Raw genomic sequence first — 56,365 nt, forward strand, 5'->3', positions numbered from 1 at the left:
GCGCTTGGCGGGGCGGCGGCCGGTGTCGGTGCCGGGGCGGTGCGGTTCTATCTCGCTGCCGTCGACGGGGTTGACCGTGAGGGAGAAGTCGCCCGCGGCCAGGGTGACGATGCGCGGGAGGGCCGTCGGGGTCCCCCCGGACGGCTCCGTCCGCTCGGTCGGCTGCCCCTGTGTACGGTCCATGACCAAGTCCCCCGATCGCGGGCCGTGCGCCTCGCCGTCGTACCGCCCGGCCGTCGCACACGCCGCTGTCGCCACTGGTCCGGTTTCCGCCCGAACCCTAGACCGTGGCCGGTCGTGCCGGAACCGCCGGGGTGCCTTCACCACCGGACCGTTACGTTTGCGCGGGACGGGAAACGGCGGCCCCGCGGATCACACCCGGGGCAGGGACTCCGCTTCCAGGCCGCCCTCGATCGCGAGGATGCGGTGGAGGCGGGTGGCGACGAGCAGCCGCTGCATCTGCGGCGGCACCCCGCGCAGGACGAGGCGGCGTCCGCTGCGGCCCGCCCGGCGGTGGGCGCCCATGATCACGCCGAGGCCGGTGGCGTCCCAGGAGTCGAGCGCGGTGAGGTCGAGCACGAGGTCGCCGTGGCCGTCGTCGAGGGCGGTGTGGAGGACCGTACGGGCGTCCGCCGCGCTGCGCACGTCGAGGCGGCCCCCGACAGCGAGTTCGGCGTGGTCGCCCCTGATGTGCATGTGTACTCCCGGCGGTACTGCGTACGTATGGTCCGACTGGTCCGTGGTCGGCAACTCTCACTGCAACTGACTGCCTTGCGGGCGGGGAAGTTGCCGACCGTGAGCGAACCGATACCTAATTCACTCCATGGGGTGAACGGCGTTCGAACGACCGCGCTCGGCGGCCCGCCGCGTCAGTGCGTGTAGAAGCCCTGGCCGCTCTTGCGGCCGATGTCGCCGGCGTCCACCATGCGGCGCATGAGCTCCGGCGGCGCGAACTTCTCGTCCTGCGACTCGGTGTAGATGTTGCTCGTGGCGTGGAGCAGGATGTCGACGCCGGTGAGGTCGGCGGTCGCGAGCGGGCCCATGGCGTGTCCGAAGCCGAGCTTGCAGGCGATGTCGATGTCCTCGGCCGAGGCGACGCCCGATTCGTAGAGCTTGGCGGCCTCGACGACCAGCGCGGAGATCAGACGGGTCGTCACGAAGCCGGCGACGTCGCGGTTGACGACGATGCAGGTCTTGCCGACGGACTCGGCGAACGCGCGCGTGGTGGTGAGGGTTTCGTCGCTCGTCTTGTAGCCGCGCACGAGCTCGCACAGCTGCATCATCGGGACGGGCGAGAAGAAGTGGGCGCCGACGACCCGCTCCGGGTGCGCCGTGGCGGCCGCGATCTTGGTGATCGGGATCGCGGAGGTGTTGGAGGCGAGGACGGCGTCCTCGCGCACGATCTTGTCGAGCGCGCGGAAGATCTCGTGCTTGATCTCGATCTTCTCGAAGACGGCCTCGACGACGATGTCCACGTCGGCGGCCGCGTCCAGGTCGGTGGTCGTGGTGATGCGCGCGAGTGCGGCCTCGGCGTCCTCGGCCGACAGCTTGCCCTTGGAGACGAATCTGTCGTACGAGGCCTTGATCCCGTCCGTGCCGCGGGTCAGTGCGGCGTCGGTGACATCGCGCAGCACGACGTCCCAACCCGCCTGAGCGGAGACCTGAGCGATCCCGGAACCCATCAGTCCGGCACCGATGACGGCGAGCTTCCCAGCCACTGCACACCCCTCGTTCTCAAAACGGCTCAGTCTCGTAGCCCTCTCCGGCGGAGACTAGCGTCCGGGCGGTGCCGTGTGACCTCGAAGTAACACGCGTCACGTCTCAGCTGACGGACATCACACCGGTACGGCCCAGCATCCCTGCACAGCCGCCCAGTTCACCCCGCCGCCGGGCCGCGGGCGGTGCCGGGGGCCGCCGGGGCGCCGTCCGGACACCGGGTGCGGGCCCGTGCGCGGCCTCATTACCCTGGCCGCATGGTGAACCTCACGCGCATCTACACCCGTACCGGCGACAAGGGCACGACCGCCCTCGGCGACATGAGCCGCACGGCAAAGACCGACTTGCGGATCTCGGCGTACGCCGACGCCAACGAGGCCAACGCGGCCCTCGGGACGGCGATCGCGCTGGGCGCGCTGCCCGAGGAGGTGGTGAAGGTCCTGGTGCGGGTGCAGAACGACCTCTTCGACGTCGGCGCCGACCTGTGCACGCCCGTGGTGGAAGACCCGCAGTACCCGCCGCTGCGCGTCGAGCAGTTCTACATCGACAAGCTGGAGGCGGACTGCGACCTGTTCCTGGAACAGGTGGAGAAGCTGCGCAGCTTCATCCTCCCCGGGGGCGCGCCCGGCGCCGCCCTGCTGCACCAGGCCTGCACGGTGGTCCGCCGGGCCGAGCGCTCGACGTGGGCGGCGCTGGAGGTGCACGGCGAGGTGATGAACCCGCTGACCGCCACCTACCTCAACCGCCTCTCCGACCTCCTGTTCATCCTGGCGCGGGTGGCCAACAAGGAGATCGGGGACGTGCTGTGGGTGCCGGGCGGCCAGCGCTGACACCGTGGCCGAAAAGGGTCCGCCGGGGCGCGCCGGCCGGCGCCGGCCGGGACTCAGCGTCGGGCCTGCGTCGGCGAGGGCTGCTCCCCGGCTCCGGCCGGGGCCCTTTTCGGCCAGACCGTGTACGCGACGGCGACCAGGGCGTGGATGCCGACCGCCCGCAGGGCCCCGAGCTGCCAGGCCCGGAGCGAGCTGACGTCGCCCGCCCCTCCGACGTACAGGACGGCCCCCTGGAGCAGGCCGAGCGCGACGGCGGCGCCGACCACCGTGCGGACCCACAGCTTCCACTCGTGGACGGCGCGCGCCCTCCCGTAGCCGGCGCCGGCCGGCTTGGGTCCGCCGGCCAGCCGGTGGGCGGCGTGGCCGTCGAGCCACTTCACCGTGTAGTGCCCGTAGGCGACGGTATAGCCCAGGTAGAGCGCGGCGAGGCCGTGCTTCCAGTCGGGCTCCGCGCCGTTCTTCAGGTCGAGGGTGGTGACGGCCAGCAGGACGAGTTCGAGCAGCGGCTCGCACAGCAGGACCGCCGCGCCCAGCCTGGGCATCCGGGCGAGGTAGCGCAGGGCCAGGCCGGCCGCCAGCAGCACCCAGAAGCCGACCTCACAGGCGATGATCAGCGCGACGATCACGGGGCTCTCCGTTCCGCTCGGTTCTCCGGGTCCCTCCCAGGCTCCCGCCCGATCGGGCCCGGAGCGTCGTCTGCGGTGACGAGAGCCGACTGCACCCTTCGATGTAGTCGGCTTCCGCCCGGATGCCGAGGCCGCCGGCCCCGCGGGCGTGTTGGATGGGACCGTGATGCCGAAGATCCCCCGCCCCCACCGCCACGACGTCCTCCTCGCCGCGGCCGGCGTGCTCGCGGGACTGGTGATGTGGTCGCTCGGCGTGTACGAGAGCGCCGGCCGGCGGGCCCTGCCCGCCTGGGCGGCGCTGGTTCCGCTGCTGGTCCTCGGCGCGCTGGAGCTGCTGCGGCGCTCGGCCCCCCGGGTGGCGCTGATCGTCGGCACGGCCGGGCTCGTCGCCAACGAGTTCACGGTGGGCAGCCTCGCCACCGTCCTGATCTTCACCGACCTGATGTACGCGGCCGTGGTCTACGGGACACCCGCCCTGGCCCGGCGGCTCCCGGTCGTCACCGGCCTGATCACCGTCGCCGTCACCATCGCCTCGGTGGCCTGGCTGCGCACCCCGCAGGCCCTGCTGATCGGTGTCGTCACCGGGCTGGTCAGCTTCGGCCCGGCCCTGACCGGGGCGACCCTGCGCAACCACCGCGAGGCCGCCGTGGCGGCCCGGTTGCGCGCCGGGCAGACGGCGCTGCTGGCCGAGATGGACCGCAGCCAGGCCGTCGCCGCCGAGCGCGCCCGGATGGCCCGGGAGCTGCACGACATGGTGGCCAACCACCTCTCCGCCATCGCCATCCACTCCACGGCCGCCCTGTCCATCGACACCGCCGAGACCAGTCGGCAGGCCCTCGGGGTGATCCGGGAGAACAGCGTCCAGGGCCTGGCCGAAATGCGCCGCCTGATCGGGCTGCTGCGGGATGCCGGGGCGGGGCAGGAGGCGGTCGCCACTCCCTCGCTCGACGGCCTGGACGCCCTGCTGGAGCAGGCCCGCGCCAACGGCTCGGCCAGCGGGCTGGACTTCGTACTGCGCGACGACCGGGCGCCCGGGGAGCCGCTGCCGGCCCCGGTGGAGCTGGCGGCGTACCGAATCCTCCAGGAGTCGCTGACCAACGCCCTCAAGCACGCGGCACCGGGCACCGTGTCGGTGCGCGTGGCCCGGGGGAACGGCCGGCTGAGCGTGGCGGTGGACTCGCCCTACGGCGAGCGGCACGGTCCGCGCGCCCCCGGCTCCGGGGCGGGGCTGATCGGGATGCGGGAGCGGACGGAGCTGCTGGGCGGACGGTTCACGGCGGGCCGGGCCGGCCCGGTGTGGCGGGTGCGGGCGCTGCTGCCCGCGGAGGAGAGGGGTGTGGAGGCATGAGCATCCGGGTGGTGGTGGCGGAGGACCAGAGCGCGGTCCGGGCCGGGCTGGTGCTGATCCTGGGCAGCGCCGGCGACATCGAGGTCGTGGGCGAGGCCGCGGACGGCGAGGAGGCGGTGCGCCTGGCCCGGGAACTGCGGCCGGACCTCGTCCTCATGGACGTGCAGATGCCGCGGCTCGACGGGGTGTCGGCGACGCGCCTGGTGGTGGCGGAGGGGCTGGCGGACGTGCTGGTCCTGACCACCTTCGACCTGGACGAGTACGTCTTCGGCGCTCTGCGGGCGGGGGCCTCGGGCTTCCTGCTGAAGAACGCGGAGGCCGCGGAGCTGATCGGGGCGGTACGGACGGTCGCCCGCGGGGAGGGCCTGATCTCCCCGGCGGTGACCAGGCGGCTGATCGCCGAGTTCGCGGCGCCGCGGGCCCGGCGGCCGGAGGTCGCCCCCGGGACGGCGGCCGCGGTGGCCTCGCTGACCCGCCGTGAGCGGCAGGTGCTGGGGTGCCTGGGCGAGGGGCTGTCGAACGCGGAGGTCGCGGTCCGGCTGGAGATGGCGGAGGGGACGGTGAAGACGCACGTCAGCAGGGTGCTGGGCAAGCTGGAGCTGCGCAGCCGGGTTCAAGCGGCGGTACTGGCGCAGGAGTTGGGGATCGGGAGTGACGGCGGAGCGGAGGTCTGGACCTCTTGACGGTTGGTCCAGACCTTTCTAGTCTCACGGCAACGACTGTGGTGAGCGTGCCATGACAAGCGTGCTCACGGGCGGCGCAGGTCCCACCCCCATGTCGGAGTCCCCACGGCTCCGGCGGACCTACGGAGGAACACCCTTGAGCACAGCACCCCCACGACGCATCCGATTCTTCAGAAGGCTGGCCGCCGTCGTGGCGGCCCTCGCCGTCCCCGTCAGCGGGCTCGTCGCCCTGGCGGGCCCCGCGCAGGCGGCGACCTCCGCGACCGCGACCTACACCAAGGTCTCCGACTGGGGCTCCGGCTTCGAGGGCAAGTGGACGGTGAAGAACACCGGCACCACCGCGCTCACCAGCTGGACCGTGGAGTGGGACTACCCGGCCGGCACCTCGGTCACCTCGGCCTGGGACGCGACCGTCACCGGCTCGGGCACCCATTGGACGGGCAAGAACCTCGGCTGGAACGGCTCCCTCTCCCCCGGCGCCAGCATCAGCTTCGGCTTCAACGGCGCCGGTCCGGGCGCCCCCTCCGGCTGCAAGGTCAACGGCGGCTCCTGTGACGGCGCCACCCAGCCCGGCGACAACCCGCCCTCCGCTCCCGGCGCCCCCACCGCCTCCGGCGTCACCGAGACCTCGCTGACCCTGGACTGGGCCGCCGCCACCGACGACAAGGGCGTCAAGAACTACGACGTCTACCGCGGCGGCACCAGGCTCGCGACGGTCACCGGCACCTCGTACCGGGACTCCGGCCTGACCAAGGGCACCTCGTACAGCTACACCGTGATCGCCCGCGATACCGCCGACCAGACCGGGCCCTCCTCCCCCGCCCTCTCCGTCACCACCCCCGGCGGCGGCACGGACCCCGGGGCGGGCGCCAAGGTCAAGCTCGGATACTTCACGAACTGGGGCGTCTACCAGCGCAACTACCACGTGAAGAACCTGGTCACCTCGGGCTCCGCCGCCAAGATCACGCACATCAACTACGCCTTCGGCAACGTCCAGGGCGGCAGGTGCACCATCGGCGACTCCTACGCGGACTACGACAAGGCGTACACCGCCGACCAGAGCGTCGACGGCAAGGCCGACACCTGGGACCAGCCGCTGCGCGGCAACTTCAACCAGCTGCGCAAGCTGAAGGCCCAGTACCCGAACATCAAGATCCTGTGGTCCTTCGGCGGCTGGACCTGGTCCGGCGGCTTCGGCCAGGCCGCCGCGAACCCGGCCGCCTTCGCCCAGTCCTGCTACGACCTGGTGGAGGACCCCCGCTGGGCCGACGTCTTCGACGGCATCGACCTCGACTGGGAGTACCCGAACGCCTGCGGCCTGACCTGCGACACCAGCGGCGCGGCCTCCCTGAAGAACCTGATGCAGGCGGTCCGGGGCAAGTTCGGCTCGAACAACCTGGTCACCGCGGCGATCTCCGCCGACGGCTCCAACGGCGGCAAGCTGGACGCGGCCGACTACGCCGGCGCGGCCCAGTACGTCGACTTCTACAACGTCATGACCTACGACTTCTTCGGCGCCTGGGCGGCCCAGGGCCCGACGGCCCCGCACTCCCCCCTGAACGCCTACCCGGGCATCCCGCAGGACGGCTTCAACTCCGAGGCCGCCATCACCAAGCTCAAGGGCAAGGGCATCGCCGGATCCAAGCTCAACCTCGGGATCGGCTTCTACGGGCGCGGCTGGACCGGCGTCACGCAGGCGGCCCCCGGCGGCACCGCCACCGGTCCGGCCCCCGGCACGTACGAGCAGGGCATCGAGGACTACAAGGTGCTCAAAACCAGCTGCCCGACCACCGGCACCGTCGCCGGCACGGCCTACGCCAAGTGCGGCAGCAACTGGTGGAGCTACGACACCCCCGCCACGGTCGCCTCGAAGATGACCTGGGCCAAGCAGCAGGGCCTCAAGGGGGCCTTCTTCTGGGAGTTCAGCGGGGACACCACCAACGGTGAACTCGCGAACGCGATCCACACCGGGCTCCAGTAAGCCCCGCTGAACGCGCCCGGTGACAGACGAAGCCGGGGAGACGGGTCCGCCCCCGTCTCCCCGGCTTCTCCATGGCGTACGGAACCGCGCTCAGGCCACGTTCACGCGCTGCCCGGGCGGCGCGGCCTCCAGCCAGGCGAGGAAACCGGTCAGGGCGTCGTCGCTCATCGCCAGCTCCAGGCGCGTCCCCTTGTGCACGGCGCCGAGCACGACGGCGTCGGACAGCAGCGCCAGCTCCTCCTCGCCCTCGGGCGCGCGGCGGGCGATGACCTCGATCGCGGACCGCTCCAGCATCCGGCGCGGACGGGGCGAGTAGCTGAAGACCCGGAACCAGTCGATCCGGTCACCGCTGTAGCGCGCGACCCCGTACACCCAGCCCTTGCCCGAGACGTCGGGCTCCTCGGAGACGCCCCAGCGCATGCTGCAGTCGAAGGTTCCGCCGGACCGCTGGATGAGTCTGCGGCGCAGGCCGAAGACAAACAGCCCGATCACCACCAGGGCTACGACCAGGCCGCTCACAAGCAGAGCGAGGAGCATCTTCACCGACCTCCTCGCTCATCGAGTACCGCTTGCGAAAAACGACCTGCATCGCCTCAGCCGCGACCCGGTCTGGAAAGTCCCAGAACGGACCGCGGCTGAGGTCCGCCGTGCTCCGGAGGTCGCCCTCCGGGGCACAGCCTTTCGAACTACGACGGGCGGTCAGCCCGTGACGGCGCGCAGACGGACATCCGCGCGACGCTCGGCGGCCGCATCGGCCTCCGACTTCGCGCGCTCCAGCGCCCGCTCCGCACGCTGGACGTCAATCTCGTCAGCGAGCTCGGCGATCTCGGCCAGCAGGGACAGCTTGTTGTCCGCGAACGAGATGAAACCGCCGTGCACCGCGGCGACGACAGTGTTGCCCTCGCTGGTGCGGATGGTCACAGGGCCCGATTCCAGCACACCGAGAAGCGGCTGGTGACCGGGCATGACGCCGATGTCGCCGGACGTGGTGCGGGCGACAACAAGGGTGGCCTCGCCGGACCAGACATTGCGGTCCGCCGCGACCAGCTCGACGTGCAGCTCAGCAGCCAAGGTGGCTCCTCGGGTCACCACCCGGCGGTTCGGCCGGGTGTTGGGTCAAATTCTAATGGGCGTGGGGAGAGGGACGGGACACACCCGCCCCTCTCCGTGGATCCGTCGGTCCGGATGCGCTCCTCGCGGAGCGCGCCGGATCAGGAGACGCCCAGCTCCTTGGCGTTCGCCTTCAGGTCCTCGATGCCACCGCACAGGAAGAACGCCTGCTCGGGGAAGTGGTCGTAGTCACCGTCGCAGATCGCGTTGAACGCGGTGATCGACTCCTCCAGCGGAACGTCCGAACCGTCGACGCCGGTGAACTGCTTGGCGACGTGCGTGTTCTGCGACAGGAAGCGCTCGACGCGACGGGCACGGTGGACGACGAGCTTGTCCTCCTCGCCCAGCTCGTCGATACCGAGGATCGCGATGATGTCCTGGAGGTCCTTGTACTTCTGGAGGATCCCCTTGACGCGCATCGCCGTGGCGTAGTGGTCCGCCGCGATGTACCGCGGGTCGAGGATGCGGGACGTCGAGTCCAGCGGGTCCACGGCCGGGTAGATGCCCTTCTCGGAGATCGGACGGGAGAGAACCGTCGTCGCGTCGAGGTGGGCGAAGGTGGTCGCCGGCGCCGGGTCGGTCAGGTCGTCCGCGGGGACGTAGATCGCCTGCATCGAGGTGATCGAGTGACCACGGGTCGAGGTGATGCGCTCCTGGAGGAGACCCATCTCGTCGGCCAGGTTCGGCTGGTAACCCACCGCGGAGGGCATGCGGCCGAGCAGGGTCGACACCTCGGAACCCGCCTGGGTGTACCGGAAGATGTTGTCGATGAAGAACAGCACGTCCTGCTTCTGCACATCGCGGAAGTACTCCGCCATGGTCAGACCGGCGAGCGCGACGCGCAGACGGGTGCCCGGGGGCTCGTCCATCTGGCCGAAGACGAGCGCCGTCTTGTCGATGACGCCGGAGTCGGCCATCTCCTCGATGAGGTCGTTGCCCTCACGGGTACGCTCACCGACGCCCGCGAAGACCGACACACCGTCGTGGTTGTTGGCGACGCGGTAGATCATTTCCTGGATCAGAACGGTCTTGCCGACACCGGCACCACCGAACAGACCGATCTTTCCACCCTTGACGTACGGGGTGAGGAGGTCGATGACCTTGACGCCGGTCTCGAACATCTCGGTCTTCGACTCGAGCTCGTCGAAGCGGGGCGCCTTGCGGTGGATGGGCCAGCGCTCGGTGACGTTGGCGTTCTCCTCCGGGTAGTTCAGCACCTCACCGAGGGTGTTGAACACCTTGCCCTTGGTGAAGTCACCGACGGGGACGGTGATGCCCTCGCCCGTGTCGGTCACCGGGGCCTGGCGGACCAGACCGTCGGTGGGCTGCATGGAGATGGTACGGACCACGCCGTCACCCAGGTGCTGGGCGACTTCGAGGGTCAGCGTCTTCAGCACGCCGTCCTGGGCCGGGTCGGCGACCTGGACCTTGAGCGCGTTGTAGATCTCGGGCATGGCGTCGACGGGGAACTCCACGTCGACGACCGGGCCGATGACCCGGGCGACGCGGCCCGTGGCGGCGGCCGTCTCAACAGTGGTCGTCATTACTTGTCACTCCCCGCGGTCGCGTCAGCCATGGCGCTGGCGCCACCGACGATCTCGCTGATTTCCTGGGTGATTTCGGCCTGGCGGGCCGCGTTGGCAAGCCGGGAGAGGCTCTTGATGAGGTCCCCGGCGTTGTCGGTCGCCGACTTCATCGCGCGGCGGCGGGCGGCGTGCTCGGAAGCGGCCGACTGCAGCAGTGCGTTGTAGATGCGGCTCTCGACGTAGCGCGGCAGAAGGGCGTCGAGGACGTCCTCCGCCGACGGCTCGAAGTCGAACAGCGGAAGGATCTCGCCCTTCGTACCGCTCTCCTCCACAGCCTGGTCGAGGCTGAGCGGCAGCATCCGGCCGTCGACCGCGTTCTGCGTCATCATCGACACGAATTCCGTGTAGACGATGTGCAGCTCGTCGACGCCGCCCTCGGCCGTCTCCGTCTGGATGGCCTCGATCAGCGGCTGCGCGACGCGCTTGGCGTCGGCGTAGGCCGGGCTGTCGGTGAAGCCGGTCCACGACTCCGCGACCTTGCGCTCGCGGAAGCCGAAGTAGGCCAGACCCTTGCGGCCGACGATGTACGTGTCGACCTCCTTGCCCTCGCCGCGGAGCCGCTCGGTGAGCCGCTCCGCCTGCTTGATGGCATTCGAGGAGTAGCCGCCGGCCAGACCGCGGTCGCTCGTGATGAGCAGGACCGCGGCGCGCACCGGCGCCTCGACCTCGGTGGTCAGGGCGTGCTTGGTGTTCGATCCGGTCGCCACCGCGGTCACCGCACGGGTGAGCTCGGTCGCGTACGGCATCGACGCCGCCACCTTGCGCTGCGCCTTGACGATGCGCGAGGCGGCGATCATCTCCATCGCCTTGGTGATCTTCTTGGTCGCCGTGACGGCACGGATGCGACGCTTGTAGACCCGGAGCTGCGCTCCCATGAGTCAGGTCCCTTCCGTCGTCACTTGGAGACGTTGACGGCCGGGGCGTCCTCGCCCAGAAGCTTGCCGTCCGAGGTCTCGAACTGCTGCTTGAACGCGGCGATGGCGTCGGCGATCGACGTCAGGGTGTCGTCCGACATCTTGCCGCCGTCCGCGATGGAGGTGAGGAGGTCCTTGCGCTCGCGGCGCAGGTGCTCCAGCAGCTCCGACTCGAAGCGACGGATGTCGTTGACCGGGACGTCGTCCATCTTGCCGGTGGTGCCGGCCCAGACGGAGACGACCTGCTCCTCGACGGGCATCGGCTGGTACTGGCCCTGCTTGAGCAGCTCGACCAGACGCTTGCCGCGCTCCAGCGAGGCCTTCGACGCGGCGTCCAGGTCGGAACCGAAGGCGGCGAACGCCTCCAGCTCACGGTACTGGGCGAGGTCCAGGCGCAGACGGCCGGAAACCTGCTTCATGGCCTTGTGCTGGGCGGAGCCACCGACGCGGGAGACCGAGATGCCGACGTTCAGCGCCGGGCGCTGGCCCGCGTTGAACAGGTCGGACTCCAGGAAGCACTGGCCGTCGGTGATGGAGATGACGTTGGTCGGGATGAACGCCGACACGTCGTTCGCCTTGGTCTCGACGATCGGCAGACCGGTCATCGAGCCGGCACCCATGTCGTCGGAGAGCTTCGCGCAGCGCTCCAGCAGACGGGAGTGCAGGTAGAAGACGTCGCCCGGGTAGGCCTCGCGGCCCGGCGGGCGGCGCAGCAGCAGCGACACGGCGCGGTAGGCGTCGGCCTGCTTCGACAGGTCGTCGAAGATGATCAGGACGTGCTTGCCGGCGTACATCCAGTGCTGGCCGATGGCGGACCCGGTGTACGGCGCCAGGTACTTGAAGCCGGCCGGGTCGGACGCCGGGGCGGCGACGATCGTCGTGTACTCGAGCGCGCCTGCGTCTTCCAGGGCGCCGCGAACGGACGCGATGGTCGAGCCCTTCTGGCCGATGGCGACGTAGATGCAGCGAACCTGCTTGTTCACGTCGCCCGAGCGCCAGTTGTCGCGCTGGTTGATGATCGTGTCGACGGCCAGAGCGGTCTTGCCGGTCTGACGGTCGCCGATGATCAGCTGACGCTGGCCGCGGCCGACCGGCACCATGGCGTCGATGGCCTTGTAGCCGGTCTGCATGGGCTCGTGGACCGACTTGCGGACCATGACGCCCGGGGCCTGCAGCTCGAGGGCGCGGCGGCCTTCGGTCGCGATCTCGCCGAGACCGTCGATCGGGTTGCCGAGCGGGTCGACGACACGGCCGAGGTAACCCTCGCCGACGCCTACCGAGAGCACCTCACCGGTGCGCTGCACCGGCTGGCCCTCCTCGATGCCGCTGAACTCGCCGAGGACGACCGCACCGATTTCGCGCTCGTCGAGGTTGAGGGCGAGACCGAGGGTGCCGTCCTCGAACTTCAGCAGCTCGTTCGCCATGGCGGAGGGCAGGCCCTCCACCTTTGCGATGCCGTCGCCGGCAACGCTGACCGTTCCGACCTCCTCGCGCGAGGCCGCGTCCGGCTGGTACGACTGGACGAAGTTCTCCAGTGCGTCCCGGATCTCCTCCGGCCGGATCGTGAGCTCCGCCATCTGGGTTCCCTGCTCTCCTTGTTGGGCCTGAAGCTTCTTGTGGGGTCTGGGGGCGACCCCCAGGAATCTTCTGCAAGTTCTGCACGGCCCAACCGGGCCGCTAGGAATGCTTTGTTCTTTTGGTGTTGGTCAGCCGGCCATGCGGCGGGTCGCCTCGGAGAGGCGGTCCGCGATGGTGCCGTCGATGACCTCGTCGCCGACCCGCACCACGATCCCGCCGAGGACCGTGGGGTCCACTTCGAGGTTCAGGTGCATCTGGCGGCCGTACAGCTTGGCCAGTACCGCGCCGAGACGCTGCTTCTGCACGTCGCTGAGCGGAACCGCGGTGGTCACGGTGGCGACCATGCGGTTGCGGCGCTCGGCGGCGAGCGTGGAAAGGGAGTCGAGTCCCGCTTCCAGGCTACGTCCACGCGGCTGTGTGACGAGCCGGATCACCAGGCGCTCGGTGACCGGGTTCGCCTTGCCGCCGAGCAGGCTGCGCAGCAGCGTGCTCTTGGCGGCGGTGGTGGCCGCACGGTCGGTCAGCGCCGCGCGCAGCTCGGTGCTCGAGGCGACGATCCGGCCGAAGCGGAAGACCTCGTCCTCGACGTCGTCGAGTGCGCCGCCCTGCTGGGCCGCGGTGAGGTCGGCGGTGGCCGCCAGTGCCTCGAGCGCGTCCACCAGGTCGCGGGACTGCGACCAGCGCGACCGGACCATGCCGGTCACCAGGTCGAGGGTTTCCCCGCCGACCTGTCCGCCCAGCAGGCGGCCGGCCAGCTCGGCCTTGGCCTCGCCGGACTGCGCCGGGTCCGTGATGACCCGACGCAGCGAGACCTCACGGTCGAGCAGCGCGGTGACGGCGGCCAGCTCACCGGCGAGCTTCGCCGCGTCGACGGACGTGTTGTCCGTCAGCGCGTCGAGACGCTCGCGTGCGGAGGCCAGCGCCTCGCGGCTCGCTCCGTTCATCGGGCGGCCTCGGCCTTCTCCTCGAGCTCGCTGAGGAAGCGGTCGATCGTGCGGCTCTGCCGGGCGTGGTCCTCGAGGGACTCGCCGACGAGCTTTCCGGCCAGGTCGGTGGCGAGCTTGCCCACGTCCTGGCGCAGCGCCTGAGAGGCGGCCTTGCGGTCGGCCTCGATCTGGGTGTGGCCGGCAGCGATGATCTCCTCACGCTGCCGCTGGCCCTCTGCGCGCAGTTCTTCCTTGAGCGCAGTGCCCTGCTCCAGCGCGTCCTGGCGCAGGCGCGCGGCCTCGTGCCGGGCTTCGGCGAGCTGGGCCTTGTACTGCTCCAGCACGCTCTGGGCCTCGGTCTGAGCGGCCTCAGCCTTCTCGATACCGCCCTCGATGGCCTCGCGGCGCTCGTCCAGAACCTTGTTGATGTTCGGGAGGAGCTTCTTCGCGAGGAAACCGAGGACGATGACGAAGGCGATCAGACCGATGACGAGCTCGGGGAGCGGCGGGATCAGAGGACTCTGAATTTCCTCGGCCGCGAGAACCATGAGGTTCACATCAGTGCCTTTCGTCTAGTGGGTGGTCGTGAATCCGAAGATCACACGCCGTAGACGAACGGCATGACCAGACCGATGAGGGCGAGCGCCTCACAGAAGGCGAAGCCGAGGATCTGGTTGGCGCGGATCAGACCGGCCGCCTCGGGCTGACGAGCAAGAGCCTGGGTGCCGTTACCGAAGATGATGCCGACGCCGACGCCGGGGCCGATGGCAGCGAGGCCGTAACCGATGGAGCCGAGGGAGCCGCTGACGGCAGCAAGGGTCTGGGACATGCCAGTTCTTCCTTCTCTTTCACGGACCGGTGGGGGTTGGCCACCGGACGAATAAGGGACTCAGGGAGCGAGGATCAGTGGTGCTCTGCGAGCGCGCCCTGAATGAAGCTGCAGGCCAGGAGTACGAAGACGTACGCCTGGACGGCCTGGATGAAGAGCTCGAACGCGGTCATCACCAGGACCATGACGAACGAGACGCCGGCGTAGGCGATCCCGATGCCGTTCAGCAGGTACCAGCTGGCGATCGTGAAGAGCAGCAGCAGGGTGTGACCGGCGAACATGTTCGCGAACAGTCGGACCGCGTGGGTGAAGGGGCGGACCAGGACGTTCGAGAAGAACTCGATGACCATGACCATCGGCAGGACCGGGCCGAGCGACTTGTCGTAGCCCGTGAGGTTCTTGAAGCCGCCGACGAAGCCGTGGCGCTTGAACGTCACGCTCATCCAGATCACGTACACGATGGCCGCGAGGCCCGCGGGGTACGCGATGATCGAGGTCACCGGGAACTGGGCCAGCGGAATGATGGACCAGAGGTTCAGGATCCAGACGAAGAAGAACAGCGAGACCATCAGGGGGACGTACTTCTCGCCCTCCTTCTTGCCCAGCGTCTCGTAGACGATGCCGCGGCGCACGAAGTCGTAGCCGGCCTCGGCGACCATCTGGAGCTTGCCCGGGACGACCTTCGGCTTGCGGAAGGCCAGCCAGAAGAAGCCGACGATGACGACCGTGCCGAGCAGGGCCAGCAGCATCGTCTTGTTGAAGTAGATGTTGCTGTCCGCGTCGCCGAAGATCGGCTCGAACAGGAACGAGTGCAGGCCGGGAGCCGGGAAGCCACAACCGTCGAAGATGTGGCAGTCGGTCTCGAAGGCGAGCACCGTCGTCGGGTCAGCACTCACCGCGGGCTCCTTCAGCGTGGCGCATAGGTACGGCAACCTCGTTGTGTCGGCGCGGCGCACAGCCGCTGTTCGGCACTGGACTGGTGTTTCGGATGTGGGGGCGACGGTCAGGCTTTGAGCCTCGCGATGGAACAGGCGTCAGCTCAGATGCCCGCGCCCGCAGTGCCGCAGATGGCACTGGACGATAGCAGGATCCCGACCACGCACTTATGCCGCCCCTACCCCTCACGTCTTCGGTCCCGGATTGTCGGGCTTTTCGCCCTTCATCGAGTCCGGTTCGACGTAGAGGATCTTGGCCTTCATATGAGCACGCGCCTGTGCGCCGATCCACACCAGGGTGGTGGCGACGAGCGTGAGGGCGAAGGCCTTGGGATTGAACAGCGTCGTGTTCTTGAACGTTGCGACAAAAACGAAGAGCAGCAGGATCTGGGCCGTGTAGAGCATGAGCCCCATGGCCTGGAAGAGATGCGGCAACGATTTCGCAGTGCGCTGCAGAACGATGAATCCGATGCCCATGAACAGGATCACGACCAGCGTCGCGACGACGGCTCCGACAGCACCCTTGCCGCCGGCGACCAACGCGCTGATACCGGCGGCAACAGCACCGGCGACAGCCGTGGGTACGGCAGCTTGCAGGAGGAGTCGGACGTCATCTGACCGCATGGCGGTTTGCTCCGCGTGGTGGTGGGGGCAAGGGACTCGTACGGGACGAGCGTAAGCCCGGTCCGGGTGAGGACCTGGGGCCAATGGACCGTCGCACTACGGTCCTTCGGCTCTGTCGCCGGGTTTAGTGAACGGTATCACAAAGTATTTGATGAGAGCTTTACCCGCAGGGTGTGCTCACTGTCACACATGAGAGTGACCCTGCGCGTGTGTGCAGGCCAGAGCGGCAGGTTGTCTGGTAAAGGGACTTCATGTCCGACATGCGCCTCGCACGTCACCGGGCGGACTCGGCCTTGCGCCGGTCGGGCAGGCGCGAACGGGGGCCTACGGCGGTCGCCCCGTTGACGCCGGAGACACCCGCCGCGATCGGCCTGGCCGGCTCCGGCTCCCGGCCCGAGGCGTCGAGCGCAGCCGCCTCCGCGGCGCGCTCCGCGTGCCGGTAGCGGGGCGGCACCAGACCCTCCGCCCAGCGCGGCGCACGCGGGGTGAAGCGGGGCAGGAGCAGCAGGATCAGGCCCACCGCGCTCAGCGCCGCGATCGCCAGCACGATCCACATCGAGGCGGAGTGCACCGAGTACGCCACCGCGCCGAAGGCGATCAGCCCCGACCAGAAGTACATGATCAGGACCGCGCGGCTGTGCGAGTGCCCGAGCTCCAGCAGCCGGTGGTGCAGGTGCCCGCGGTCGGCCGCGAAGGGGGACTGCCCCTTCCACGTGCGCCGCACGATGGCCAGCACCAGGTCCGCCATCGGGATCGCGATGATCGTGAGCGGCAGCAGCAGCGGGATGAAGACCGGGAGCATCGCGTGCGTGGCATTGCGCTCACCACCCGCGAAGAGGGCCATCGCGTCGGGGTCGACCTGTCCGGTGATCGAGATCGCCGATCCGGCCAGGACCAGGCCGATGAGCATCGACCCGGAGTCGCCCATGAAGATCCGGGCGGGATGCATGTTGTGCGGCAGGAAGCCGAGGCACATGCCCATCAGGATCGCGGCGAAGAGGGTCGCGGGGGCCGCCGCCTCGATCCCGTAGCCGAACCAGATCCGGTAGGCGTAGAGGAAGAAGGCGCAGGCGGCGATGCAGACCGTGCCGGCGGCGAGGCCGTCCAGGCCGTCCACGAAGTTCACCGCGTTGATGGTGATCACCACGAGGGCGACGGTGAGCAGGTTGCCCTGCCACTGGGTGAGCGCGACCGTCCCGATGCCCGGGACCGGGATCCACAGGATGGTCAGGCCCTGCATCACCATCACGCCGGCGGAGATCATCTGGGCGCCGAGCTTGATCAGGGCGTCGATCTCGAACTTGTCGTCCAGCACGCCGACCAGCCAGATCAGCGCCGCCCCGGAGAGCAGCGCCCGCGGTTCGTTCGACAGCTCGAAGACGCCGTTGAGGTTCCGCAGGTGGTCCGCGACCAGGAGTCCCGCGCACAGTCCGCCGAACATGGCGATGCCGCCCAGCCGCGGTGTGGGCTCGCGGTGCACGTCGCGGGCGCGGATCTCCGGCATGGCCCCGGCCGCGATCGCGAACTTCCGCACGGGCCCGGTCAGCAGGTAGGTCACCGCGACCGTGACGCATAGCGTCAGCAGATATTCACGCACGGGCTGCCCCAGATGTGTCGCCGGCCATCTCAGCCCCACACATTAGCTGCGATGTTCCCTCTCCCTTGGACGCGAGGGGCCGGTATCCCGGTTGCGCTACACCCCCCTTGCCCTGATTAGTCCCTGTACGGGGGAAATTCCGCCGCCAGTTCGTTGACCTCGGCACGGGTCCCGGCGGCCTCGCCCCGCAGCGCGGCGGCGAAGAGCCCGGCGATCTTGACCATCTCCGCCTCCCCCATCCCCTGGGTGGTCACGGCGGCCGTGCCGAGCCGTACCCCGCGCTGGTCGGTGTACGGGAGGGCGCAGGTGTCGAGCACGATCCCGGCGGCCGCGAGCCGGCCGCGGGCGGTCGGGCCGTCGAGGCCCAGCGCAGCCGGGTCCGCGGTGAGCAGGTGGGTGTCGGTCCCCCCGGTGGTGACCGCGAGGCCGTGCTCCTCCAGCCCCCGGGCCAGCGTGCGGGCGTTGGCGACGACCCGGTGGGCGTACGTGGTGAAGGCGGGCTGCGCCGCCTCCCCGAACGCCACGGCCTTGGCGGCGATGGTGTGCATCTGGGCGCCGCCCTGGGTGAAGGGGAACACCGCCCGGTCGATGCGCTCGGCGAACTCGGCCCCGCACAGGATCATGCCGCCCCGGGGTCCGCGCAGGACCTTGTGCGTGGTCGCGCAGACGATGTCGGCGTACGGGACGGGGCTCGGCGCGGCCCCGCCGGCCACCAGCCCGATGGGGTGGGCCGCGTCCGCGATGAGGAAGGCCCCGACCTCGTCGGCGATCTCCCGGAAGGCCGAGTACTCGGGGTGGCGCGGGGAGCAGATCGACCCGCAGACGACGGCCTTCGGCCGGTGCGCACGGGCCAGCTGCTGGACCTGCTCGTAGTCCACGAGGCCGGTCTCGGCATCCACCCCGTACCCGACGAAGTCGAACCAGCGGCCGGAGAAGTTCGCGGGCGACCCGTGGGTGAGGTGGCCCCCGTACGTGAGCCCCATGGCCAGAACCGTGTCCCCGGGTCGCAGCAGCGCGGCGTAGGCGGCCAGTACGGCCGAGGAGCCGGAGTGCGCCTGTACGTTGGCGTGCTCGGCGCCGAACAGCGCCTTGGCCCGCTCCACCGCGGCCTGCTCGGCCAGGTCGGCGTACTCGCAGCCGCCGTGGTGCCGGGCGCCCGGATACCCCTCGGCGTACTTGTTGGCCAGCGGCGACGCGAGGGCGGCCAGCACCGCCGGCGAGGTGAAGTTCTCCGCGGCGCTCAGCTGCAGCGTGGTGGCCTGCCGCTGCCGCTCCCCGTCGAGGATGTCGGCCAGCTGCGGGTCCTGCCGACGCAGGAGGTCCGCAGGCCGGTCGGTGATGACGCTCATGGCACGCTCCCGCGCGGTGGGTGTACCGGGTAGGGCCACGATATTCCCGCCACCCGCTTCCCGCCGCTCGAGCGGCGGCCCGGCGCGAACCGTCACACCCGTGGGCGACCCCGAGGCGCTCTCGCACGGCTCAGCGCGAGGTCGTCACGCCCGTCAGCGCCGTCACGACCGGGTCCAGCGCCTGGTTGAGCCCCTCCCCCGACGCGCCCCTCGCACGGCCTCGGCCCCGGAGGGCCTCCCCCGGCTTCGGACCGCTGCGCCGGCCTCCGGCCGCCGACCGCACCTCAGCGCGAGGTCGTCACGCCCGTCAGCGCCGTCACGACCGGGTCCAGCGCCTGGTTGATCTCGTCGCCGATCGAGCGGAAGAAGGTGATGGGCGCCCCGTACGGGTCGTACACCTCGTCCGCGTCGGGCGACGGGGCCAGCAGCCACCCGCGCAGCGCCGCGGCCGCCCGTACCAGCGCGCGCGCCCGCTCCACCATGCCGTCGTCCAGCGGCGGCAGCGTGGCCGGATCTATCGCCCGGACCAGGCGGGTGAACTCCTTGAGCGTGAAGGTGCGCAGTCCCGCCGAGTGGCCCATCGAGATGACCTGCGCCCGGTGGTCGCGGGTGGCGGTCAGCACCAGGTCGGCGCGGATGACGTGCTCGTCCAGCAGTTCCCGGCCGGTGAAACCGGAGGCGTCGGCCCCGAAGTCCGCCAGGACCGCGGCCGCGTTCGCCTCCATCGGGGCGCCCTCGTGCCCCCACGTGCCGGCGCTCTCGACGATGAGGTCTCCGGTGACGGGACCGCCGAGGCGGTGCGAGAGGGCGTGCCGTGTCAGCCGCTCCGTGATGGGCGAGCGGCACACGTTCCCGGTGCTGACGTGGAGTATGCGGAAGGTGTCACCTCCGGCCGCCGCCGAGAGGTGTCCCGTTGCTATGCCACGCCCCTGAGGGCTCACGGGGCGACCTCGAGGTCGGGTACGACCTCCCGCAGCTGGTCGGCGGTGAGCGCGCCTTCCCGCAGGAGGACGGGCACCTTGCCGGTGACGTCGACGATCGAGGACGGCTGGATTCCGGGGGTCGGGCCGCCGTCCAGGTACACGGACACGGAGTCCCCGAGCATCTCGCGGGCCGCGTCGCAGTCCTCGGGCGCCGGGTGCCCGGTGAGGTTCGCCGAGGAGACGGCCATCGGGCCGACCTCGGTCAGCAGCTCGATCGCCACCGGGTGCAGCGGCATGCGGACGGCCACGGTGCCGTGGGTGTCGCCGAGGTCCCAGGCGAGGGAGGGCTGGTGCTTGGCGACGAGGGTGAGCGCGCCCGGCCAGAAGGCGTCGACGAGCTCCCAGGCCTGCTCGGAGAAGTCCGTGACCAGACCGTGCAGGGTGTTCGGGGAGCCGATGAGCACCGGAGTGGGCATGCCGCGGCCGCGGCCCTTGGCGGCGAGCAGCTCGTGGACGGCCTCGGGGCTGAAGGCGTCCGCGCCGATCCCGTACAGGGTGTCGGTGGGCAGCACGACGAGCTCGCCGCGGCGCACGGCGGATGCGGCTTCGCGCAGGCCCGTCTTGCGGTCCGTCGCGTCGTTGCAGTCGTATCGCCGGGCCATCAGCGGGACTCCTCGTGCAGCAGGGGGGTGGTGGTGTCACTGGGGGAAGCCGCGCGGGTCACGGCAGGGCCTTGCGGGCGGTCGCGAAGCGCGGACGCCTGTTCAGGTCCGGGTGGTCGGCCGCGTCGGCCCACCCCCGTTCCTCGGCGAAGATCCACGGCACCTGGCCGCCCTGGGTGTCGGCGTGCTCGATGACGACGATGCCACCGGGGCGCAGCAGGCGGTGCGCGGTGCGTTCGATGCCCCGGATGGTGTCCAGGCCGTCCTCGCCGGAGAAGAGCGCCATCTCCGGATCGTGGTCCCTGGCCTCGGGGGCGACGTACTCCCACTCGGTGAGCGGGATGTACGGGGGGTTGGAGATGACGAGGTCGACCTGGCCGTCCAGCTCCGGCAGGGCGCTCAGCGCGTCCCCCCGGTGGACGGTGACCCGGGAGCCCTCGGCGTTCTTGCGGGTCCACCGCAGCGCGTCCTCGGACAGCTCGACCGCGTGCACGCGCGAGCGCGGCACCTCCTGCGCCATGGCCAGCGCGATGGCGCCGGAGCCCGTGCACAGGTCCACGATCAGCGGCTCCACGACGTCCATCGCCCGGACGGCCTGTATGGCCCAGTCCACGACCGACTCGGTCTCGGGCCGGGGTACGAAGACCCCGGGCCCGACCTGGAGCTCCAGGTACCGGAAGAAGGCGCGGCCGGTGATGTGCTGGAGCGGCTCGCGCGCCTCGCGACGGGCGACGGTCTCCCAGTAGCGGGCGTCGAAGTCCGTGTCCTTGACGTGGTGCAGTTCCCCCCGCTTGACGCCGTGCACGAAGGCCGCGAGCTCCTCCGCGTCGAAGCGCGGTGAGGGCACGCCGGCGGCGGCCAGCCGCTGGGTGGCCTGGGCCACCTCGGCAAGCAGCAAGTTCACGCTGGTCCTCCGGGCTGCTGTCGTACGGGGGTGGTGCGGGGGCGGGGTCAGTGCGCGGCCGCGAGCTTCGCGGCGGAGTCGGTGTCGACGCAGGCCTGGATGACCGCGTCGAGGTCTCCGTCGAGCACCTGGTCCAAGTTGTACGCCTTGAAGCCGGTCCGGTGGTCCGAGATCCGGTTTTCCGGGTAGTTGTACGTGCGGATCTTCTCGGAGCGGTCGACGCTGCGCACCTGGCTGCGGCGCACGTCGGAGGCCTCCTGCTCGGCGGCCTCCTGGGCCGCGGCCAGCAGCCGCGAGCGCAGGATGCGCATGGCCTGCTCCTTGTTCTGGAGCTGGCTCTTCTCGTTCTGGCAGGAGGCGACCACGCCGGTCGGCAGGTGCGTGATGCGCACGGCCGAGTCGGTGGTGTTGACGGACTGGCCGCCGGGGCCCGACGAGCGGTACACGTCGATGCGGAGGTCGTTCATGTTGATCTCGACCTCCACCTCCTCGGCCTCGGGGGTGACGAGCACGCCGGCCGCGGAGGTGTGGATGCGGCCCTGGGACTCGGTGGCCGGAACGCGCTGGACGCGGTGCACGCCGCCCTCGTACTTCAGGCGGGCCCACACGCCCTGGCCGGGCTCGGTGGCGCCGTTGCCGCCCTTGGTGCGGACGGAGACCTGGACGTCCTTGTAGCCGCCGAGCTCGGACTCGGTGGCGTCGATGATCTCGGTCTTCCAGCCGACGCGCTCGGCGTAGCGCAGGTACATGCGCAGCAGGTCGCCGGCGAACAGGGCCGACTCGTCGCCGCCCGCGCCCGCCTTGACCTCGAGGAGCACGTCCTTGTCGTCGCTGGGGTCGCGCGGGACCAGCAGCAGGCGGAGCTTCTCGGTGAGCTCTTCGCGCTGCGCGGTCAGTTCCTTGGCCTCGGCCGCGAAGTCGGGGTCGACGGCCGCGAACTCCTTGGCCGTCTCGATGTCCTCGGCCGACTGCTTCCAGGCCCGGAAGGTCGCGACGATCGGGGTCAGCTCCGCGTAGCGCTTGTTCAGCTTGCGCGCGTTGGCCTGATCCGAGTGGACCGAAGGGTCGGCGAGCCTCTTCTCAAGGTCGGCGTGCTCGCCGATCAGTTCCTCGACCGCCTCGAACATCGGGGGACTCCTGGGGTGAAAGTACGAAGGGACTGCGGGTGACGTGCCTGGAACGACGACAAAGGCGCCGGTCCGACCGCCCCCGGGTGGACAGGGGGCGGCCGGTGACCGGCGCCTGGGTCGCGCTACTTCTTGGCCGCACCCTTGCCGAAGCGGGCCTCGAAGCGGGCCACGCGGCCACCGGTGTCGAGGATCTTCTGCTTGCCCGTGTAGAACGGGTGGCACTCGGAGCAGACCTCGGCTCGGATGGAGCCTTCGGTGAGGGTGCTACGGGTGGTGAACGCGGCGCCACAGGTGCAGCTGACCTGGGTCTCGACGTACTGGGGGTGGATCTCGCTCTTCAAGGTGTCTCCTAGATCGGGAGGGCTCCGGGTCGCAGGGGCCGAATTGCGCGCTGCGTGAACCGGGGCCGACAGACCAGTCTGCCAGGACCGGCCCGCCTGTCAAAATTCTGAGGACGCCTTCCACAACGGGGAGGGGCCGGCATCTATTCCGCCCCGCTCCGGATCGGGCTCGGGGGCGGCCGTGAATACGGCCGGAACGCGTGTGGCCGGGGGGTCTACCGGACGATCCCGCCGGCCGTGCTCTTGTCGCCCATCGAGTTCGCCGTGGCCTCCGCGGGGATCGGCTGGTCGGCCAGCAGGGCGTCCCAGACCTGCTTCGACTCCTTGGCGAGGGGTGCGACGCGATCTCTGTCGCGCGGGTCCGTGGTCACCGGCAGAGTGATCATCTGCATGTCCTGGGCGTCGATGCCCTTCAGTCCCTGGGCGAAGCCCATGAGGGACTTCACGTCGCCGAGCCCCTTGTCGGTGGTGATCGCCTTCGTGCCGGAGTCGGCGAGGGCGAGCAGCTTCTTCGGGTTGTCGAACAGGCCGATGCCCTTGACCTGCTTGATCAGCGCCTTGATGAAGGCCTGCTGGAGCTGTATTCGGCCCAGGTCGCTGCCGTCACCGACGCTCTTGCGGGTGCGGACCAGGCCCAGGGCCTGTTCGCCGTTGAGCTGGTTGGTGCCGGCCGCGAGGTCGAGGTGGCTGGCGTCGTCCTTGATCGGCTTGCTGGTGGTCACCTCGACGCCGCCGAGATCGTCGATGATCTTCTTGAACCCGGTGAAGTCGACCTCGAGGTAGTGGTCCATGCGGATGCCGGACATCGTCTCGACCGTCTTGACCGCGCAGGCGGCCCCGCCGACCGTGTAGGCCTCGTTGAACTGCCGGTACCGGCCGCCGGGGTCGGTCTTGCCGCCGGGCGTGGCGCAGGCGGGGCGGGGGGCCATGGTGTCGCGGGGTATCGATATGACGCTGGCCTTCTCGTGGCCCTCGTACAGGTGGACGATCATCGCGGTGTCCGAGCGCGCCGAGCCGTCGTCGTCGCGGCCGTACCCGCCGTTGGCGCCGCCGCGGGAGTCCGAGCCGAGGACCAGGATGTCCATCGAACCGTTGTCGACGTCCTGGGGGCGGTCCTTGCCCAGCGCCGCGTCGATGTCCACGGTCTTCAGGTTGCCGTTGAACTTGACGTAGAAGTAGCCGAGGCCCGCGCCGCCCAGGAGCACCACTCCCGCGGCGCTCCAGGCGGCGATGGCGAGGGCTCTGCGCCGCTTGGGGGGCTTGCGCCGGCGCCGGCCTGCGGCACCCCTGCCGCGGCCCGTGCTGTCGTCGCTCATGCTCTCCTCAGTCCTGAGTCCGTCCCCGGGCCCTGCGGTCCGCTTCCCGCCCGCGGTCGGTGACCAAGACGGGCGAACGGCGTCCAGGGTTCCACGGCCCCGGGTGCCCCGCGGTCCGCGCCGTACGCGGCGCCTTCGGACGCGCTTCCCGTGTAGTACCACCCCCACCTGCAGGTTTGCCCGCAGATGCGGTCCGGCGGCCGTCGGCTCGGCCGGATGCACGGTGTGGTGAAGGTCGCACCCGGCCCGTACGACGCACAGCCGCCCCCGTCACGGATGCGACGGGGGCGGCTGCGGTGATGCATGGGACCGGTGGGACGTCAGTCGTCGTTCTTGCCCGACGGGGTCGTCTTCGCGATCTGCATCAGGAACTCGGCGTTCGACTTCGTCTGCTTCATCTTGTCGAGCAGCAGCTCGATCGCCTGCTGCGAGTCGAGCGCGTGCAGCACCCGGCGCAGCTTCCAGACGATGGCGAGCTCCTCCGCGTTGAGGAGGATCTCCTCCTTGCGGGTGCCCGACGGGTCGACGTCGACGGCCGGGAAGATGCGCTTGTCGGCGAGCTTGCGGTCGAGCTTGAGCTCCATGTTGCCGGTGCCCTTGAACTCCTCGAAGATCACCTCGTCCATGCGCGAGCCGGTGTCGACCAGCGCGGTGGCCAGGATGGTCAGCGAGCCGCCGTCCTCGATGTTGCGCGCGGCACCGAAGAAGCGCTTCGGCGGGTACAGCGCGGTCGAGTCGACACCACCGGACAGGATGCGGCCGGAGGCGGGCGCCGCGAGGTTGTACGCGCGGCCCAGACGGGTGATGGAGTCCAGCAGGACGACCACGTCGTGACCCAGCTCGACGAGGCGCTTGGCGCGCTCGATGGCCAGCTCGGCGACGGTGGTGTGGTCCTCGGCCGGGCGGTCGAAGGTCGAGGAGATGACCTCGCCCTTGACCGACCGCTGCATGTCGGTGACCTCTTCCGGACGCTCGTCGACCAGGACGACCATCAGGTGGCACTCGGGGTTGTTGACGGTGATCGCGTTGGCGATCGCCTGCATGATCATGGTCTTGCCGGTCTTCGGCGGGGCCACGATCAGACCGCGCTGGCCCTTTCCGATCGGCGACACGAGGTCGATGATGCGGGTGGTCAGCACGCCCGGGTCGGTCTCCAGGCGGAGCCGGTCCTGCGGGTACAGCGGGGTCAGCTTCTGGAACTCCGGGCGGCCGCGGCCGGATTCGGGCGCCATGCCGTTGACGGAGTCCAGCCGCACGAGGGCGTTGAACTTCTCGCGGCGCTCGCCGTCCTTGGGCTGGCGCACGGCACCGGTGGTGTGGTCGCCCTTGCGGAGCCCGGCCTTGCGGACCTGCGCGAGGGAGACGTACACGTCGTTGGGGCCGGGCAGGTAGCCCGAGGTCCGGATGAACGCGTAGTTGTCGAGGATGTCGAGGATGCCCGCGACGGGGATCAGCACGTCGTCGTCGGCGACCTGCGGCTCGGCCGGAGCGAACTCGTCGCGGCCGCGGCGGCCGCGGCGGTCGCGGTAGCGGCCGCGCCGACCGCGCCGGCCGTCCTCGTCGAAGTCGTCCTGCGGGCCGTTGTCCTGGCGGTCCTGGCGACCCTGCTGGCCCTGGTTCTGGCCCTGTCCCTGGCCGCGGCCGCCCTGCTGCTGGCGGTCGCCGCGCTCGGCACGGTCCTGGCGGCCGCCCTGGCCCTGACCGGCCTGGCCCTGGCCGCCGCCCTGACCCTGGCCGCCCTGGCCCTGGTCATCGGCCTTGGCGCCGCGGTCCCGGCGGTCGCGCTGGCGCTCGCCGCGCTCACCGCGCTCACCGCGGTCGCGGCGGTCGCGACGGCCGCGACCCTCGCCGTCCTGGCCCTGCGCGGAGCCGGCGGTGGCCGTGTCCGGCCGGGCGTCGGCCTGCGGTGCGACCGCGACGGGGGCCTCGGCCCTGACCGCCCCGGTCTTCTGCTCGACCTGCACGGCGGCGGGGGCGGTGGACTCGGGGCTGCCGGAGGGGGCCGTGGCCCGGCGGCGGCGGCGCTCGCCGACCGGGGCGTCCTCGCTGGCCGGCTGGCCCGGGATCTCGATCTGCGCCTGCGCGGCAGGCTTCTCGGCGGGCGCCTCGACGGCGGCCCCGCCCGTCTGGGCGTCATCGGCGGCAGCCGTACGGGTCTTGCTGGTGGCACGGCGCTTCGGCTTGGCCTCGGCGGTGTCGGCGGCGCCCGCGGGCGCGGAGGACGCGGCCTTCGGGGCACTGCTGCCCGCCTGCGCCTCCTTGATGACCTCGATCAGCTGGCTCTTGCGCATCCGCGCGGTGCCCCTGATGCCGAGGCCGGACGCGACCTGCTGCAGCTCGGCGAGGACCATGCCGTCGAGGCCGGTGCCCGTGCGGCGGCGCTTGGGTGCGGCGCCCGCGGCGGGGGCACTGGCGTCGACCGAGGTGTCGGCAGCGCCCATCAGATCGGTGGTGTCGCTCACGAAGGGTCCTTCCCTGGAGCGGGCGTCGGCCTGTCTGGCTCGGCGACCGGTTGTGCTGTCCGACGGCAGTCCATTACCTGTTGGGTCGTGGACCGCAGCCGGGGCGATGGCCCGCCGATAGAGATACGGCGGAGAGAAACGTGCAAGTGCGTGGGTGGTTCCGGCGAGAAGCCCCCGAGCTGGAAGCGTGGGAAAGTCACGCCGATTCCGGAGCGTGCTCGAAACTGCTGGAAGTGATCAAAGCAGTCGGGGAGGCTCCCGGAGAAAAGGTGGTCCCGAGTGGGGACACTGAGCACCGAGCCATTGCGGCTTCGGATGCGCACTTGAGACTAACACTACCGGATCCAACAGATATTCCCCCTCTCGATCACCGGCGAAAGCGCCCCTCGGGCGCGTGCGGCCTGCCCTGACCGCCCGCTCCCGACCGGCCGCGTCTGCGACGACACGGCCTAGCCCCCCTGGGTGCCCAGGGGAAGCACGCTCGCGCCCGCGGCGTCGAGGGCGAGCCGGTTCGCGGCCCACCCCTCGCCCGCGAGCTGCGCGACCTTGTCGGCCGCGCCGTTGTCGACCAGCGCCAGGACCGTGGGGCCCGCGCCGGAGATCACCGCGGGGATGCCGTCCGCCCGCAGCCGTGCGACGAGTGCCACGCTCTCGGGCATCGCCGGCGACCGGTAGTCCTGGTGGAGCCGGTCCTCGGTGGCCGGCAGCAGCAGCTCGGGACGCCTGGTCAGGGCCTCCACGAGCAGCGCCGCACGACCGGCGTTCACAGCGGCGTCCACGTGGGGGACGGCACGCGGCAGCAGGCCGCGCGCGGTCTCCGTCAGCACCGGCTTGGAGGGGACGAACACCACCGGAACGACGGAATCGGCGGGCTCCATCCGGATCGCCTTGGCACTGCCCCCGTCCATCCACGCCAGGGTGAACCCGCCGAGCAGACAGGCGGCGACGTTGTCGGGGTGGCCCTCGATCTCGGTGGCGAGCTCCAGCAGCGCCGCGTCGTCGAGCCTGGCCTCGCCGCCTATCGTCACGGCGCGGGCGGCGACGATGCCCGCGCAGATCGCGGCGGAGGAGGAGCCGAGGCCGCGGCCGTGCGGGATGCGGTTGGCGCAGACGACCTCGAGGCCGCGCGGCTGTCCGCCCAGCAGGTCGAAGGCGGTGCGCATGGAGCGTACGAGCAGGTGGCGCTCGTCCCGCGGGAGGTTGTCGGCACCCTCACCCGCGATGTCGATGTGCAGGCCGGAATCGGCCACGCGGACGACGACGTCGTCGTAGAGCCCCAGGGCCAGGCCCAGGGCGTCGAAGCCCGGGCCGAGGTTGGCACTGCTGGCGGGGACGCGCACCCGTACGGCGGCGGCGCGGAACGCTGGACCGGCCATCGTCCGATGACACTCCTTGTGACTGTGCGAGATCTACGCTGGCTCGCTGCGAATGTACTGGAGAACGTACGACACCCGAAGGCCCCCGGGGCAGCACCGCAAGTCATATGCGCGGTGGCGGATGTGGGTACAGCGTATCGAAGGAAGGTTCTCTCGCGACATAGGGCGCACAGGAGGCGCACGATGCGTGTCGCGGCCCTCGCCGGGACTTTTGTCGTCGTACGGGGTGAGTTGCCGGGTTCCGGGGACCTTGCGGCCCCCGGAACCCGGCCTCGGGCGGAGCGTCAGACCAGGCCGAGCCGGATGGCCGCGGCCTCGGCGTCCACCGGAATGGTGATGGGCTGCGGAGCGCCCGCGACGGCCCAGTCGGGGTCCTTCAGGCCGTTGCCGGTGACGGTGCACACGATCCTCTGGCCCGGGTCGACCAGGCCGAGCTCGGCGGCCTTGAGCAGGCCGGCCACCGATGCGGCCGAGGCAGGCTCGACGAAGACACCCTCCTGGGCGGCCAACAGCCGGTAGGCCGCCAGGATCTGACGGTCCGTGACCTCGTCGATGAAGCCGCCCGACTCCTCGCGCGCGGCGAGCGCGAAGTCCCAGGAGGCCGGGTTGCCGATGCGGATCGCGGTGGCGATGGTGTGCGGCTCCTTGACGACCTCGCCGCGCACGATGGGCGCGGACCCGGAAGCCTGGAAACCCCACACGCGGGGCGTACGGGTGGCCAGGCCGTCGGCCTTGTACTCCTTGAAGCCCTTCCAGTACGCGGTGATGTTGCCGGCGTTGCCGACGGGCAGCACGTGGATGTCGGGAGCGTCGCCGAGGGCGTCGACGATCTCGAACGCGGCCGTCTTCTGGCCCTCGATGCGCACCGGGTTGACCGAATTGACCAGCGCCACCGGGTAGTTGTCGGACAGCGCGCGCGCCAGGTCGAGGCAGTCGTCGAAGTTGCCGTCCACCTGGAGGATCTTGGCTCCGTGCACCAGGGCCTGGCCCATCTTGCCCAGCGCGATCTTGCCGCGGGGCACGAGGACCGCGCAGACCATCCCGGCGCGCACCGCGTACGCGGCGGCGGAGGCCGAGGTGTTGCCCGTGGAGGCGCAGATGACCGCCTTGGCGCCCTCCTCCTTGGCCCGGGTGATCGCCATGGTCATGCCGCGGTCCTTGAAGGACCCGGTGGGGTTCGCCCCCTCGACCTTCAGGTGCACCTCGCAGCCGGTGCGCTCGGAGAGCACCTGTGCGGGGACGAGGGGAGTACCACCCTCGCGGAGCGTGACCACGGGAGTCGTGTCGGTCACCGGCAGGCGGTCCCGGTACTCCTCGATGATGCCGCGCCACTGGTGGGTGCGATTGCTGCTCATGGGCCCTTACTCCCCTTCAACGCGCATGGTGCTGGCGACACCGCGGACGGTGTCCAGCTTCCGCAGCGCCTCGACGGTCCCGGAGAGGGCCGCGTCGGGCGCACGGTGAGTGACGACCACGAGGGAGGCCCCGTTGCCGACCCCGTCCGGACGTCCTTGCTGTCGTACCGTATCGATCGATACGCCGTGCTCGGCGAACGTGGTCGCCACCTGGGCGAGGACGCCCGGCTTGTCCGCCACGTCGAGGCTGATGTGGTAGCGGGTCACGACCTCGCCCATGGCGCTGACCGGCAGCTGGCTGTACGCCGACTCGCCCGGCCCCGTTGCCTCGGCGAGCTTGTTGCGGCAGACGGCGACCAGGTCCCCGAGGACCGCGGACGCGGTCGGGGAACCGCCCGCGCCGGGCCCGTAGAACATCAGCCGCCCGGCGGCCTCTGCCTCGACGAATACCGCGTTGTACGCCTCACGGACGGAGGCGAGCGGGTGCGTGAGCGGGATCATCGCCGGGTGCACGCGCGCGGTGACGGACCGGCCGTCGGCGGCGCGCTCCAGGATCGCCAGGAGCTTGATGGTGCAGCCCATCCGCTTGGCGGACGCGAAGTCGGCGGCGCTGACCTCCGTCATGCCCTCGCGGTAGACGTCGTCGAGGCGGACCCGGGTGTGGAAGGCGATCCCGGCGAGGATCGCGGCCTTGGCGGCGGCGTCGTAGCCCTCGACGTCGGCGGTGGGGTCTGCCTCGGCGTAGCCGAGGGCGGTGGCCTCGTCGAGCGCCTCCTGGTACCCGGCGCCGGTGGAGTCCATCTTGTCGAGGATGAAGTTCGTCGTGCCGTTGACGATGCCCATCACGCGGTTGATCTTGTCGCCCGCGAGGGACTCGCGCATCGGGCGGACCAGCGGGATGGCGCCGGCGACGGCGGCCTCGTAGTAGAGGTCGAGCCCGTGCTTCTCGGCGGCGGCGTGCAGCGCGGCGCCGTCCTGGGCCAGCAGCGCCTTGTTGGCCGAGACGACGGACGCGCCGTTCTCGAAGGCGGTGGTGATCAGGGTGCGGGCCGGCTCGATCCCGCCGATGACCTCGACCACGACGTCGATGTCACCGCGTTTGAGCAGGGCGGTGGCGTCGGCGGTGACCAGTGCGGGGTCGATGCCCTCGCGCACCTTGGAGGGGCGGCGTACGGCCACACCCGCGAGCTCGACGGGCGCGCCGATCCTCTGCGCGAGGTCGTCGGCGTGCGTCGTCATGATGCGCGCCACCTCTGAGCCGACCACTCCACAGCCCAGCAGCGCCACCTTCAGCGGACGCGTACGCATCATTCGACCTACGCCTTTCGGTCTTCCATCGCCGACCCGCGCGCGGGTTGCACGCCGGTTGTGAACCAGTCTCACTCAATGGACAGCAGTTTCCATCCTCGGTCCATTGAGTGAGACACCTATTTCATCATCCGAGGTCGAGACGCAGGAGATCTTCCTCCGTCTCGCGGCGGACGATCACCCGGGCCGCTCCGTCACGCACGGCGACGACCGGCGGACGCAGCGCGTGGTTGTAGTTGCTGGCCATGGAGCGGCAGTACGCGCCGGTCGCCGGCACGGCGACGAGGTCGCCGGGGGCGAGGTCTGCGGGCAGGAACGCGTCCTTGACCACGATGTCACCGCTCTCGCAGTGCTTGCCGACGACGCGGACCAGCATGGGCGGGGCGTCGGAGGTGCGGGAGACCAGCGCGATGGAGTACTCGGCGTCGTAGAGGGCCGTCCGGATGTTGTCGGACATGCCCCCGTCGACCGACACGTAAGTCCGCAGGCCCTCCAGCGGCTTGATCGTCCCGACCTCGTAGAGGGTGAAGGCGGTCGGCCCGACGATCGCCCGTCCGGGCTCGACCGAGATCCGCGGGGCGCGCAGGCCGGCGCTCTCGCACTCGCGCGCCACGATCTCGGTGAGGGACTTGGCGATCTCGTGCGGCTCGCTCGGGTCGTCGTCCGAGGTGTACGCGATGCCGAGGCCGCCGCCGAGGTCGATCTCGGGCAGTTCGACGCCGTGCTCGTCGCGGACCGCGGCCAGCAGCCGGACGACCCGCTTGGCGGACACCTCGAAGCCGGCCATGTCGAAGATCTGCGACCCGATGTGGGAGTGGATGCCGAGCAGCTCCAGGCTGTCGTGGCCCAGCGTGCGCCGGACGGCCTCGGCGGCGGACCCGTCGGCCACGGCGATGCCGAACTTCTGGTCCTCGTGCGCGGTCGCGATGAACTCGTGGGTGTGGGCCTCGACGCCCACCGTGACGCGGATCTGCACGGGCTGGCGCACGCCCAGCTCGCGGGCGATGTGCGCGACGCGGGCGATCTCCTGGAAGGAGTCGAGGACGATGCGCCCCACGCCGGCCCCGATGGCCCGCCGGATCTCGTCCGCGGTCTTGTTGTTGCCGTGGTAGGCGATGCGCGCGGCGGGCATCTCGGCGGCGAGCGCGGTGGTCAGCTCGCCGGGGGAGCAGACGTCGAGGTTAAGCCCCTCCTCCCGGAGCCACTTCACGACGGCCTTGGACAGGAACGCCTTGCCCGCGTAGAAGACGTCGGCCTCCTTGCCGAAGGCGTGCGCCCAGGCACGGCAGCGGGCCCGGAAGTCCTCCTCGTCGAGGACGTAGGCGGGGGTCCCGAACTCCTCGGCGAGCCGGGTCACTTCGATCCCGCCGACGACGGCGACCCCGTCCGCGTTCCGCCGGACGGTCCGGGCCCAGACCTTCTCGTCGAGGACGTTCAGGTCGGCGGCGGGCGGGGAGTAGTGCCCCTCGGGCAGGACGTCGGCGTGGCGGGGCCCGGCGGGGTGCGCGGAACGGCTCATCGGTATCTCTCTTCGCAGGTCACAGGCGTTCAGGTGCGTCTATGCCGAGGAGGGACAGGCCGCCGGCCAGCACCGTCCCGGCGGCTTCGGCAAGGGCCAGCCGGGCGCGGTGGGCGGCCGAGGGTTTCTCGTCCCCCTGGGGCAGGACGCGGTACTGGAAGTCGAGGAGCGCGTCGGACAGCTCGACGAGGTGCCGGGCGAGGCGCTCGGGCGCGCGGTGGTGCGCGGCGGCCTCCAGGACCAGGGGGTGGTCGGCGAGGGGGCGCAGCAGCGCGCGGGCGTCGTCCACCTCCCCGACGGCGGGGGTGAAGCCCAGGTCACGGGCGTTGCGCAGGAGGGCGCGGCTGCGCGAGAAGGCGTACCGCACCCGGAAGAAGTCGTTGTCCTCGCCCTGCACGAGCAGCCGCTCGGAGAACGCGGGCGCCTCCCGGGCCGGCCCGGCGAGCATGGCCCAGCGGGCGGCGTCGTTCCCGTAGCGGGCGAGGACGTCGCCGTCCTGCGGGGGGACGGGGGCGACGGGGGCGGGGGCTCCGGGGGCGGGGGCTCCGGGGGCTGCGGGGGTGGGGGCTCCCGGGGCGTCCTGGCGGGGGCCCTGGGTGTGCGCGATCCGTACGACGGCCTCGTGCACGACCCGCTCGCGCAGCCCGGCGGCGACGCCGGCGGGGGCGGCAGGGGGTGCGGTCGGGTGCGGGGCGGATGGGCGCAAGGCAGTCGGGCGGGTGGGGGACGGGCGCAGGGCCGCCAAACTGGCGATGACCTCGGGGGCGGACAGGGCCGGCAGGACGAAATTAACGAACCCGGGGCCGGTGACCTCGACCCGCCCGATCCCGGGGACGCCGTTCAGCCGGCGGGCCAGCACGGCCGCGACGTCGGCGGGACGCAGCCGGGCGCCCCGGGCCACCTGGAAGGCGACGGGCGAGGCGTACTCCCCCACACCCCCGGGCCGGGTCCGCTCGACGACCACCCGTTCGGGCACGGCGGCACCACCCAGCTCCCCGTCCTCGACGGCGCGGCACACGGCGTGCGCGACGGTACGAGGGAGGTCTGCGGGATTCACGGGACCCAGCCTAGGGGAGACACCCGGGCGGCCCGCGAAGGGTTTCGCCATGTGAACAGGGGGGGGCCACGACGGACCGGTAACCCAGGGGCGCCTACCCCCTGCCCCTCCCGGCGGGGGTCCCCTCCCGGTCGTCGCGCCGGTCCTTACGCTCGACGAGCCGCCGTACGACGCGCACCAGCTCGGCGGGCTCGAAGGGCTTGGCGATGAAGGCGTCCACCCCGGCGGCGATCCCGGCGTCCACCTCGTACTGCGTACAGGCACTGACGATGGCGACGGGCAGGTGCCGCGTCCGCGGATCGGCCCGCAACTGCGCGGCCGCCCCGAAACCGTCCAGCCGGGGCATGACCACATCAAGGGTGATGACGTCAGGGCACACCTGGTGCACGACGTCCAGGCACTCGACACCATCGTTCGCGGTCACGACCTCGAAGCCCTCCAGCTCGAGATTGACCTTGATCAGCTGCCGGATGACCTTGTTGTCGTCGACAACAAGCACCCGGCCCGAGACGCCTGGCACAACTCGAGAGTAGGTCCGCCCGACCCCCCGCGTCCGGCTTTTCGCCACTTCCACCCCCCACGGGCGACGCACCCCCCTCACCCCGGCCAATACGGTTCCTGATCACCCCGGCGAAGCTGGTAGTGTTCACCCCGTCGCCGCAAGTCGGCGGACGCGCCCCCGTAGCTCAGGGGATAGAGCAACGGCCTCCGGAGCCGTGTGCGCAGGTTCGAATCCTGCCGGGGGCACTTCGCAGGAAGTGCCCAAAGACCCCGCCATCAGCGAGTTCGCTGAGAGTGGGGTCTTCGCGTATGCGCAGCCAACTGCCGCCCTGCGCAGCCCTATGACAGCCCGTGCGGCCTATTCGCGGCCTGGATCCCACCGGAACTTCGCAGGTCAGCCCGGACAACGCGAAGGCCCCCGGGATTACCCAGGGGCCTCGGATCGCGGCGGCTCGTCTCCTACTCGTACTCGCGCAGCAGGTCCTCGATGCGGCGGTTGCCGACCTCTTGCCGACCGTCGAGGCACTTCGCGTACCGGCCCAGCAGTACCTCCACGCTGTTGCCCGCCCGTGCCGCGACCTCGGTCGGGTCGACGCCGGCGTTGAGCCACGTGGAGAGAGCCGAGTGCCTCAGGTCATACGGCCGTCGTGCCAACGGCGAGGCGACCACGGCCGGCGGCAGTGCGAGGACCCGTGCCTCCTTCCAGGCTCGGTAGTACGTGGAGGACGACACCACTCCCCCGCCCTCGCTGAAAAACAGCCGACCGTCTTCGGCAGTCCCGAAGGTGGCGACGTGGTCCTGTAGCGCGGCGACCAGCTGCGGCGGGATCGGCACCCGGCGGACCTCCTCGGCGGGCCGATTCTTGAGCCCGCGGTCGTCATGGCTCTCGCCGGAATCGGTCCATTGCTTGCCGACGCTGGGGCGGGACCGGTGAAGCAGCGCCTCACCCCATCCGGAAGACGGGAGCGTGAGGTCCGGCAGAGCCAGGCCCACGGCTTCCGCCGGCCGGAAGCCCCCGAAGTACATGCCGGCGAAAAGCCCCACCAGACGCCTGCCACGTGCTCTGCGATAGCCACCAATGTAGGAAACCGCACAGAGCAGAGAACGCGCCTGTTCCGGATTCGCCACCACCCGAGGATCCACGTCATTGGCGACCTTCGGCTTTTGCCACCGCAATGCGGCCAGCGGGTTCTCCTGGAACTCACCGAGGTCAACGGCATAGTGCATGGCGTTCACGAGTGTCCGGCGCTTGCGGTGCACTGTTTCCGCCACGGCGGCAGTGCCATCCATTTTGACCTTGAGGGAATCAAGGCACCCGCCGCGCACGCGCGGCGCGTGCGGCCCGTCACCCGGGCCTGCGCTCCTGTCTCCGCCCCGCCCCAGCCCGGCCGCCGTCCGCACGCCTACGGCTCGGGTTGATGGGAGGAAGGGCCGCGGTGGCTCGGACTGCTGCTCAGTTCCCGTCAAGACGATGCCTCCGGCGGGGGCGCTCTGACTCTGGGATGGCGGGGGCGCCGTACGCGGGTGCCGGCACGTTGTGGTGAGCGTGGTGGGGCTCCCATCCCGTCTGCCATCGACCCAAACAAGCCGAGCAGACACGGGTCCTGGCGTCCAGGTCGTTCGTCCAGTTGGGCGCTCCACCTGGACGCCAGGACCCGCGCCCGCTCCACGTGTGGGTCGACGGCAGACGGGATGGGAGCCGGGGCAGTCGTGGTTGAGGCCGCCGATCGCTATACAGCGTCGGAGTCCGGGGGTGCATCCTCTGGCGGACGAAACGTCTGATGAAGCCCAATGCCACAAAGGATGAGCGTCAACAGCAGCAGGAGGCCAAAGAGCAGCCGCGACCACCAGGCTCCCGGTAGAGACAAGAGCCACAGGAGCGGTATTGCGATGGCCAGAACCATGAAGACTGCACCGAGACTGCCCCAACTGCGCCGGTGTTCGACATAGGCCTTCTGGCGTGCCGAAGCTGCTGCCAACTGGACTCGTACGAGAGCGTCTAGCTGATATATCTCGTCACTCCAAACGCCAGGTTCGTACCCCTTCAGCTTTTCCAACAGATCAAAGTTCCGAGTCAGATCCGCGGTTAGTCGCGCATCGCGTCTGTTCTGGATCGCTCCTGTAACCAGGGGGCCAGCAGCTGCGGCGACTACCACCCCGGCCACTCCTAGCAGTGGCGCAAGCTGAGTTGCCATCGGCGTCCCCTTTCGGAGGTGGAGGAAGCTTAGGCGTGAATTCGGCCGCGCGTCACTGTTTCAGGCAGATGCTGTGGGCTGGTCGCGCTTCTTCCACACGCCGTTGGCTCTTCTAGCCGGTGCGTACCGTGCGGCGGCCAAGTGCCGGCCGGGGGTCGGGGGCGCCGATGTGGTGTCTGCCGGTCGGCACCGCTGCCCTGATCCCGAGGGCAGCACGGTTCTGGGTGGGCGCACAAGGTCGTTCGCACAGTGGCGCGCTCCACCTTGTGCGCCCACCGGAGAAGCACTCCATGGCCTGCTCCAACTCCCAGTGCGACGGCGGCATCATCCCCAACCCGTACTCAGACGATCCCGAGGACCTCACCCTCTGCGCCGCCTGCAACCACGGTTACGACCCGCGCGACTACCACGACTACGCCGACTGACGCACCCTGGGCCCCGGCGTAAGTCGGGGCCCTTAGCCACCAGGACGGCCGGTACTGGCCGATCTCTACAGATCTACGAACCGGAACAGGCCCGTGCCCGCTTGACCCGACGCGTGGACAACGCACCCTTTCGGCAAGCTCTTTGGCCTGCGACAATCGCTGACACATCACTTTGGGGGGCGATATGAGGTTCAGCGAGTACTACAACATTCCCACCACTCCCGAGGACGACTGGTTCGACACGTTCATGCCAGCCGACACAAAGCTGTTCGTCGACCCCTTTCTGATCTGGGAGCAGACAGAAGGACACTGGGCATCAGCACACGACCACCTGATCGACTTCTTCGAAATGGTGTTCGATCTGGTCAAGGCATCGAAGGGCAAGCGGACATCCGTGTCCTGGCGCCAAGCGCAGAAACTGCTGCTCTTTCCCGAGCCATACGAATTTTGCCTCGGTGTAGCGGAGGGCTCACCGATGGGAATCGGATCGGGGGCCGGGCTTCAGCAAGAGATGCTCGATGGCGTGAAAGTTGCGACCGGACTGGGAATGAGCCGGGTCGCCCACATGGAAATGCTGAACCTCTTCCAGGGCGGCATGGGGGTCGACCGCCTCAGCGATATGACCTGCAACATCCTGAAAAGCTACTTCATCTCGTACACACAGGAGATCTGCCGACGACATCAGGTGCCGATGCGCGAATTCGATGTGGCTAATGCAGAGTGGAGCAAGGACTACTGCCGCTGGGTCTCCAAAAAGCACGAACTCCCTATCAACCCTTCCATAAATAGGCCGGTGCTCCTCACTCCTAGCAAGTTCTTGAGGCGCATTCCCGTCGCAACACCGGACGGATTCTGGACCTGGGCGTGGTCCAACATGTCCGAGGAGCTTCGGGGCGACCTGACGTTCGACATCGCCCGAAATGTCGAACGCCGCGACAAGGCCAGGCTCGCCCGGGCAAACCCAGATGTTGCAGCCCTTTACCTAAAAGACCTTGAGGATCAGCCAAAACCCGCCTACTCCATCGAAGACGACCCGGACATGCTCGTGCACTGGTACGAGGCCGGCGGCGAGATGGCTGAACGGTCACCGCTGAGCTTCGTTCCGCAGCATGCAGGCGACTTTGAGAAATTCGTCGAAGTGACCGTCGACTGCTTCAGGCACGGCATCGAGGACCAAGACGGCTGGCAGATCCTCTGGGGCGAGAAGAGCGGGCGCGAAGAACGAATCTCGCAAGCACTGTTTCGCAGCTCCGTGATCCACTACTGCCGCGCGAACAACATCGACTTGAGCGGAGAAGCGGACGCCGGCCGCGGACCGGTCGACTTCAAGTTCTCCCGCGGATGGTCTGCACGGGCCCTCGTGGAAATCAAGCTCGTGCGCAGCCATAAATTCTGGGACGGAGTCCTCGCTCAACTTCCCAAATACCAAGTCGCAGAGGAGGTAAAGCGGGGGTTCTATGTAGCAGTCGCCTACACTGATGACGAATACAGCACTCGCATTAGAGAAAAAAATAGAAAAGGCCGCATCGATCGCTTCGGAAGCCAGCGGCGCTAAAATCACGGCGCTGCTAATCGATGCCCGCAAAAAGGAGTCTGCGTCACGTGCCCGAAACCCCGGCCTGTCCGAGCCGCTGCATCGAGACGTCTCGGCCGCCCAAGAGATCGCCTCCGATGAGGGTCCAGTCGCCTCTCAAGACCCAGAGTGACCTCCGGGCCATGTGGCCCATTCGTGGACTGACGCCAGCCCGAAGCCGTCTTGCACAGCTCTGACCAGCGATAACGCCTGAGCCGCACGGGGCCGCCGGAGCCGTGTGCGCAGGTTCGAATCCTGCCGGGGGCACACTGTGCAAGTGTGTCCAAGACCCCGCCATCAGCGAGAACGCTGGGAACGGGGTCTTCGCGTATGCGCCTGCGGGCAGCTCGCGCCGGAGCGCGAGGCACGGATCCAATTGCAGGCAGGGTCGACTCTAGAACTACGCGTCCCTCGCATCGGATGAGATCAACAAGCGCACCATCGCCCGGCTCTCCCGTCGGATTCTTGCCGGCCGGAGAGCCGGCGCGAGGGAACCCAGGTGTACCTGGAACACGGCTAGCGGCCACAAGATACCGCCGTGTGACCCGACCGGTTCCCGTACCCGGTAAATGCGCAGGATGTGCCGCGCGAGGGCGTTCCATGCTGCCAATCGCCTCATGCTCGGTGAGCTCGTTCGGCTGCTCTGGTGACGAGCGCCTGAGCGCGGCCGCGCACTTGAGAGCGGGGCCAGCTCCGTGGTCGGCCGCGAGGCACTGCCCTCCGGTTCGGTCCGCGTCGGCATCGGCCAGGGAGATGCGCGCGGGAGTTGCGCGCGCCGTGGAATGCGGGATTGAGCCGTTCACCAGCTGCGGAGGCACAGTTCCCGGTGATAGGCGACGTACTCCGGGTTGATCCGGTGCTCCGGGAGGATAGTGAGTTTCCACTTCGGCTCCCCAGTCGTCGTCAGGTGTACCGACCAGTCCTCGGCGATGTAGATGCCGAACTTGTCGAATTGCCTGTGGTGGTTGGGGCAGAGGCACAGGAGGTTGTCCAAGGTGTCCGTACCGAAGTGCGGGCTGCCCAAACCCTGAATGTGAGCGGCTTCGCTGTACCGGCCGTCCCGCGTCTCCAACGGCTCTCGGCACACCTGACACTCATGACTGTGAAGGGATTTGACCAGGCTCGGCAGGTCCCGGTCTCGGTCGAGCGCGGAGACGGTCCGCGAGCGGCGTCCGACTGGACTGGAAGCAGCCGGATCGCCCCCGTCCTGACCGCTGGCACTCATGTACCCGCCGAGGCCGGTCCGCTCGAGCAATGCCGCCCGGTCCACATCGGTGTGGCCGAGATGGCCCGCGAGCAGGAGGGCTACCGCGTGGGCACGGGTGCGTGGCTTCTTCAGCAGGTGGGCCGCATCACTGCTGAAGCCGGCGCGGGCCATGGCCCGGCGGAGAGCGGTGGGCGAGGGCTTGAAGCTGGCGTCGGTCACGCCCTGCACTTCCCACAGACCGCTGGTCCGCAGATGCCAGAACGGATACTCGGGCGTCCTGCGGTCGTCCTTACCTCCGAACTCCGCCAGCAGTGCGCCGACTTCGTCCTCGAATTCACCCCAGGGAGCAAGTCGCTCCTGCCCTGCGGTGAGACGCCCGACGGCCCAGAGCAGCGCAAGCGGCTTGTGCCTGGCGGGGCCCTCCGGTTTCGTGTTGGTCTTGAGGGTCTTCATCGCCTGTAGCAGGCCGTCATGGGTGAGGCGGCCGCGATCCGCCCGACGGGGGACGGGAACCGCGGGTTGTTCCGTGCTCAGGAGAGCGTGAATCCGGTGTGCCTTGTCGCCCGTCTGACGGATGAGCGACTGCACGAAATCCTTCTTCCAGCCCAGCGCCTCCGTGACGTGCTTGACCGGCCTGCTGAGCACCGCGACATCATCGACCGCGATCATGTATTCCCAGGCCTTGCGCTGATGTTCGTCGAGTCCCCAGATCTTCTCGGCCAAGGCGCGGTTGCGGAACGACAGGACGACCGTGGCACGGGCGATGACAGATCCGTCAGAGATGAAGAGCACCTCATCACCGGGCCGGGTGTCATCGATCGCCTTGTTCTTGGCGTGGCTCTTCGATTCCGCGCGAGTGGATCCCCAGAACCGTGCGGGGCGCCCTCGGAACAGGGCGTGCAGCTCTTCCGCGTCATCGCCCAACAACGCCCCGTACTCAGGATCGGTGAGGTCGATACCCCTCTCGATGGAGTGGGCGTAATGCTGCGGTCCCTTCAGGGCTCGGCCCCCGATCGGCTGCAGCAACCACTGACTGGCGGTCCCCGCGACGGCCGTGTTCATCGCCTGTGTCATGTAAGCCCTCCCCTTTGCGATCACATTAGTCACACTGTCCGACAGTTCAGGGCACCAAAGTTCGCCTCCATCCCTTCCCCCGATCGCTAGACCTCACGGATCATCAGCGGCCGGGTCAGTACACCGGTTCCGGTGGTCCGTACGAGGGAGGTGGGGTGGGGTCTGTGGGTTTGGGGGGTGGGGTGGGGAGCAGGGGCTGCGTAGGGTGGGGCTTGAGGCCGCATCGTGCCGTTGACCTGGTGCTTTGTGGGGAGTGGGCTCGCAGAGGGAGGCGCGGCGCGGATGCGTGAGCTGGTGGAGACGGCGCAGCGGTGGGTGGCCGAGGGGCGGGGCGGGTTCCTGGCCAGGCCGGTCACCGAGCAGGGGTTCGGGCCGCGGGATCCGGCCGGGGCCGTGCTCGTGGACTCCCGCGGCCGGTGCGTCGGGGCGCTCTACAACGGGGTGTTCGATGCCGAGTTGGCCGCCGACGCGGCCGCCATGCCCGCCGGGAGCACCGCCCGGGTCTGTGAGGTCTCGGTGGCCGGAGCCGAGGCGGTCGAGGCCCGGCTGACCTGTGGCGGGTCGGCCGAGATCCTGCTCCAGCCGCTGTCCGCGGTCCCCGCCGAGTGGTGGGAGCTGCTCGGGCAGGGCGCCGGGGTGGCGCTGGTGACCCGGCTGAACGAGGCCGCCGACCAGGCGGTCAGTGCGGTCGTACGGGCTGCCGACCCGCCCCGCGACGATGCCGCGCGGCGGGCCGGGGAGCTCCTGGCCACCCGGCGGCCCGGCCGGGACGCGCTGTACGGGCAGTCCGGGCTGGTGCTGGTGGAGGCGTACCCCTCGGCCCCGTACGTCGTGATCGGCGGGGGCGGGGAGCTGGCCGACGTCATCGGCCGGCAGGCCGGCCTGCTGGGCTGGAGCGCGGTGACCGTGGAGGACGCGGCGACCGCCGCGAAGCTCCTCGCCGACCACCGGGACGCCGCCTGCCTGGTCGTGCTCAGCCACGATCCGGACTTCGACGTCCCGACCCTGCGGGAGGCGCTGGCGCTCGGCGTCCCGTACGTGGGGGCGCTGGGGTCGCGGCGGACCACCGCGCGGCGCCGGGAGGGGCTGGTCGCCGCCGGGGTCGGTGAGGCGCGGCTGGCGCTGGTGCACGGGCCGATCGGGCTCGACCTGGGGGCGCGGACGCCTCCGGAGACGGCGCTCGCCATCTGCGCCGAGATCCTGGGGGTGCTCGGCGGGCGCGAGGCGGCGCGGGCCCTGCGGGACTCGGACGGACCGCTGCGCGGCTGATCCGCGGGCCCCCCGGTTGCGCCGGGGGGGGCCGCCGGCTCGGTGGGCTCAGGTGTCGTCGCCCAGGGCGTCCTTGAGCTGGGCCTTGGTCATGTCGGAGCGGCCGTGGACGTTGCGGCGGCGGGCCTCCGCGTAGAGCTGGTCGTACGTGGGGCCCTGCGCGCCGGAGTGGGAGTGCAGGCCGCCGCGGCGGGACGAGGACATGTCCTCCAGCGACTCCTTGCTCGCGGTCTTGGACTCGCCGGCGCGGGCGCGTTCCTTGTTGACGGTGCGGGCGGCGATCTCCTCGGCCTTCTCCTCGGACTCGCCTCGCTGCTTGACGCTCTCCTTGATGTGTTCGTACTGGCGTTCGCGCTTGGGGGACGATCCGCGGGGCATCGAGGGCCTCCTCCGTGCCGGTGTGGGCTGCATTCGTGTCGGTGTGGGCTGCGTTCGACTGCACCTCGCGTACCCCGCTTGCAGCAACCCACCCCTCCAGAAAGCCGCATATCGGACTGGAGTGCGCGAAAGTGGGGGTATGGACACGACACTCAGCGTGGACACGACCCTCACCGACATCGCGTGGTTCTTCGTCGTCGGGATCGTCGTGGCGGGCTTTCTGCTCGGGGGCTTCATCCTGGGCAAGAAGGTCCGGGACAAGGAACCCGCACCGCCCAGCGCCGAGAGCCAGCCGCACCTGCCGGAGGGCGGGGCGGTCTACGAGGTACGCGAGGAACGGGAGCACGTGGGCTTCCCCGAGGAGGGCCTGCGTCCGCACGAGATGCAGGGCTACGGGAACTTCGGGTCCACCACCCACAGCCACCAGGAGGAGGCCCGCACCGAGCGGGAATCCGGATACCGGCACGTGGAGGGTCCGGGGCCGCACCCCCAGCCCGGTTCGCCCCCGAATTCGGGGCGCGGCGCCCACGAATGAATGCGGCCCGGTCAGGGGTCAGGGCTTCGGCACCTGCTCGGGGCGGTCGGTGACGCCCCGGGCAATGATCGCCACCGAGGTCACCGCCGTTCCGGCCGCGCCCCAGTCGCCGTCCTCGAGGACGACCGTGCGCGCCCCCAGAAGCCGCAGGCTCTCCTTGTCGAAGATCCACTCGGTTCGCTCGCCCCGGTGGACGCGGGCGACCGCGACGCCGCTCCGGCCGGCGGCGTCCTTCGCCTCCGGCACCAGGACGACACCGGGAATCCGGGCCGCCACGCGGTAGAGCGCCGCGCTCAGGCCGGGCGGGGCCTCGATGCTCCGCAGCAGGTCACCGATCGCCACGAACGCCTGCTGGTCGGGGCCGGTGGTCGAGCCCGAGCCGGGGCCGTGGTTCAGGCGGGCGTCCTGGTAGATCAACTCCAGCAGCCTGTCGGGGTCGGTCGGCAGCGATTCGAGGAAGCGGTAGGTGGGCCCGTTGAGGCTGGGCGGGCCCCCCGGCCGGTGCCGGTCGGTTCCGGTCGCGGTGCGTACCACCATGCCGGCCGAGCCGTCGACGGAGAGCCAGCGCTCGGCCGACTCGTCCGTGGGGGCCGCCTCCATGCGTCCTCCCGGGACGTCTGTGACTTCGGTCAGGGAGGTGGAGTGTCCGACCGTCTTCGTGTACATGAACTGCCCGTCGCGTACCGGCGGGGCGGGCGCGGCCGCCGCCGCCAGGGCGACGCGATCGAGGAGTCGCACCGCGGCGGGCGCGGGGCGAGCCGCTTCGGCGGGCTCACCGGGCTCGTTGCCCCCCACGGCGAAGACAGCGGCCACGGCGCATGCCACCACCGCCGCGACACCCCCCAAGGATCTGCCCCGAAGGGAGCTGCCCCCGAGGGAGACACCCCCGAGGGAAAGGAAGGGACGGCGCCCGGACGGGCGGGGGTCGGCCTGCTCGGCTCGTGCCGCTTCACGCATCAGATGCTCCTTGATCGGGCGGTGCCCCCGGAAGGGCAGGTTCGCATCGGCGAGCCCGGGCAGGCGCCGGAGGACCTCGTCGCGCTCGGACGGTTCGGTGCGCGCGTCATCGGCGGTGTTCACAGGTTTCCCTCCCGTGCGGTGCGTGCGGTGCGTGCGGTGCGTGCGGTGCGGGACACGGATGCGCGTCCCTCGGCCGGCGCCGCGGCCGGGTCGGCGGCGGCGGCGGCAAGTCTGCGCAGGCGGCTCCGCGCACGTGACAGTCGCGACCGGACGGTCGCCTCGGTGACGCCGCACGCGGCGGCAACCTCGGCCCGGCTGAGGCCGGACCAGACGGACAGGACGATGACCTCGCGATCGGCACGCCGCAGCTGGTCCAGGGCTGCCAGTGCGGCGTCCGCCCTGGCGGTGTCCGTGATCCGGGACACCACCGCGTCCGCCAGGTCGGGCACCACCTCTGACCTGGATAAACGCGCCATCGCCGCGCCGTGTCGACGGGCGGCCCTGCGGGTGTTGCGCATGACGTTGGTGGCGACCCCGAGCAGCCACCCGCGGTGACTCGTGACTCCGTCGAGGGTCTCGCGGAGCCGCCAGGCCTCCAGGAAGGTGAGGGAGACGATGTCCTCGGCTCCGGCGCGGTCGGAGGTCATGCGGACGGCGTGCGCGTACACCGCCCGGGCGTGCGCCTCGTAGATGTCCGCGAAGAGTTGGTGGTCCACACCGGGGAGTGTCCGCTCGGCGCGCTCCGTTGCACGTGACGCCCGCCACATGCACGGGTGGTCACCGCGGCCCTCCGGCCCTCCCCGTACCGCCCCTCCCCGCAGCGCCCCCTCCGGCCCGCGCCTTCCGCCCGGGTCAGAGGTCCGTCCGCAGTCGGAGCACCTCCGGTGGCGGGTGCCGGGCCGAGGTGTGGCGGACCTCCGCGGCGAGCGGGGGGTCCAGCGGCCGGAAGGGGACCTCGCCCAGTCCGATGGCGGTGACCGTGGCACCGGCCGGGGCCGCCGCGCCCCGCGCGGCCACGGCCCGCGCCACCTCGGCGCGCAGCGCGGCCGTCAGCGGGCTCGACACCAGCGGGGTCTCGTCCTCGCCGGGCAGCGCGAGGACCAGGGCGAGCGGGCGGCGCGGGCTGCCGGTGTAGCCGACCACGGCCGCGTCCCGGACGTTCGTGTGCCGGAGCTTGTGCCAGCCGCGCCGCCCGGCCGGGTAGGACTGGTCCAGCCGCTTGACCACCAGGCCCTCGATGCCGCTGGCGGGAAGGGTCTCGTACCAGGTGGCGGCCAGGTCCGGGTCGGTCGTCATCGGGACCGGCTGCAGCGGCGGCCCCAGCGGCAGCAGCAGGTCGACCAGGAGCGCCCGGCGCCGCTCGTACGGGCGGCCGCGCAGGTCCAGACCCGCTAGTTCCAGGACGTCGAAGGCGGCGTACGAGGCGGGCAGGGTTTGCGCCAGTACGGCGGCGCGCGCCGCCGTGGCCGCGGCGCGGCGCTGGACGAGCGCGAAGTCGGTGCGGCCCGCGTGCCAGACCACCACCTCGCCGTCGAGGACGGTCCCGGCGGGCAGGTGCAGGGCGGCGGCGGCCAGGTCGGGGAAGGCGGCGGTCACGATCCGGCCGGAGCGCGCCTGGAGCACCACGTCGGTCTCCGACCGCAGGACGACGAGGCGGTGGCCGTCGAACTTCGGCTCGTACGCCAGCCCCGCCCCGCGGGGCAGGGTCCGTACGGCGGCGGCCAGCGCGACGCGGATCACGGCCGCCGCCGTCCGCGCGGGCCGGGGGAACCGGGCGGCGGGGGGAGCCGGCCGGCCCGGTTCAGGTTGATCAGAGGGCCGAAGAGGTCTCCGTCGAGGGCGAGTCGGGGCGGGATGTCGTCGGCGAGGAAGACCAGTTCGGCGGCGGTGCGGCAGGCGGCGACCTCGTCCCAGGAGACGGGGGCGGAGACGGTGGGGCGGGCGCGCGCACGGAGGGTGTAGGGGGCGGCGGTGGTCTTGGCCGCGGCGTTCTGGCTGTGGTCGACGAAGACCTTGCCCGGGCGCAGGTTCTTCGCCATGCGGTGCACGACGAGGCCGGGGAGCTCGCGCTCGGCCTCCTGGGCGAGCTGCTTCGCGTACGCGGACACGTGCTCGGACGGGGTGGGTTCCAGCGGCACGGCCAGGTGGAGGCCTTTGGAGCCGGAGGTCTTGGCGTACGCGTGGAGTCCGTCGGCGGTGAGGCGCTCGCGCAGCCACAGGGCGGCGGCGCAGCACTCGACGACGGTGGCGGGCGGGCCGGGGTCGAGGTCGAGGATCAGGCGGTCGGCGACGGCGGGGCTGCCGGCCGGCCACTGGGGGGTGTGGAACTCCACGACGAGGTTGGCCGCCCACATGAGGGTGGCCATGTCGGCGACGACCACCTGGGCGGCGGACACGTCCTCGGAGCGGGGCACGGGGGTGGTCTTCACCCAGTCGGGTGTGCCGGGCGGCGGATTCTTGGTGAAGAAGAGCTGGCCGTCCGGGCCGTCGGGGTAGCGCAGGAAGGAGACCGGACGGTTGTGGATGTGGGCGAGCAGGGAGCCCGCGACCGTGGCGTAGTAGTGGAGCACCTCGCCCTTGGTGAAGCCGGTCTCCGGGTAGAGGACCTTGTCGAGGTTGCTGAGCGAGATGCGACGGCCCTCCACCAATGTGATCGGCGTCATACGATGAGATTGCCACGAAACAGGAGGAACCGTGCGATCCATTTGGAACGGGGCGATCTCCTTCGGCCTGGTCAGCATCCCGATCAAGCTCGTGAACGCCACCGAGAGCCATTCGATCTCCTTCCGCCAGATCCACCTCGCCGACGGCGGACGGGTCCGCTACCGCAAGGTGTGCGAGTTGGACGGCGAGGAGGTGTCGAGCGCGGAGATCGGCAAGGGGTACGAGGAGGGCGACGGGTCGATCATTCCGATCACCGACGACGACCTGGCGCAGCTTCCGCTGTCCACGGCGAAGACGATCGAGATCATGTCGTTCGTCCCGGCGGACGAGATCGATCCGCTGCAGATGGACGCGGCGTACTACCTCGCGGCGAACGGGGCGACGGCGGCGAAGCCGTACACGCTGCTGCGGGAGGCGCTGAAGCGGAGCCGGAAGGTCGCGATCGCCAAGTACGCGCTGCGCGGGCGGGAGCGGTTGGGCATGCTGCGGGTGGTCGACGACGTGATCGCGATGCACGGGCTGCTGTGGCCGGACGAGATCCGGGCGCCGGAGGGGGTGGCCCCGGAGGGGTCCGTGGCGGTACGGGAGGCCGAACTCGACCTGGCGGACGCGCTGATGGCGACGCTGGGCGAGGTGGAGATGGCCTCGCTGCACGACGACTACCGGGACGCGGTGGAGGCGATGATCGCGGCGAAGGCGGGTGGGGCCTTCGAACCGGCGGAGGCGGCGGCGGAACCGGCCGGCGGGCAGGTGATCGACCTGATGGCGGCGCTGGAGAACAGCGTACGGGCGGCGAAGGCCTCGCGGGGCGAGCCGGGGGGCGGTACGCGTGGCGGCGGCGGGGCGGAGGGTGAGAAGGAGGGTGAGGCGGAGGCGGAGGTGACGCCGATCCGGCGGAAGGCGGCGGCGTCGCCGAAGGAGGTCGGCGGCAAGAAGTCGACGGCGAAGACGGCCAAGAAGACGGCTGGGGCCGGGACTGCGTCCGCGACGAAGAAGACCACGGCGACGGCCAAGTCCGCGAAGTCCACGAAGTCCGCGGCGTCCGGCAAGGCGGGGGCGACCAAGTCCACGGCGGGGAAGGCGGCTTCGGCGACCGCCAAGAAGACGGCGGCCACGACGAAGAAGGCCGCCCCGGCCGCCCGCAAGCGCACCTCGGCCTGACGCGGCCCGCCCGGCGGCGGGCGGGGGCGGTGCCGCTACCCCCCGGCGGCCGGGCCCCGGCCGCCGGGGGGGTGGTGTGCCGCTACGGGGGTGGCCCGAGGGCGGTGCCGACGCAGGGCGCGGGGCCGCCGGACGGGGGCCCGTAGGCCGGGCAGGTCGGGCAGGTCGGGCGGGTGCCCGTAGGCCGGGCAGGCCGGGCAGGCCGGGCAGGCCGGGCGAGCGTGCGGGCCGGTCGGGTCGGGTCCGGTCGGGTCGGGTCCGGGTGGGTCGGGCAGGCCGGGCGAGCGTGCGGGCCGGTCGGGTCGGGTCGGGTCCGGTTGGGTCGGACGAGCGGGCCGGGTGGGTCGGACGAGCGGGCCCGGTGGGTCGGACGAGCGGGCCGGGTGGGTGCCGACGCGCAGGGCGCGGGCGGACCCGGCAGCGGCCTCGGCACGGCGAGGGCCGGTCAGCCGGGGGCGGGTCTCTTCCGGGCGCGGGTGGGCTCGGGGGCGGGGTCTGGACGTGCGGAGCGTTCGGGGGCGGTCAGGTATCCGGGGTGAGCCAGGTTCTCGTGTCGCGGGCGCGGGCGAACAGGGCCTCGACGTCCGGGGGTTCCAGAGCGGCGGGCAGGCGGGCGAGGTCCGCAGCGGCCGTCGGGGGCTGGAGGACGCGGACGTCCCGGACCGTGGGCGCCACCTCGATGCGCGAGGCGTCGACCACCGCGAGGGCCGGGGTCACCCGGGTCGACAGGGCCCGGCCGGCGCGGACGGCCGCACAGCGGACCCAGCGCGTGTCCGGGCGGGCTTCCGCCCGGCCGACCGCGAGCAGCAGGTCGCCGACCGCGGCGCGCTGTCGGCGGCCCGGGACCGTACGGACGCAGAAGACCCCCGCCGGTCCGATCAGCAGGTGGTCGACGCGGCCCAACCCGGGGAGCGGCACGCAGTGCACGGTCCGCCAGCCCGTCGGCTCCAAGGCGTCGAAGGCGTCTCCCGCCCGTTGCCGGGCGGTCAGGTCCTGGCGGAGGCGGTGGCGCGCCCGGGTGCCGGCCGTCCCGTGGTCCAGCTCCCCCAGCAGGCTTTCGCCGGGGCGGTTCGGGGCCAGGTCCGCGTCCGGCGGGAGGGCCAGGCGCCGCAGGTCCGCCGCGGAGGGGACGGGGGGCGGTCCGATCGAGACGCGGCCGCTCAGGTAGGGGCGGAGCACCCGCAGGACCGCCTCGCGGTGGTCGTCCGCGAGGACGCTGATCCGGTTGGCCTGACGGTCGTACCAGGCCACGGCCTGCCCGTCGGGCAGGTTGACGTACAGCCGCCCGTGGCCGGGGCGGCCGCTCGGCAGTACCTTCAGTCCCCTCATCGCCCTCACCCCCGCCTTCCATGGGAACAGCCGGGGACTCCCGGGGCAATCCCCCGGCTGTGTAACGACTCCGACGGGACCCTGCGACACCGCTGTTACACGAACGGGGCTCGGCCGCAACGGCCGCCGCCTACGTTGGTCCCACCTGGACCCGCCAGGCTCCGAGCAGCATCGAGGGACCTCCCGTGAGCACCGTCAGCCGCCGCACTCTCGTCCGCGCCGCCGCCGTCGCCGCGGCCGCGTGCGCCGGAAGCCTGCTGGCGCTCCCGGCCGCCGCGGCGCTGGCCGAGGGGGTGCCCGCGGCCTCGTCCGCGCACTCCGCGGAACCGCAGCGGAGCCTGGTCAAGAGCCTGTCCCTGGCGGACGGCGCATCCACCGCGAGGGTGTACCGGATCGCCGGGGGCGCCTACCAGGCCGACATCCTGGACGCCGACGGCCGCACGGCGGCCACCCTGACCAGCCGCGACGGAATCGCGGACGTCGGCCGCGCCGGGGACCTGCACGCCTCGCTGGACGCCGACGGGCGGCTGACCTCCTGGATGGGCGACGCCCCCGCCCGGGGCACCGGGCACGCGGTCGCCGGCGACGGCTACAAGACCGGCACGCGCAGCGGCCGTGCCGTCCCGGCCTCGGCGCCCCGGACGGGCGGCGGCAACGACAGCAGCAACGGCGGTCGTGGCAGCGGCGGCGTCAGTGGCGGCGTGGGCGGCAACCCGGCCACCGGCTACGGCACCGGGGCCGGGGCCGTCGCCACCGGGCCGGTCGACGCGCTGCGCCTGAACACCCTGGCCGACGAGCCGGGCGAGGGCCTCCTGCTGCTCGCGGCAGGCGGCGGCATCGCGGCCGTCGGCGCCGCCGGGCTCGGTTTCGCGATGCTGCGGCGCGGGCGCACCGAGGGCTGACGGCCTGCCGCCCCCGGCGTCGGGCCGCTGTCTGACACGCTGGACAATAGGGTCGTACCTCCGCATAAGGTTGACACGACGGACACCTCCCGTCTCCGTACCGTTGCCGACCAGGAGGACGCCGGGCGCCGTGAACCCGTACCGCACGCTCCTCCTGCGATCCCGGACCGGCCGCCGCTCCGCCCTCGGCTGCGCCCTGCTCGCGTGCTGCCTGCTTCCGGTGCTCGCGGGCTGTGGTGACGACGGCGAGCTCGCCGGCGCGGGGGCGACCCCGACCGCCAGCGGCCCCGTCCACCTGTGGCCCGGGCGCCAGGGGGCGGCCGTACCGCCCGCGGACCCGGGCGGGGCCCCGCCGCAGTACGTGCAGGGGATCGCGCCGGTGCGCAACCAGAACGTGCACGACGTGGACCCGGTGGCCCTCGTCCAGGCCGAGGTACACGCCTATCCCAACGCGGACGTCGGTCCCGACGGGATGCCGCCGGAGACGGTCGCGGCGATCCGCGCGTGCGGGCAGGAGGGGGCGCAGTGCCCGGTGCTGGCGCCGTACTACCGCGATCTGACCGGCAACGGACGGGACGAGCTGATCGTCGGAATCGAGCTCCCGGAGCGGATGATGTCCGTCCGCGTCTACACGGCCGACTCCGACGGCCGGCTCAACCGGATCATGGCCACGACGGACGCCGTGATCGGCGTGGAGCTGGCCGGGCGGGACGTGATCCTGCGGGTGCCCAGCGGGAACAACGGCTACGAGCTGATCACCGCCTGGTCCTGGGACGGGCGTCAGCGCACCATGCTGCCGACGCGCGAGCAGATCGTACGGGTGCCGGCGGGCCGGCCGACCACGGCCGGCCCGGTGCGCCCCGGGGCCGGGCCGGTGCGCCCCGGGCCGGTGCGCCCCGGGCCGGTGCGCCCCGGGCCGGTGCGCCCCGGGCCGTCGGCTCCCGGGCCGTCGGCCTCAGACTCCTCCGGCTCCTCCGGCTCCTCCGGCTCCTCCGGGGCGAGTACGCCGTGAGTCTGCGGCTGCCCGCGTGGACGGCCACGCTGACCTGGAAGTCCGTCTGTTTCATCGTGGGGATGTGCTGCTCGCTGGCGGCCGTCCTGGGTGTGCTCGTCCACGTGGAGGTGACGCGGCAGACCGTCTCGACGGCCCGGGAGAAGGCGCTCGGCAAACTGCACGAGGCCTCGCAGGCCTACGAGGCCGGCGGGCCGCTGCCGCCCGAGTCCGGGCTGGACCCGGACGGGCTCCCCCCGCGGCTGCGGGCGCTGGCGGTCGGCGGACACCGCGGGACGGTCGTGGCCGACCACCGGGGTCGACCCGTGATGTGGGCGGCCGCACCGGCCGACGGGCGGGCGCTGGCCACCGCCGTCGACTACGGGCAGAGCGCGCGGACGATCAACGGCCTGGACAACGCGATCATCGGCTCCTCGGCGCTGGCGATCGGCGGGACGCTGCTGGTGGGCGCCTTCGCCGTGACCCGGGTGACGCGGCGGCTCCACCAGACGGCGACGGTGGCCCGGCGGATCACCCGGGGCGACCTCGACGCCCGGGTGGGCGACCCGCGCACCAGGGACCCGTCGCGGCACCAGGACGAGGTGGCGACGGTCGCCGCGGCGCTGGACACGATGGCGGGGAGCCTGCAGGCGAAGCTGGAGAGCGAGCGCCGGTTCACGGCGGACGTGGCGCACGAGCTCCGTACGCCGCTGACCGGGTTGCAGGCGGCCTCGGAGCTCCTGCCGGAGGGGCGGCCGACGGAGCTGGTGCAGGAGCGGGTGCGCACGATGCGGCAGTTGACGGAGGACCTGCTGGAGATCTCCCGGCTGGACTCGGGCAGCGAGGCGGTCGAAACGGACCTGCACCAGTTGGAGCGGCTGGTACGGCGGGTGGTGCGGGCGTCCGGCACGGAGACGGACGTCGTGGTCGTGAGGGACGCGCACGTGGAGACGGACCGGCGGCGGCTCGAACGGGTGCTGGGGAACCTGGTCGCGAACGCGCACCGGCACGGCCGGGCGCCGGTGGTGGTGACGGTGGACGGGCCGGTGGTGACCGTACGGGACCACGGGGACGGCTTCCCGGACTACCTCGTGGCGCACGGACCGCAGCGCTTCCGCAGCGGGGGGAACGGGAAGGGCCACGGGCTCGGGCTGACGATCGCGGCGGGGCAGGCGGAGGCGATCGGCGCGCGGCTGACGTTCGGCGGGGCGCAGGGCGGCGGCGCGTTGGCGGTACTGACGCTACCGGGGACGTAGGGCCCCGGTCCCCCCGCCGGACGGAGGCGCCGGCGCGGATGCCGGCCCCGGTCAGGGGCGGGGCGGTTTGGTCCAGGGCCAGCGGGGGCGCGGCTTGGTGCCGGTGGGGCGGAAGGCGTACTTCCAGCCCTTCTGGAGGCCCAGCCGCTTCGTGTATCCCGACGGGACGCGCTCGTACAGCAGCACCGTGGGCGGGCCCTCGGGCGCCGGGACCGGGATTTCGTACCACTTCGGGGGGTGCCCCGTCGGGCCGAGCAGGACCGGGAGGACCCGGCCGTCCATCGGGCCGCCCTCGAAGGGGGTCGGTTGGCTTCTCACCCCACCAGTGTCACAGCAGGTGGGCGGCCTCGGAGACCACGGGGATGACCCGGCGGGCCAGTACGCCGACCGGGCCGTCCGCCGACTCCAGCGCGAGGGCGGCCCGGGCCGCGGCCGCCGTTTCGGCGTCGGTGGCGGAGGTGGCGGCGAGCAGGGCGATGAACTGGTCCACCAGCCAGTCCCGGAGCGAGTCGACCTCCGGCTGCTTGCCCTCGTCGATCCAGATGAGGGAGGCCGCCTCGACGGCGGTGATCCAGGTGCGGACCATCATCCGGAGCCGGGGCCCGGGGCTGGGGGCGCCCAGGTGGTAGAGGATCTGTTCGGCGGCCGCCCTGCGGATGCCGTCCACCGTGGCCGTCGTGCGCGAGGTCTCGACGACGCTGCCGCCCTGGAGGAGGGCGGAGAAGCCGGTGTCGTGCTCGTCGACGAAGGCCAGGTAGCGGTCCAGGGCCCGGGAGAGCCGCTGGGTCAGCGGGCCCTCCTGGGGCTCGGCGAAGCACAGTTCGAGAATGTCCGCGGCCGAGCGCAGGGCGGCCTCGTAGAGCTGCTGCTTGCCGCCCGGGAAGTAGCGGTAGACGAGCGGTCGCGACACCCCCGCGGCCTCCGCGACCTCGTCCAGCGACACGTCCTCCGGCGCGCGGTGCGCGAACAGCGAGAGGGCGGCGTCGAGGAGTTGGGCTCGCCGCTCCTCGACGCCCAGTCTGCGGTAGGCCCGTACGGTCATGTCCGCAGGGTAGCCGCACCGCGTCGGCCTCAGGCCGGGAGAGCAGCCGCCTCAGGCCGGGAGAGCGACGGCCTCAGGCCCCGGAGGGCGGCCGCCTCAGGCCAGGAGGCCCGAGCTCTTCCACAGCTTCCGGCCGACCCCGCGCAGGATGCCGATGTCGTCGAGGAAGTCCGTGAGCCGCTTGGCACCGGTCTGCATGACCTCGCGCCGGTGGCCGCTCGCCCTGACCTGGGCGACGGCTTCGCGGCGGTCCAGCCCGATGTTCTCGTAGACGTTCGGGTTCACGAAGGCCAGCGAGAAGACGCGGGCGGCCTCACCGCAGCTGATCCGGGTGAGCTCCTGCTCCCAGCGCGGGGCGGTGAGCATCTGGCGGCGCAGTTCCTCGCGGGCGTAGCGGACGTGCCGCGCCTCCTCGATGACGTGGATGCGGGTCACGCCGCGGACCAGCGGCTGGATGCGCTCGTCCGGGAAGGTGAGGCGCTGCATCCAGTCGAGGATCTCCTCGCCGAGGAGGGTGCAGGCGAAGGAACCGGGCGTGGTGGAGACGGTCTTCAGGACGCGCGCCAGGTTGTGGTGGGTGCGGGAGACCGGGTATTCGGGTGCGCCGCCCTTCTGGATCATGCGGGCGAACATCATCGAGTGGCGGCACTCGTCGGCTATCTCGGTGAGGGCGTAGCGGACGTGGTTGCTGGTCAGCGACTTGTCGTAGATGTGCCGGACGAGCAGCTGCATGAGGATGATCTCGAACCAGATGCCGAGCGAGCCGAGCGACGCCGCCTCGTGGCGGGAGAGGTCGATGCGCTGCTCCTCCCCCATCTTCTTCCAGAGCGGGGTGTCGTAGAGCGAGAGCAGCTCCGGCGGCCAGTAGTACTTCCCCTCGATGGGCGGGGCGTCCCAGTCCAGCTCCTTGTCGGGGTCGAAGGAGTGCTTGGCCGAGGATTCGAGGAGCCGCTCGGCAATCTGCTCGCGGTCCTTGAGCAGGCCGAGAGCGTCCCTCAGGGCGGCTCGATCGGTCACCGTCGTCATGGCTTCGGACACCTCGTTCGTTGGGCTACCGGCGGTCACTGCTTATGAGACTGCTTGTCAGCAAGGTCGTCAATCCCCCGCGCACGACTTGTTGACCGCGCGTCTACCAACGTGTGACGCTGCCAACTGTCCGGTCCTGTACGGAAGTACGTGAGACGAGGGGGCGTCAGTGTCGACGCACGAGCTCTACACCAACGACCCGGGCGAAGGCGTCTGGCAGGTGCCCGCCTCCGGTTCCGCCCGCTTCAGCTGGGAGTACGACGGTGGCCGCGAGCGGCTCCTCGCCCTCTACCAGAAGGGCAAGGACAAGCAGTGGGACGGCGCCAAACGCATCGACTGGGGCATCGAGGTGGACCCGTACGACCCGCTCGGCACCCCGGACGAGGTGCTGACCCTGTACGGGACCCGGCACTGGGCCAAGCTCACCGAGAAGGACAAGGGCGAGCTGCGCCGGCACTACGCGGCATGGAACTTCAGCCAGTTCCTGCACGGCGAGCAGGGCGCGATGGTGTGCGCGGCCCGGATCGTGGAGTCCGTGCCGGACCTGGACGCGAAGTTCTACTCCGCCACCCAGACCATGGACGAGGCCCGGCACGCGGAGATCTTCGGGCGCTTCCTGCACGAGAAGGTCGGGATGCTCTACCCGATCAACGACAGCCTCCAGGGACTGCTCGGCGACACCCTGCGCGACTCCCGGTGGGACATGCCGTACCTCGGGATGCAGGTCCTCATCGAGGGCCTGGCGCTGGCCGCCTTCGGCATGATCCGCGACACGACGGACAAGCCGCTGCCGAAGCAGATCCTGGCGTACGTGATGCAGGACGAGGCCCGGCACGTGGCCTTCGGGCGGATGGCGCTGCGCGACTACTACAAGCAGCTGACGGACGCCGAGCGGCGCGAGCGCGAGGACTTCGTGATCGAGGGCTGCCACCTGATGCGGGACAGGCTGCGCGGGGTGGAGGTGCTGGAGAACTTCGGCATCCCGAGGAAGGAGGCGGAGGAGTTCAGCGAGCAGTCGGAGTTCCTGCACCTCTTCCGGAAGCTGCTGTTCAGCCGGATCGTGCCGTGCGTGAAGGACATCGGGCTCTGGGGCGAGCGACTGCAGAAGGCGTACCTGGAGATGGGCGTCTTCGAGATGGGGAACTCCAATCTGGACCTCCTGATGAGCCAGGACGAGGAGATCGCGGAGGCGTTGGACCGCGAGCGGTTCGCGCAGGAGGAGGCCGGGCGGGTCGCGGAGGTCCACGACACGATCGCCTCCGGCGCCCCCTAGCGCGGTCACCGGAAGGGTCCGCTCCCGCCAGGGGCGGACAGGGCGCTCCCGTCAGGGGGCCGACAGGCCCGCCTCCATCACCGCGCGGGCGATCGGCGCAGCCGCGCCGTTCCCGCTGATGTCGCCCCGCACCGCCGACGCGTCCTCGACCACCACCGCGACCGCCACCCCCGGCAGGCCCGTACCCTCCGCCCTCGCCCAGGAGATGAACCAGGCGTACGGCGTCCCCGCGTTGCCCACGCCGTGCTGGGCGGTGCCGGTCTTCCCCCCGACCACCACCCCCGGGATCGCGGCGTTGCGACCCGTCCCGTTCTCCACCACCTTCACCATCAGCTCCTGCATCCGCATCGCGGTGGCCGGGGTCATCGCACGGCCCAGGGAGCGCTGGTTCCCGCTGCGGACCTGGGAGCCGTCGTCCTGCGTGGTGCGGTCCACCAGGTAGGGGGACTTCAGCTCGCCCCCGTTGGCGACCGCCGCCGCCACCATCGCCATCTGGAGCGGGGTCGCCCGGGTGTTGAACTGCCCGATCGAGGAAAGCGCCAGCTGGTCCCGGCTCATGTCGGTGTCGAAGTTCGACCGGGACACCCACGACGGCACCCGCAGCCCCTCCGCGTTGAACCCGAAGCGCTGCGCCGCCGCCACCATCCCCCGCAGCCCGACCCGCACGCCGATCTTCGCCATCACCGTGTTGCACGACCACTGCACCGCGTCCGCCATCGAGGCGTCCTCGCAGCCCGTGCCCGCGTTCGGCAGCAGCGTGCTGGTCCCGGGCAGCGGGTAGGGGTCGGGGGTGTCGGTCGGCGCGTCCACGTCGGTGACCGCACCGGAGTCCAGGGCGGCGGCCGCCGTCACGATCTTGAAGGTGGACCCCGGCGGATACGTCTCGCGCAGCGCCCGGTTGAGCATCGGCCTGGCCGGATCGGCGTTCAGCCGGTCCCAGGCCTCCTTGACCCGCGGGCCGGTGCCCGACAGCACGGCCGGGTCGTAGGAGGGGCTGCTGACCAGCGCGAGGATCCTCCCGGTGGCCGGTTCCACCGCGGCCACCGCCCCGCGCTTGCCGGCGAGACCGGCGTACGCGGCCCGCTGCATCCCGGCCCGGAGGGTGGTGAGGGCGTTCCCCCCGCCCGGGCGGCCGCGGGTGAGGTCGTACCAGAGCGGGAAGGCCGACAGCCCCGGGTCGGTCCCCGACAGGACCGCGTCCTCGGCGCGCTCGACGAAGCTGGTCCCGTACGTCTGGGAGGAGTATCCGGTGACCGGTGCGTAGAGCGGCCCGTTCGCGTACGTCCTCTCGAAGCGCAGGAGTTGGCCGCTGTCCCGGGAGCCGGTGACCGGCCGCCCCTCGACCAGGATGTCCCCGCGCGGTTCGGCGTACCGCTCGATGACGGGGCGCTTGTTGGCCGGGTTCGCGCCGTAGCCGGCGGACTCCCAGACCTGCACCCGGGCGATGTTCACCAGCAGGGCGACCAGCAGCAGGGCGCAGAAGTACGCGCACCAGCGGATGTAGCGGATCACGCCGGGGCCTCCTGCGGCTCGGGCCTGCGGGCGCTGTCGCTGAGCCGGACCAGCAGGGCGACGATGATCCAGTTCGTGACGACGGAGGAGCCGCCCTGGGCCAGGAA

General features: G+C 71.1%; 54 protein-coding genes, 1 tRNA gene and 1 pseudogene (1 of these 56 cut by a window edge). 14 read left to right on the forward strand and 42 right to left on the reverse strand.

Going from position 1 to position 56,365, the window contains the following annotated elements; genetic code table 11:
- The 3 genes from ACFWU6_RS23000 to ACFWU6_RS23010 form a co-directional block, all read right to left on the reverse strand.
- Positions 1-183, reverse strand: a 183-nt coding sequence (locus ACFWU6_RS23000) for a hypothetical protein (protein WP_383982815.1), incomplete at its 3' end; no start/stop codon positions are given.
- Positions 184-372: 189 nt separating this feature from the next.
- Positions 373-696: an STAS domain-containing protein gene (locus ACFWU6_RS23005; RefSeq protein ID WP_383803546.1), complete on the reverse strand. Its 324-nt coding sequence runs from the start codon at positions 694-696 to the stop codon at positions 373-375.
- A 173-nt stretch (positions 697-869) separates the two neighbouring features.
- Positions 870-1,718 (reverse strand): 3-hydroxyacyl-CoA dehydrogenase family protein, encoded by an 849-nt coding sequence (locus ACFWU6_RS23010; RefSeq protein ID WP_383982817.1) that lies wholly within the window; start codon positions 1,716-1,718, stop codon positions 870-872.
- Between the two features lie 255 nt (positions 1,719-1,973).
- Between ACFWU6_RS23010 and ACFWU6_RS23015 the strand changes: the two genes are divergently transcribed.
- Positions 1,974-2,546, forward strand: coding sequence for a cob(I)yrinic acid a,c-diamide adenosyltransferase (locus ACFWU6_RS23015; protein ID WP_383982819.1), 573 nt, complete (start codon positions 1,974-1,976; stop codon positions 2,544-2,546).
- Between the two features lie 53 nt (positions 2,547-2,599).
- Here the strand turns inward: ACFWU6_RS23015 and ACFWU6_RS23020 are convergent, their stop codons facing one another.
- Positions 2,600-3,172, reverse strand: coding sequence for a hypothetical protein (locus ACFWU6_RS23020; protein WP_383982821.1), 573 nt, complete (start codon positions 3,170-3,172; stop codon positions 2,600-2,602).
- Between the two features lie 166 nt (positions 3,173-3,338).
- Here ACFWU6_RS23020 and ACFWU6_RS23025 point away from each other — a divergent pair, with 166 nt between their 5' ends.
- From ACFWU6_RS23025 to ACFWU6_RS23035, 3 genes are all read left to right on the forward strand, one after another.
- On the forward strand, positions 3,339-4,520 hold the full coding sequence (locus tag ACFWU6_RS23025) for a sensor histidine kinase (RefSeq protein WP_383803554.1): 1,182 nt from the start codon (positions 3,339-3,341) through the stop codon (positions 4,518-4,520).
- Positions 4,517-5,203: a response regulator gene (locus ACFWU6_RS23030; protein WP_383803556.1), complete on the forward strand. Its 687-nt coding sequence runs from the start codon at positions 4,517-4,519 to the stop codon at positions 5,201-5,203. Before ACFWU6_RS23025 ends, ACFWU6_RS23030 begins: the two co-directional genes overlap by 4 nt.
- A 91-nt stretch (positions 5,204-5,294) precedes the next feature.
- The gene (locus tag ACFWU6_RS23035) at positions 5,295-7,184 is read left to right on the forward strand and encodes a glycosyl hydrolase family 18 protein (RefSeq protein ID WP_383982823.1); all 1,890 of its coding nucleotides are present in this window, start codon (positions 5,295-5,297) and stop codon (positions 7,182-7,184) included.
- Between the two features lie 90 nt (positions 7,185-7,274).
- Here the strand turns inward: ACFWU6_RS23035 and ACFWU6_RS23040 are convergent, their stop codons facing one another.
- From ACFWU6_RS23040 to ACFWU6_RS23160, 25 genes are all read right to left on the reverse strand, one after another.
- Positions 7,275-7,721, reverse strand: coding sequence for a DUF2550 domain-containing protein (locus ACFWU6_RS23040; RefSeq protein WP_383803560.1), 447 nt, complete (start codon positions 7,719-7,721; stop codon positions 7,275-7,277).
- Positions 7,722-7,883: 162 nt separating this feature from the next.
- Entirely contained in the window at positions 7,884-8,255 is a 372-nt protein-coding gene (locus ACFWU6_RS23045) for a F0F1 ATP synthase subunit epsilon (RefSeq protein WP_030386948.1), read from the reverse strand.
- Between the two features lie 140 nt (positions 8,256-8,395).
- A complete protein-coding gene (gene atpD / locus ACFWU6_RS23050) occupies positions 8,396-9,838 on the reverse strand; it encodes a F0F1 ATP synthase subunit beta (protein ID WP_383803562.1) in 1,443 nt (480 codons plus the stop codon).
- Complete coding sequence (locus ACFWU6_RS23055; RefSeq protein WP_383803564.1) at positions 9,838-10,755, reverse strand: F0F1 ATP synthase subunit gamma; 918 nt, start codon at positions 10,753-10,755, stop codon at positions 9,838-9,840. The genes atpD and ACFWU6_RS23055 overlap by 1 nt, the downstream gene beginning before the upstream one ends.
- 20 nt (positions 10,756-10,775) lie before the next feature.
- The gene (gene atpA, locus ACFWU6_RS23060) at positions 10,776-12,371 is read right to left on the reverse strand and encodes a F0F1 ATP synthase subunit alpha (RefSeq protein WP_329379198.1); all 1,596 of its coding nucleotides are present in this window, start codon (positions 12,369-12,371) and stop codon (positions 10,776-10,778) included.
- A 129-nt stretch (positions 12,372-12,500) separates the two neighbouring features.
- Positions 12,501-13,316, reverse strand: coding sequence for a F0F1 ATP synthase subunit delta (locus ACFWU6_RS23065; RefSeq protein ID WP_383803568.1), 816 nt, complete (start codon positions 13,314-13,316; stop codon positions 12,501-12,503).
- Positions 13,313-13,846, reverse strand: coding sequence for a F0F1 ATP synthase subunit B (locus tag ACFWU6_RS23070; protein WP_383982853.1), 534 nt, complete (start codon positions 13,844-13,846; stop codon positions 13,313-13,315). Before ACFWU6_RS23070 ends, ACFWU6_RS23065 begins: the two co-directional genes overlap by 4 nt.
- Positions 13,847-13,896: 50 nt before the next feature.
- Positions 13,897-14,127, reverse strand: a complete 231-nt coding sequence (atpE, locus tag ACFWU6_RS23075) for an ATP synthase F0 subunit C (protein WP_031039373.1) — start codon at positions 14,125-14,127, stop codon at positions 13,897-13,899.
- Between the two features lie 74 nt (positions 14,128-14,201).
- A complete protein-coding gene (atpB, locus tag ACFWU6_RS23080; protein WP_383803652.1) occupies positions 14,202-15,038 on the reverse strand; it encodes a F0F1 ATP synthase subunit A in 837 nt (278 codons plus the stop codon).
- A 210-nt stretch (positions 15,039-15,248) separates the two neighbouring features.
- Positions 15,249-15,686, reverse strand: a complete 438-nt coding sequence (locus tag ACFWU6_RS23085) for a hypothetical protein (protein WP_383803572.1) — start codon at positions 15,684-15,686, stop codon at positions 15,249-15,251.
- A 274-nt stretch (positions 15,687-15,960) separates the two neighbouring features.
- Positions 15,961-17,283, reverse strand: a complete 1,323-nt coding sequence (locus ACFWU6_RS23090) for an MraY family glycosyltransferase (protein WP_383803574.1) — start codon at positions 17,281-17,283, stop codon at positions 15,961-15,963.
- Between the two features lie 116 nt (positions 17,284-17,399).
- Entirely contained in the window at positions 17,400-18,632 is a 1,233-nt protein-coding gene (glyA, locus tag ACFWU6_RS23095) for a serine hydroxymethyltransferase (RefSeq protein ID WP_383982825.1), read from the reverse strand.
- A 284-nt stretch (positions 18,633-18,916) separates the two neighbouring features.
- Complete coding sequence (locus ACFWU6_RS23100; protein ID WP_383982827.1) at positions 18,917-19,573, reverse strand: protein-tyrosine-phosphatase; 657 nt, start codon at positions 19,571-19,573, stop codon at positions 18,917-18,919.
- A complete protein-coding gene (locus ACFWU6_RS23105; RefSeq protein ID WP_383803580.1) occupies positions 19,570-20,217 on the reverse strand; it encodes an L-threonylcarbamoyladenylate synthase in 648 nt (215 codons plus the stop codon). The genes ACFWU6_RS23100 and ACFWU6_RS23105 overlap by 4 nt, the downstream gene beginning before the upstream one ends.
- 58 nt (positions 20,218-20,275) lie before the next feature.
- Positions 20,276-21,121 (reverse strand): peptide chain release factor N(5)-glutamine methyltransferase, encoded by an 846-nt coding sequence (gene prmC, locus ACFWU6_RS23110; protein WP_383803582.1) that lies wholly within the window; start codon positions 21,119-21,121, stop codon positions 20,276-20,278.
- A gap of 47 nt (positions 21,122-21,168) precedes the next feature.
- Entirely contained in the window at positions 21,169-22,248 is a 1,080-nt protein-coding gene (gene prfA, locus ACFWU6_RS23115; protein ID WP_383803584.1) for a peptide chain release factor 1, read from the reverse strand.
- Between the two features lie 125 nt (positions 22,249-22,373).
- Positions 22,374-22,592 carry a 50S ribosomal protein L31 gene (gene rpmE, locus ACFWU6_RS23120; protein ID WP_383803586.1) on the reverse strand — a complete coding sequence of 73 codons (219 nt, stop codon included), beginning with the start codon at positions 22,590-22,592 and terminating at the stop codon, positions 22,374-22,376.
- A 215-nt stretch (positions 22,593-22,807) separates the two neighbouring features.
- Positions 22,808-23,908 (reverse strand): LCP family protein, encoded by a 1,101-nt coding sequence (locus tag ACFWU6_RS23125; protein WP_383982829.1) that lies wholly within the window; start codon positions 23,906-23,908, stop codon positions 22,808-22,810.
- Between the two features lie 320 nt (positions 23,909-24,228).
- The gene (rho, locus tag ACFWU6_RS23130) at positions 24,229-26,370 is read right to left on the reverse strand and encodes a transcription termination factor Rho (RefSeq protein ID WP_383803591.1); all 2,142 of its coding nucleotides are present in this window, start codon (positions 26,368-26,370) and stop codon (positions 24,229-24,231) included.
- A 449-nt stretch (positions 26,371-26,819) separates the two neighbouring features.
- Positions 26,820-27,746: a homoserine kinase gene (gene thrB, locus ACFWU6_RS23135; protein WP_383803593.1), complete on the reverse strand. Its 927-nt coding sequence runs from the start codon at positions 27,744-27,746 to the stop codon at positions 26,820-26,822.
- A gap of 284 nt (positions 27,747-28,030) precedes the next feature.
- Entirely contained in the window at positions 28,031-29,101 is a 1,071-nt protein-coding gene (gene thrC / locus ACFWU6_RS23140) for a threonine synthase (RefSeq protein ID WP_383803595.1), read from the reverse strand.
- A gap of 6 nt (positions 29,102-29,107) precedes the next feature.
- On the reverse strand, positions 29,108-30,412 hold the full coding sequence (locus ACFWU6_RS23145; RefSeq protein WP_383982830.1) for a homoserine dehydrogenase: 1,305 nt from the start codon (positions 30,410-30,412) through the stop codon (positions 29,108-29,110).
- A 124-nt stretch (positions 30,413-30,536) separates the two neighbouring features.
- Entirely contained in the window at positions 30,537-31,928 is a 1,392-nt protein-coding gene (gene lysA / locus ACFWU6_RS23150) for a diaminopimelate decarboxylase (protein ID WP_383803598.1), read from the reverse strand.
- Between the two features lie 19 nt (positions 31,929-31,947).
- Positions 31,948-32,985, reverse strand: coding sequence for an ArgS-related anticodon-binding protein NrtL (gene nrtL / locus ACFWU6_RS23155; RefSeq protein ID WP_383982832.1), 1,038 nt, complete (start codon positions 32,983-32,985; stop codon positions 31,948-31,950).
- 94 nt (positions 32,986-33,079) lie between these two features.
- On the reverse strand, positions 33,080-33,505 hold the full coding sequence (locus ACFWU6_RS23160) for a response regulator (RefSeq protein ID WP_383982834.1): 426 nt from the start codon (positions 33,503-33,505) through the stop codon (positions 33,080-33,082).
- Between the two features lie 155 nt (positions 33,506-33,660).
- On the opposite strand from ACFWU6_RS23160, the gene ACFWU6_RS23165 reads away from it, so the two are divergent.
- Positions 33,661-33,732 (forward strand) — tRNA-Arg (locus tag ACFWU6_RS23165).
- Positions 33,733-33,945: 213 nt separating this feature from the next.
- Here the strand turns inward: ACFWU6_RS23165 and ACFWU6_RS23170 are convergent.
- Positions 33,946-34,797, reverse strand: a pseudogene (locus ACFWU6_RS23170) (tyrosine-type recombinase/integrase); the annotation flags it as partial.
- Between the two features lie 1,174 nt (positions 34,798-35,971).
- Here ACFWU6_RS23170 and ACFWU6_RS23175 point away from each other — a divergent pair.
- Positions 35,972-36,106: a hypothetical protein gene (locus tag ACFWU6_RS23175; RefSeq protein WP_383982836.1), complete on the forward strand. Its 135-nt coding sequence runs from the start codon at positions 35,972-35,974 to the stop codon at positions 36,104-36,106.
- 184 nt (positions 36,107-36,290) lie between these two features.
- Positions 36,291-37,661, forward strand: coding sequence for a hypothetical protein (locus ACFWU6_RS23180; RefSeq protein WP_383982837.1), 1,371 nt, complete (start codon positions 36,291-36,293; stop codon positions 37,659-37,661).
- Between the two features lie 817 nt (positions 37,662-38,478).
- On the opposite strand, the gene ACFWU6_RS23185 is transcribed toward ACFWU6_RS23180, so the two are convergent.
- Complete coding sequence (locus ACFWU6_RS23185) at positions 38,479-39,960, reverse strand: HNH endonuclease (RefSeq protein ID WP_383982839.1); 1,482 nt, start codon at positions 39,958-39,960, stop codon at positions 38,479-38,481.
- A gap of 282 nt (positions 39,961-40,242) precedes the next feature.
- Here ACFWU6_RS23185 and ACFWU6_RS23190 point away from each other — a divergent pair, with 282 nt between their 5' ends.
- On the forward strand, positions 40,243-41,229 hold the full coding sequence (locus tag ACFWU6_RS23190) for an XdhC family protein (RefSeq protein ID WP_383982841.1): 987 nt from the start codon (positions 40,243-40,245) through the stop codon (positions 41,227-41,229).
- Between the two features lie 48 nt (positions 41,230-41,277).
- On the opposite strand, the gene ACFWU6_RS23195 is transcribed toward ACFWU6_RS23190, so the two are convergent.
- A complete protein-coding gene (locus ACFWU6_RS23195) occupies positions 41,278-41,607 on the reverse strand; it encodes a plasmid stabilization protein (protein ID WP_383982843.1) in 330 nt (109 codons plus the stop codon).
- 139 nt (positions 41,608-41,746) lie between these two features.
- Here ACFWU6_RS23195 and ACFWU6_RS23200 point away from each other — a divergent pair, with 139 nt between their 5' ends.
- Positions 41,747-42,142 (forward strand): DUF6479 family protein, encoded by a 396-nt coding sequence (locus ACFWU6_RS23200; RefSeq protein ID WP_383803612.1) that lies wholly within the window; start codon positions 41,747-41,749, stop codon positions 42,140-42,142.
- 18 nt (positions 42,143-42,160) lie between these two features.
- Here the strand turns inward: ACFWU6_RS23200 and ACFWU6_RS23205 are convergent, their stop codons facing one another.
- The 4 genes from ACFWU6_RS23205 to ligD all read right to left on the reverse strand — a co-directional run bounded on the left by ACFWU6_RS23205 (position 42,161) and on the right by ligD (position 45,765).
- A complete protein-coding gene (locus ACFWU6_RS23205) occupies positions 42,161-43,222 on the reverse strand; it encodes a CU044_5270 family protein (protein ID WP_383982845.1) in 1,062 nt (353 codons plus the stop codon).
- Positions 43,219-43,818 carry an RNA polymerase sigma factor gene (locus ACFWU6_RS23210; protein WP_383982847.1) on the reverse strand — a complete coding sequence of 200 codons (600 nt, stop codon included), beginning with the start codon at positions 43,816-43,818 and terminating at the stop codon, positions 43,219-43,221. The genes ACFWU6_RS23205 and ACFWU6_RS23210 overlap by 4 nt, the downstream gene beginning before the upstream one ends.
- A gap of 136 nt (positions 43,819-43,954) precedes the next feature.
- Complete coding sequence (locus tag ACFWU6_RS23215) at positions 43,955-44,839, reverse strand: ATP-dependent DNA ligase (protein ID WP_383803654.1); 885 nt, start codon at positions 44,837-44,839, stop codon at positions 43,955-43,957.
- Positions 44,839-45,765 (reverse strand): non-homologous end-joining DNA ligase, encoded by a 927-nt coding sequence (gene ligD / locus ACFWU6_RS23220; protein WP_383803618.1) that lies wholly within the window; start codon positions 45,763-45,765, stop codon positions 44,839-44,841. The genes ACFWU6_RS23215 and ligD overlap by 1 nt, the downstream gene beginning before the upstream one ends.
- 31 nt (positions 45,766-45,796) lie before the next feature.
- Here ligD and ACFWU6_RS23225 point away from each other — a divergent pair, with 31 nt between their 5' ends.
- On the forward strand, positions 45,797-46,927 hold the full coding sequence (locus tag ACFWU6_RS23225; protein WP_383803620.1) for a Ku protein: 1,131 nt from the start codon (positions 45,797-45,799) through the stop codon (positions 46,925-46,927).
- 522 nt (positions 46,928-47,449) lie between these two features.
- Here the strand turns inward: ACFWU6_RS23225 and ACFWU6_RS23230 are convergent.
- Entirely contained in the window at positions 47,450-48,256 is an 807-nt protein-coding gene (locus ACFWU6_RS23230; RefSeq protein ID WP_383803622.1) for a nuclease-related domain-containing protein, read from the reverse strand.
- Positions 48,257-48,441: 185 nt separating this feature from the next.
- On the opposite strand from ACFWU6_RS23230, the gene ACFWU6_RS23235 reads away from it, so the two are divergent.
- The 3 genes from ACFWU6_RS23235 (at position 48,442) to ACFWU6_RS23245 (ending at position 51,405) form a co-directional block, all read left to right on the forward strand.
- Complete coding sequence (locus ACFWU6_RS23235) at positions 48,442-49,158, forward strand: hypothetical protein (RefSeq protein WP_383803625.1); 717 nt, start codon at positions 48,442-48,444, stop codon at positions 49,156-49,158.
- 130 nt (positions 49,159-49,288) lie between these two features.
- Positions 49,289-50,170: a hypothetical protein gene (locus ACFWU6_RS23240; protein ID WP_383803627.1), complete on the forward strand. Its 882-nt coding sequence runs from the start codon at positions 49,289-49,291 to the stop codon at positions 50,168-50,170.
- The gene (locus ACFWU6_RS23245; RefSeq protein WP_383982849.1) at positions 50,167-51,405 is read left to right on the forward strand and encodes a histidine kinase dimerization/phospho-acceptor domain-containing protein; all 1,239 of its coding nucleotides are present in this window, start codon (positions 50,167-50,169) and stop codon (positions 51,403-51,405) included. The genes ACFWU6_RS23240 and ACFWU6_RS23245 overlap by 4 nt, the downstream gene beginning before the upstream one ends.
- 51 nt (positions 51,406-51,456) lie before the next feature.
- Here the strand turns inward: ACFWU6_RS23245 and ACFWU6_RS23250 are convergent, their stop codons facing one another.
- From ACFWU6_RS23250 to ACFWU6_RS23260, 3 genes are all read right to left on the reverse strand, one after another.
- The gene (locus tag ACFWU6_RS23250) at positions 51,457-51,723 is read right to left on the reverse strand and encodes a hypothetical protein (RefSeq protein ID WP_383803631.1); all 267 of its coding nucleotides are present in this window, start codon (positions 51,721-51,723) and stop codon (positions 51,457-51,459) included.
- A 10-nt stretch (positions 51,724-51,733) separates the two neighbouring features.
- Entirely contained in the window at positions 51,734-52,447 is a 714-nt protein-coding gene (locus tag ACFWU6_RS23255; protein ID WP_383803633.1) for a TetR/AcrR family transcriptional regulator, read from the reverse strand.
- A 96-nt stretch (positions 52,448-52,543) separates the two neighbouring features.
- Entirely contained in the window at positions 52,544-53,473 is a 930-nt protein-coding gene (locus ACFWU6_RS23260) for a diiron oxygenase (protein WP_383803634.1), read from the reverse strand.
- A gap of 169 nt (positions 53,474-53,642) precedes the next feature.
- Here ACFWU6_RS23260 and ACFWU6_RS23265 point away from each other — a divergent pair, with 169 nt between their 5' ends.
- Positions 53,643-54,746 (forward strand): ferritin-like domain-containing protein, encoded by a 1,104-nt coding sequence (locus ACFWU6_RS23265; protein ID WP_383803636.1) that lies wholly within the window; start codon positions 53,643-53,645, stop codon positions 54,744-54,746.
- Positions 54,747-54,797: 51 nt separating this feature from the next.
- On the opposite strand, the gene ACFWU6_RS23270 is transcribed toward ACFWU6_RS23265, so the two are convergent.
- Both ACFWU6_RS23270 and ACFWU6_RS23275 read right to left on the reverse strand, forming a co-directional pair.
- Positions 54,798-56,258 (reverse strand): penicillin-binding transpeptidase domain-containing protein, encoded by a 1,461-nt coding sequence (locus tag ACFWU6_RS23270; RefSeq protein ID WP_383803638.1) that lies wholly within the window; start codon positions 56,256-56,258, stop codon positions 54,798-54,800.
- On the reverse strand, positions 56,255-56,365 hold the end of the coding sequence (locus tag ACFWU6_RS23275) for an FtsW/RodA/SpoVE family cell cycle protein (protein ID WP_383982851.1). 1,254 nt of this gene lie beyond the right edge of the window; 111 of the gene's 1,365 nt are visible here — the last part of the coding sequence; the start codon falls outside the window, past its right edge; it ends in the stop codon at positions 56,255-56,257. The genes ACFWU6_RS23270 and ACFWU6_RS23275 overlap by 4 nt, the downstream gene beginning before the upstream one ends.

The organism is Streptomyces sp. NPDC058674 (genome assembly GCF_042716505.1).
GTDB lineage: Bacteria > Actinomycetota > Actinomycetes > Streptomycetales > Streptomycetaceae > Streptomyces.

Bases quoted from the DNA above. Each gene is read 5' to 3' on its own strand.
- ACFWU6_RS23200 (WP_383803612.1), top strand. From the start codon at position 41,747: ATGGACACGACACTCAGCGTGGACACGACCCTCACCGACATCGCGTGG.
- ACFWU6_RS23030 (WP_383803556.1), top strand. From the start codon at position 4,517: ATGAGCATCCGGGTGGTGGTGGCGGAGGACCAGAGCGCGGTCCGGGCC.
- atpA (WP_329379198.1), bottom strand. From the start codon at position 12,371: ATGGCGGAGCTCACGATCCGGCCGGAGGAGATCCGGGACGCACTGGAG.
- ACFWU6_RS23190 (WP_383982841.1), top strand. From the start codon at position 40,243: ATGCGTGAGCTGGTGGAGACGGCGCAGCGGTGGGTGGCCGAGGGGCGG.
- ACFWU6_RS23015 (WP_383982819.1), top strand. From the start codon at position 1,974: ATGGTGAACCTCACGCGCATCTACACCCGTACCGGCGACAAGGGCACG.
- ACFWU6_RS23025 (WP_383803554.1), top strand. From the start codon at position 3,339: ATGCCGAAGATCCCCCGCCCCCACCGCCACGACGTCCTCCTCGCCGCG.
- ACFWU6_RS23040 (WP_383803560.1), bottom strand. From the start codon at position 7,721: ATGCTCCTCGCTCTGCTTGTGAGCGGCCTGGTCGTAGCCCTGGTGGTG.
- ACFWU6_RS23035 (WP_383982823.1), top strand. From the start codon at position 5,295: ATGTCGGAGTCCCCACGGCTCCGGCGGACCTACGGAGGAACACCCTTG.
- atpD (WP_383803562.1), bottom strand. From the start codon at position 9,838: ATGACGACCACTGTTGAGACGGCCGCCGCCACGGGCCGCGTCGCCCGG.
- ACFWU6_RS23005 (WP_383803546.1), bottom strand. From the start codon at position 696: ATGCACATCAGGGGCGACCACGCCGAACTCGCTGTCGGGGGCCGCCTC.
- ACFWU6_RS23180 (WP_383982837.1), top strand. From the start codon at position 36,291: ATGAGGTTCAGCGAGTACTACAACATTCCCACCACTCCCGAGGACGAC.
- ACFWU6_RS23125 (WP_383982829.1), bottom strand. From the start codon at position 23,908: ATGAGCGACGACAGCACGGGCCGCGGCAGGGGTGCCGCAGGCCGGCGC.
- ACFWU6_RS23195 (WP_383982843.1), bottom strand. From the start codon at position 41,607: ATGCCCCGCGGATCGTCCCCCAAGCGCGAACGCCAGTACGAACACATC.
- lysA (WP_383803598.1), bottom strand. From the start codon at position 31,928: ATGAGCCGTTCCGCGCACCCCGCCGGGCCCCGCCACGCCGACGTCCTG.
- ACFWU6_RS23185 (WP_383982839.1), bottom strand. From the start codon at position 39,960: ATGACACAGGCGATGAACACGGCCGTCGCGGGGACCGCCAGTCAGTGG.
- ACFWU6_RS23175 (WP_383982836.1), top strand. From the start codon at position 35,972: ATGGCCTGCTCCAACTCCCAGTGCGACGGCGGCATCATCCCCAACCCG.
- glyA (WP_383982825.1), bottom strand. From the start codon at position 18,632: ATGAGCGTCATCACCGACCGGCCTGCGGACCTCCTGCGTCGGCAGGAC.
- ligD (WP_383803618.1), bottom strand. From the start codon at position 45,765: ATGACGCCGATCACATTGGTGGAGGGCCGTCGCATCTCGCTCAGCAAC.
- thrC (WP_383803595.1), bottom strand. From the start codon at position 29,101: ATGAGCAGCAATCGCACCCACCAGTGGCGCGGCATCATCGAGGAGTAC.
- ACFWU6_RS23070 (WP_383982853.1), bottom strand. From the start codon at position 13,846: ATGGTTCTCGCGGCCGAGGAAATTCAGAGTCCTCTGATCCCGCCGCTC.
- ACFWU6_RS23065 (WP_383803568.1), bottom strand. From the start codon at position 13,316: ATGAACGGAGCGAGCCGCGAGGCGCTGGCCTCCGCACGCGAGCGTCTC.
- ACFWU6_RS23085 (WP_383803572.1), bottom strand. From the start codon at position 15,686: ATGCGGTCAGATGACGTCCGACTCCTCCTGCAAGCTGCCGTACCCACG.
- atpE (WP_031039373.1), bottom strand. From the start codon at position 14,127: ATGTCCCAGACCCTTGCTGCCGTCAGCGGCTCCCTCGGCTCCATCGGT.
- ACFWU6_RS23255 (WP_383803633.1), bottom strand. From the start codon at position 52,447: ATGACCGTACGGGCCTACCGCAGACTGGGCGTCGAGGAGCGGCGAGCC.
- ACFWU6_RS23230 (WP_383803622.1), bottom strand. From the start codon at position 48,256: ATGAGGGGACTGAAGGTACTGCCGAGCGGCCGCCCCGGCCACGGGCGG.
- ACFWU6_RS23260 (WP_383803634.1), bottom strand. From the start codon at position 53,473: ATGACGACGGTGACCGATCGAGCCGCCCTGAGGGACGCTCTCGGCCTG.
- ACFWU6_RS23055 (WP_383803564.1), bottom strand. From the start codon at position 10,755: ATGGGAGCGCAGCTCCGGGTCTACAAGCGTCGCATCCGTGCCGTCACG.
- ACFWU6_RS23105 (WP_383803580.1), bottom strand. From the start codon at position 20,217: ATGGCCCGGCGATACGACTGCAACGACGCGACGGACCGCAAGACGGGC.
- ACFWU6_RS23145 (WP_383982830.1), bottom strand. From the start codon at position 30,412: ATGATGCGTACGCGTCCGCTGAAGGTGGCGCTGCTGGGCTGTGGAGTG.
- prfA (WP_383803584.1), bottom strand. From the start codon at position 22,248: ATGTTCGAGGCGGTCGAGGAACTGATCGGCGAGCACGCCGACCTTGAG.
- thrB (WP_383803593.1), bottom strand. From the start codon at position 27,746: ATGGCCGGTCCAGCGTTCCGCGCCGCCGCCGTACGGGTGCGCGTCCCC.